Raw genomic sequence first — 57,671 nt, forward strand, 5'->3', positions numbered from 1 at the left:
ACCGTCAACCTATTTTAGGCACACACAGAAGACTTCGATGACTATTTAAGGAGGAAAAATTTGAAGGGTAAAAAGAAAATGAAAAAGCTCATTACGTTTGTTTTGTGTTTTTTGCTGATCTGGTCTTCCTTTGGTCAGCGGGTTGAGGATTTCGCATTGACAGACGTGCAAAGTGGACAGAGTTTTTCGCTAACAGACCATGCCGAATCCAAGGCGGTGGTGCTGGTGTTCACGAGTTTGAATTGCCCGTTTTCCAAACTGTACGAAGATAGGATTGTGCAAATGCATGCCGATTTTGGAGCAGATGGATTCGTGTTTACGATGATCAATCCCCATTTAGGATTGGAAGAGGGTGAAAATGTTGAGGCCGCTAAAGCCCGCGCGAAAGAGAAAAAATTCTTTTTTCCGATCTTGGACGACAAGTCTCAAGTTGTCACAAGGCAATTTGGGATCACAAAGTTGCCTGAGGTGGTCGTTATTACACCCAGTCCCACAGGTTGGGCCATTGCCTACCGGGGGGCGATTGACAACAATCCCCAAGTTGCAGCCAATGCCAACATGAAATACCTGGAAAATGCGCTTGCGGCCATCCAAAACAGGCGCAACCCAAGCCCCACATCCACCCGCCCAGTTGGATGCAACGTAAAGTCACGTTAATTCTCGAGTATCGAAAGCAATTCCCTGACTTCATCCATTTTTTCCACCTCGCCCAGCTTTTCGAATGCCCCGATCAAGTTTCTCAGCATGCGGGCAATGATATCCAGGTTGGTGCAAGGCTCAAAAAACACGTCCTTCGGCTCGATCTGCAAGTGCTCCAGGTAGTTTGAAATATCGTTTTTTCCAAAAATCAGGCCTTTATTGAAAGCGTTGATGTAGAAGGTCGTTTCCTTGGATTTGTAGGTCAGGACAAAGAGGTTTGGTAAGTTGACGCCATAGATCGGCAGGCCCAGTTTCTTAGCCACCAAGAGGTATATGGCGCAGAGGCTGATGGGGTTGCCTTTTCTGCTCTCGATGACGTTGCTGATCATGCTGTTGCCTGGAGAATGGAAGTTTTTCGTATTGGCAGAAAACCGTAGCGTTCCGAAAAGCACCCCGTTGATGATCCGTACTTGCTCAAATGGCAACAGGTCATTTTTGAAAGCCGTCCAAACCTCAAAGTAGATCTGATGCATGTCGGCATTCAACTTTTCAAATTCCAAGTCGGGATATTGATAGGTATTGATGATCCAAAGCCCAGTAAGCAAATCCTGGTCGGGCGAATTTTTCCAATCACGAAGCCGGTCTTTCAAAAGAAAAAACTGCAAATGGTGGACGAGCTCCTCGATTTCCTTTTGTAGTTCGGGATTGAAAGAGTCCTCCCATTTCTTTTCCAAGAAAGGAATCACGGAGTGTCCGAGGGAAATGATTTTGTTCTTGACGTGGGATTTGACCTCTTGATCAGAATCATCCAACAAGGAAACCAGGGCGTGCAGTTCTTTGTCAGTCATTTTTTGGATACCGATGCGTGGGTGATGAAGTTAACAAAATCTTCGCAGCGAGAAAAGGTGCGAGTATTTCTAGATTTAGACGTGATTTCTGACTACTAAGTTTGAATCACACCAACGTTGAAACGCTCGTTGATCGGGGCATGATTAGCGGCCTCAATACCCATGCTGATGATCTTTCTGGTTTCTAGTGGATCGATTACCCCATCTACCCATAGCCTTGCGGCTGCATAGTAGGGACTGAGCTCTTCGTTGTACTTGTCGGTGATTTCCTTCAGCAATTGGTTTTCTTCCTCGGCGGAAATTACGTTTCCGGATTTTTGAAGGGCGGATACTTTGATTTGCAGCAGAGTCTTGGCTGCAGATGCCCCACTCATCACGGCCATTTGTGCGGTAGGCCAGGAGAAAATCAGCCTCGGGTCATAGGCTTTGCCACACATCGCGTAGTTGCCGGCGCCGTAGGAGTTGCCAAGGATAAAGGTGAATTTTGGCACGACCGAATTGGCCATGGCATTTACCATTTTGGCTCCATCCTTGATAATGCCGCCATGCTCGGCTTTGCTGCCGACCATAAATCCACTCACATCCTGCAGAAAAACCAGTGGGATTTTGCGTTGGTTGCAGTTCATGATAAACCGGGCGGCTTTGTCGGCGGAGTCCGAGTAAATGACGCCGCCCATTTGCATTTCACCTTTCTTGGTTTTGACGATTTTGCGTTGGTTGGCAATGATGCCTACCGCCCATCCATCGATCCGGGCAGTGGCACAGATCAGTGTTTTACCATAGTCGGCCTTGTATTCCTCCCAATCCGAGTTGTCCACCAAGCGTGCCAAAACCTCATTCATGTCGTAAGGCTTCACGCGATCGGTAGGGAACACATCATATAGCTCGGCAACATTTTTTGCCGGGGCCACAGGTTCCTTCCTGTCAAACCCTGCCTTTTCGCCTGCACCGATTTTGTCAAATATCTTCTTGATGGCATCGAGGCACTCCTGGTCGTTGGCGTATTTGTTGTCGGTCACGCCTGATATCTCACAGTGGGTAGTGGCGCCTCCAAGGGTCTCGTTGTCGACGACTTCGCCGATGGCAGCCTTTACCAAGTAAGAGCCTGCCAGAAAAATCGAACCGGTCTTGTCCACAATCATGGCCTCGTCGGACATAATGGGCAGGTATGCCCCCCCGGCCACGCAGCTTCCCATGATGGCGGCCACTTGTATGATGCCCATGGATGACATGCGGGCATTGTTGCGGAATTGGCGTCCAAAATGCTCCTTGTCGGGGAAAATCTCGTTTTGCATCGGAAGGAATACGCCCGCACTGTCCACCAAGTAAATGATCGGGAGGCGGTTTTCCATTGCGACTTCCTGTGCACGAAGGTTCTTTTTGGCAGTCATCGGAAACCAAGCCCCGGCCTTTACGGTCGCATCGTTGGCCACGATGACACACATCCGGCCGCTGACGTAGCCGATTCCAGTCACCACGCCAGCCGATGGACAGCCACCCTCTTCCTCATACATACCGTCCGCCGCGAATTGGCCGATTTCGAGGAATTCAGAATCTGCGTCCGTCAGGTATGCAATACGTTCCCGGGCGGTGAGTTTCCCCTTTTCATGTTCCTTGGCGATGCGGGATTTGCCGCCGCCGAGACGTACGGTTTCGGTTTTGTTTACTAGATGCTGAAGAAGCCGTTGGAATTCGGCTTCGTTGACAGTGGGTGATTTGGTTTCCATCAAGTTATTTGGGTTCAGTTTTCAGGTGGTGCTAAAATAGGGCATATTTTGCCTAAACAAAACCCGCAGGTAGAGGAGTTTGTTGGAAAGATGAAGTATCGTTTCAGTCAAGACAACGCCAGTTTAGCCCTGAGATTCCTTGAAGTGGATTCAATGGGAAAGCTTGAAAAATGCAATTCCTTTCATCCGATCGGTCGTGACCAAGACTAATCCTTTTGCCCCGCGCCTATGGGAATCCGTAGGTACACGTTCAGCGAGGTGTTTTTGCTGGTGATATTTGGATCGATGCGGACATCCACCAGACCATAGTAATACAGCATCCCGATACTCATGCTCTTTAGCTCCTTTTTTAATTTGTATCCGACCCCGCCGATAAGGCCTGCATCAAGCCTGTAAAATTCATCACCAACTTCTCTTCGGAAATTGGCAGCACCATTTGCAGCCTCTACATCAAAATCATCGTAGGCTTTTGATCGTAAGCCTGCTTGGATACCTCCCTCCAAAAGAAATCTGTGTTTGATCCGCTGTTGCCACATGATGGGTACTGCGAATGTATTTATTTTGGTCGTTAGGGTACCATTTTGAAAAATGGCGTCCAAGTTTGGGTCCCCAAGTTGGTAGGGCTTCATACCGGTCGCTCCAAAGGAATTCTTCACCAAAACGCCGGTACTTAGAAATGAATTTTCCTTAAGCATAATATGAAAGTAAAACCCCAGGTTGAAATTATTGAGGGCCTTTGTTTCCAATGTTCCGTTGAAGTCGGTACGGTTGAATCCGCCTGTAAGGCCAAACTCAATTTTGTCGGTGTTCAGCGCATCGCCAAAAACCAATGAAATCAAAACTTGGGAGCGTGCAGTGCCGGAGACGGAGAGAAGCAGAAGTACCAATATGATGGATTTTTTCATAAGGAATTCAAATGATAGGGCATGGTTCTTTTAGCCACAACGAATGTATCCAAATTATATCAGGAAGGGAAGAAATGGGCGATGAGGTTTAACGCAAGGAGCATTCCCTCATTAAAGCAGGAATTTTTCATCCACCACCTCCGGCAATGTCACCTTCAATCCAGGTGTTCTCTCCATTTCCCGCTTGATCGCAAATAAGGCCTCTTCGTTTCGTGCCCAAGCCCGGCGGGAAATGCCATTGTTGACATCGTAGAATAACATGGATTTGAGTTTTTGGTCTGCGTCGGCTGTGCCATCAAGAAGCATTCCAAAGCCGCCGTTGATGACTTCTCCCCAGCCAACGCCGCCGCCGTTGTGGATGGAAACCCAGGTGGCACCGCGGAAACTGTCCCCGATGACATTGTGGATCGCCATGTCAGCGGTAAACTTACTGCCATCGTAGATGTTGCTCGTTTCCCGGAAAGGGGAATCCGTGCCGCTTACATCGTGGTGGTCTCGTCCCAAGACGATTGGTGCGGAGATTTCACTGGCGCTCACCGCTTGATTGAAAGCCTCGGCAATTTTGATCCGACCTTCGGCATCTGCATAGAGAATCCGAGCCTGCGAGCCTACGACAAGTTTGTTTTTCCCGGCTTCCTCGATCCAGCGGATGTTGTCCTGCAGTTGCTGTTGGATTTCCTTTGGTGCATTTGAACTGATTTTCTTCATCACCTCAAGGGCGATTTGGTCGGTTTTTTCCAAGTCGGCTGCGTTCCCGGAAGTACAAACCCAGCGGAATGGCCCGAAACCGAAATCAAAACACATGGGTCCCAGGATATCCTGCACGTAAGAAGGGTACTTGAAATCGATGCCATTCTCTGCCATCACAGCTGCACCGGCACGGGATGCCTCGAGAAGGAAGGCATTTCCGTAGTCAAAAAAGTACATTCCCTTGGCAGCATGCCTGTTGATCGCAGCGGCATGGCGACGGAGGGATTCTTGGACTTTGGTTTTGAAGTTTTCCGGATCCTTTGCCATCATATCGTTAGCCTCTTCGAAACTCAGCCCCGCGGGATAGTAGCCCCCTGCCCAGGGATTGTGAAGGGAAGTCTGGTCCGAACCGAGTTCGACGTTGATGTTGTCGACGTCGAATTTTTCCCATACATCCACGATATTTCCCAGATAGGCAATGGACACGACTTCGGCATTGTTTTGCGCTTGACGTACACGGGATACAAGCTTGTCCAAGTCATCGATCAACTCATCCACCCATCCCTGCGCATGCCTCTTGTATGCTGCTTTTGGGTTGACTTCTGCGCAGACCGTGACACAACCGGCGATGTTGCCGGCCTTGGGTTGGGCACCGGACATGCCGCCAAGACCCGCTGTCAGGAAGACCTTTCCCCTTGGATTTACAGCCGTGCCCAGTTTTTTCCGAAAGGCATTCATGACCGTAATGGTAGTGCCATGGACGATTCCCTGTGGCCCAATATACATATAGGAACCCGCAGTCATCTGTCCGTATTGCGTCACGCCCAATGCATTGTAGCGCTCCCAATCGTCCGGCTTGGAGTAGTTGGGAATCATCATGCCATTGGTAACCACGACACGCGGAGCATCTTTGGAAGAAGGGAAAAGCCCCATGGGATGCCCTGAATACATGTGGAGGGTTTGTTCTTCGTCCATTTCGGCGAGGTATTGCATGGTAAGCAGGTACTGCGCCCAGTTTTGAAATACCGCCCCATTGCCGCCATAGGTAATCAATTCGTGTGGGTGCTGTGCCACTGCCGGATCCAGGTTGTTTTGGATCATCAACATGATAGCGGCCGCTTGTGGGGTTTTGGCCGGGTATTCAGAAATCGGCCGGGCATACATCTCGTACTCGGGGCGAAACCTGTACATGTATATACGCCCATACTCCTGTAGTTCGGCAAAAAACTCCTGCGCCAACTCGGCATGCCAAGCCTTCGGGATGTAACGAAGCGCATTTCTGACTGCCAGTTTTTTCTCTTCCGGACTCAAAATGTCCTTGCGCTTCGGCGCATGGGATACGTTCGGGTCCAGTGGCTTTTTAGCTGGAAGCTCGGAGGGAATACCTTGGAGGATGAGTTCTTGGAATGTCATTGGGGGAAGTAATTGGCTGATTGGTTATTGAGTTATTAGTTACCTGGATTGGAGGAGTGGTGTTTCGGGCGATATTTTTTTGGTGAAAAACCAGAAAAAAGCAACGGGATAGAAGATTGAAGTGCATCTCAAATCGTAATTGAGGGGCTATTTTCCAATCAGTTTCTTAAGTTGTATTTCCAGCTTGGGTAGGTGGTATGAAAGAATTGACCAGATCATTTCGTCCGAAATACCATCATAGGCATGGATGATTTGGTTTCGCAATCCTATAATGGAAACGGCTTCGGGCAAATTTCCCAAGAACTCCGCATCACGTTTCAGGATTCTAATGACCGCTTCACCAATGATTTCGAGATTCCGTTCGATTGCTCTTTTGAGCATCAGCTTGTATCGATATTCCTGAGCAGATGTCACATTTTCTTCGCTAAGAAACCCGTTGATTTCCGCTATCGCGAATTGGACATCGTAGAGCCATTTCTCTATTTTTTTATCCATAGATCAATTCTTTCGATTGGTTGATGGAATCGATCAGAACTGGATTTTTAAGGGTTTGTAACTCGACTAAGTCGATCTTGCGTCCAAAAACCCCTTGTAGTTCATTTTTTAGCACAAGGAAATTTTCGAAGTATTCGGAGGTTTTCATTTCCTTGAATTTGACCAAAAGATCCACATCGGAGCCTTCCGTCATTGTTCCTTTTGCGGCCGAACCAAAAAGATAAAGTTTCTCCACGTGGTGTTTTTCGCAGAGCGTTTGGATTGAATCAAGCGGAATTTCCAAGGTTTTCATTCGCATAATTTACTTATTTTATTCCTTTTTATCTTCATTCGCCCATTTTCAAACCCTTTCCCCCCTTTTCCAAACCATCGAGGGCTTGAGCCTGCCTTGCTGGTAGGTGATCTCTCTGTAGTCGGCGGTTGGGAAAAGGATGATGTCCGCCAATTGTCCTGAAGAAAGGCTTCCCCGATCTGTAAGTCCCAAAGCCGCCGCCGCCCGGAAGGTGATTCCAGCCAAGACCTCTAAATTGCTGAGTTTTTGGAAGGTCCCCAGTACGCTCGCCTGCATCAGCAAATCACCCATCGGTGCCGAACCCGGATTCCAGTCGGATCCGATTGCCAGGGAAGCGCCCGCATCGAGGAGTTTTCGCGCGGGCGTGAAGCCTACCCCCAGTCCCAAAGATGCGCCGGGCAATGCCACGGGAATCGTATCGGAATTGGCCAGCGTGGCAATTTCTTTTTCTGTACTTGCCTCCAAATGATCTGCCGACATGGCCCCGAAATCCATCGCCACCTGCGACCCGCCCACATGAAACTGATCCGCATGGACCACAATGTCAAAGCCCAAGGCCTTGGCTTTTTCAAAGTAATTTTGGATATCCTCGGCACTAAAGGCTGTGTCCTCTATAAAGGCATCCACGCGGTTTGTAAGGTTTTCAGATTTTAGGATGGGAAAGAGTTCATCGGAGATCTTTTTGAGGTATTCCCGCTGGTTTCCCTCAAAATCCCTCGGTCGGATATGTGCGGCCAGGCAGGTAGCAATCAGGTCTCCCTCCGTGCTTTCGCCGGCCAGCTGGATGGCCCTCAGCATTTTCAATTCCTCCTCGACCGAAAGCCCGTAGCCGCTCTTCACCTCGATCGTCGTAATGCCATCCTTCAGGTGCCTGTTGGCACGTTGTGCGGTCAACTGGGCGAGTTTTTCCAAGCTCGCTTTTCGTGTCTGGGTTACGCTTTCCCAAATACCGCCGCCCGATTTGGCGATCTCGAGGTAAGATTTTCCCGCGTTGCGCATGGCGTAATCCTGTGCCCTTGAGCCGGCAAAACAGATATGCGTATGGCAATCCACGATTCCTGGCATCGCTACAAAGTCGGTCTTGAGGTTGACCATCTCCGCTCCAATGGACTGAGCCTCTGGGAAAATATCCCAATAGCTGCCGATTTGGTGGATTTTGTCGTTTTTCAGGAGGATTCCAGCCTCTTGGATGATTTCCAAATCTTCATCTCGAAGTGCACCCTTCAGCGGCAGGTTTGCCATGGTGATTGCTTGCCGGATAGGGCCAATAAAGGTGTATTGGATGGTTTTCATCATAATGCCAGGAATGTATGAATAAGTTTTTGGGACAAAGTCAGATTGGCAGAGGCCTTAGTCTTTTCAAAAAGACCCAAGGATTTTTAGGCAAGAAAGACGCTGAAACATAATTTTTTTTCTTCCCTCTTAGTGTCTTTGTGGCAATTCAATCTAGAACCTATCAAACTTCTCTGACCACCTCGTCTCCAGTGCCAAACCTGCCTTCGCTGCGACTTCTTTGGCTAAAGTTAGCAATTCCCCGCTACGGATGATCTCGATGGCCGTTTCCATATCCTCGTACATGATTTGGTCTTCGGTGACATGTTTGATTTTGGTGCGGACATGTTCGTAAAGGGCTGTCATGATCTTCCCCGACTTAAGCGGAGCATGGAAATCCACCGCCTGCGCTGCACAGAAAAGCTCGATGCCAAGGATTTTTTCCACGTTTTCGATCACTTGGAGGGCTTTTCGGGCGCCGATGCTGCCCATACTCACATGGTCTTCCTGACCGAGCGACGTTGGAATGCTGTCTGCCGAAGAAGGAAAACACAGACCTTTGTTTTCGCTCGCCACGGCAGCCGAGGTATACTGCGGAATCATAAATCCCGAATTCAGCCCCGTTTCTTTCAAGAGCAGCTTTGGCACCCCGGGCGTATCACCTTCTAGGGAAAGGTAAATCCTTCGGTCAGAGATATTGCCGATTTCCGAAGCTGCCAGGCATGCATAATCCAAAGGCATGGCAATCGGCTGACCGTGGAAGTTTCCCCCGCTGATGGTATGATTTTCGTCAAACACAACGGGATTGTCCGTCACGGAGTTGATTTCGGTCTCGATCATCTGCTTTAGGTGCAGCCAAGCGTTGCGGGAAGCACCGTGTACTTGTGGCATGCAGCGCAGGGAATACGGATCTTGGACGCGCGGACAGGTCGCATGGGAATGCACAATTTCCGATTCATGCAGCAAGTTTTGGATCGTTTGCGCCACGTGTTGGTTGCCGGCGTAAGGTCTGAGTTGGTGGAGTTCTGCGGAAAAAGGTTTCACCGAGCCCAAAAGTCCTTCCAGCATCATTGCCCCGGTAATATCCGCATGGGCAAGGATATTGTAAAACCGCTCCACGACCTTGACGCCAAAAGCAGCGATGAATTGTGTTCCGTTGATCAAGGCCAGACCTTCCTTGGGACCCAGACTGATGGGCTCGATGTCCAACAGTTGAAAGGCCTTTGCGGTCGGCATGATTTCGCCTTTGAAATGGACCCGTCCCAAGCCAATCAAGGGCAGGAACAAGTGGGAAAGGGGTGCCAAGTCACCCGAAGCGCCTACCGAACCTTGTTTGGGGACGACGGGGATGACATTGTGGTCGATATGCCAGAGAATCCGATCGAGCGTACTTTCCCGAATCCCGGAATATCCTTTTGCCAGCGCGTGCAGCTTCAGCACCAGCATCAGTTTGGCAATTTCGATCGGGATAGGCTCGCCGATGCCCACAGCATGGCTCTTGAGCAGGTTTTCCTGGAGTTTTTGTGTCTGATCAGGGGAAATGAGCGTGGTGCATAGGGGGCCAAATCCCGTGTTGATTCCATAGACCGGGTTTCCGTTGGCGACGATCTCTTGGACTGCTGATGCAGATTTTTTGACCCGCGAGCGGGTTTCCGGGGATAAGATCCCTCTGATTTCACCGTTAGCAATGCCGAGGGCAATGGAGGCAGTCAGGTGTTCTTGGCCGTATTGAAAGGTGTTTTTCATTGTTTCTTTTGTCTCACAAAGCCCCAATCGAGCAATGTGTGATTTGGATTACGGACAAAATTAGGTTCAATAATTCATACATATAAATATCAAAAAGATCAGATAGTAATTACTATTGATTATTAAAAGCGATTTAAACGTTTAACTCGGCCCGTGAATTTTGTATCCAACGCCGTGCTTGGTAGATTGTCTTTATTCTTTCGGGGCGAGGTGTGACGCATGGCGCCCTCTAATCTAAAGAGCGATGAAAAATTCACAGGAAATGATATTACAAGAGCGGATTTCAAGAGCCATACATGTGGTCAGAAATCAAAAAACCATGATGGACAGTGATTTGGCTGAAATGTATGGTGTGGAAACAAAAGTGCTCAATCAGGCAGTAAAGCGGAATTTGGATAGGTTTCCGGAGGACTTCATGTTTCAGCTTACGGTCGAGGAATGGGAGGGTTTGAAGGCGGAATTTGAGGAACAAAAAGGACGGGATTTTTTAAGGTCACAAATTGTGACCTTAGAAGATGGCAGGGGACGACATCGGAAGTACCTTCCCTATGTGTTTACCGAGCAAGGTGTCGCCATGCTGTCCTCGGTTTTGAACAGCCCCACTGCCATCCAGGTCAATATTTCGATCATGCGGGTATTCGTAAAAATGCGACAATGGGCAACAAACTATGAGGGCTTGGTCAAAAGGATCGAAGAGCTCAGCCAAAACCAAAGCGAGCACAACGAACATATCAGAAATATTTACCAAATAATTGAGGAGTTGATACGCCCGGGGTATTCCGAACGGAATCGCATTGGGTTCAAGTAGGTGAGATGAATTCTTTCAGGGACGGTTGAATTCCCGTTCCTTCGAGAAAAGGCAGCTTGGGTATTTGATTCAAGGGGATTCAAATACATATATCATTCAATACCATATTTGTCAAATATTAATTACGTTTGGTTATTAAAGTTGAAACCTTTCGATTGCCGTAATATTTGTTCTGTCCTTCCAAAAGTGGAGAAAAGCCACGAATGTGCGAATAGTTCTCTGCAAACTGCTGCTGCCAACTGCATCTTGCCTCTCGCGTCTTGGCCGTCTTAGCGTGCTAATCCTATGAACATCGAACTCCGACACCTTGAATACTTCCGTGCCGTAGCCGAAGAACTGAACTTCGGGCGGGCAGCGGATCGCCTTTTCATTTCCCAGCCGGGACTCAGCCGTCAAATCAAACAGATGGAGGAAATCCTTGGCGTGCTGCTTTTTGAGCGGACCAAAAGGCATGTCGAACTGACCGCCGCAGGCATGTACCTCAAATCCGAGGTCGATTACATCTTCAACCACCTCCAACTCACCAAATCCCAACTCCGGGAAATCGCCGCCGGGAATGTAGGCGAGCTGCGGATCGGATTCTTAGGTTCAGCAGCGCATACCGTCTTGCCGGAGCTGTTGGTGAAGATCTCGCAGTCCTTTCCCGGCATCCGCACCAATCTCGAAGAACTGAGCAATGCCAGCCAAGTCGAAATGCTCGAAAAGGATAAGCTCGATTTGGGATTTGTCCGCTTGGCACGGGTGCCGGATGCACTTCAGATGAAAATGGTGGAGCAGGACACCTTCTCGCTCGTCCTCCCGCTTGGGCACCCGATAGAGGCGGAAAAGTTCAAGCATATCGGCCAGTTGAAGGACGAAAACTTCATCCTCTTTTCCCAAGACTACTCCTCAGTCTACTACGACAAAATCATGTCCATCTGTGAGGATAGGGGCTTTTCGCCCCGGATCACCCACAAGTCCGTCCATGCCCTGACGATATTCAAGTTGGTGGAGGCGGGTTTGGGCGTGGCGATTGTGCCGAGTTCACTGAAGGAGGGCTATGACTTGAAAGTGAAATTTGTCGAACTCGTAAATATTCGCCAGAAAACTGAACTCTATGCCGTTTGGAAAAAGGGGAACCGCAATCCAGCTTTGGGGAAAGCCTTGGAATTGATTGTCGGATAGTGACAGATAGCCAGTTCGTTTTGCCTTCATCCTCGGCAATTCTCAAACTCGGGAATTGACCCTACTTCGTAGGACAACGAATTTTGTTTTATTATACGATATATGATCGTATTTTTGTAAAAAATTGATAACATGAAAGTTACTGCGATTATCCCGGATAATTTGGTGCAAGAAACGATCGAACTTTCTCAGGCTTCATCTGTCACGGAGGCTTTGAAGATTGCCCTAGTTTCCTACATCAGGTCGCAAAAGATCAAGAAGCTTGGTTCAAATATTTTGAACGAGCCCTTGGAATTCAAGTATTCAGCCCAGGAACTTCGTGATCTGAACAGAAAATGAGAGGTGTAGTCTTGGATACCTCGGTATGGATTGAATACCTCCGTGGCAATCCCGATTTTTTTGAAACCTGCCAAGAACTTTTGGAAAATGGTAGGGTTTACGGTCTTGAACTGATTTTTGCGGAGCTGCTGCAGGGGGCAAGAGGAGAAAGGGAGATCGAGACCATTTTGGCATTTTCGTCCCTTGTTCCGAGTTTGGATGAACCTTTCCTTGTCATTGACTCAGGTTTGATTTCCCAAAGGGAGAATTATGTCAATCAGGGTGTCGGCTTGATAGATGCGGTGATTGTCAATGCGGTAAGGAAAAATGGGCTCTTGCTTTGGACGCTCGATACCAAAATCCGCGGCGTGCTCGGATATGGTTTTTCTTTTGAGGTGGATTAGGTTGGTCTTTTTTGGGGATGTTTTCCGAAAAGAAATCGGGAATCCGCTTTAGTTAGTACGATCTAGATTACTTCACCTGTCTTTTCTGGATTTCAGGGCCGAAATTAAAAATCCCATATCTCATACCCCAAATTACAAATCCCGTTTCTCAAATCTCAAATCTCCAACCCCTTCTTCTCCCTCATTTTCCCAAATGCCGTGCAAATGTCGGGTCAAATCCGCCTAAATTGCGGAGGCGTTTCAACCATTTCCCTCCAAATTGCCATGGTCAAACAAACTATCTTAACAATGAAACAACCACAATTGGGCCAGAAGATCCAGGAATGGAGAAAGGCCAAAGGCATGACACAGGAGGAATTGGTCGAGCGCTGTAACATCAACGTGCGGACCATTCAGCGCATTGAGGCAGGGGAGGTGGCACCGCGTCCCTATACGGTAAAGGCGATTTTGGAGGTATTGGAGGTGAAATCGGAAGAAGTGAAGGAACTCAAATTGGATGGCGAGGAGCCCGCAAAGCCTGATCAACTGCGCGCCTGGTTGCGGTTTTCTTTTGTCACGGGTATCATTTATTTGATTTTTGCCATCGTGGAATCCGTCCTTGACATGGCCTTGGTGACGGAAGGGCGTTCTATCGAAACTGGTTTCGGAATGCTCTATACCTCCGTCAAAATGGGGGTATTGGTCCTATTTATCATGTTTACCTCAGGATTCTTCAAGCTAGGGCAAGCGCATGGCAATATTTTGATCAAACTGGTTTCTATATTGATGATAGGTGCCACAGGTATCTTTATCGTCGATGATATCCTGACCTATTGGAATGGGACGGATATTTATTCCGGACTTATTTTTCGTTCGATCGTCGCTGGTTCGCTGTATGTGCTTTTTGCCACGGGTTTCCTACTCATGGCGCGGGAGAGGAGCAAATTGTACCTGATGACCGGCGTCATCGGCTTGATGACGGGCGTGAGTTTCCTGACCGTCGTGTTCGCGATACCGGGATTGGTACTGCTGACGGTCTTTGAGGTTTTCCTGCTTGTAGTCCTGCATGCCGAATACAAGGGGCAAGCCAGCACGGAGTCCATGACCCTCGTCGGAAAAGCGCAGGTGCTTTGATTGGCAAAAATTGAGGAAATCGGATATTGGCGACTTTCTTCCAATTGAAAAAATTCCCATTCGGCTGTCAAAAACTTGGCAGCCGTTTTTATTTCAATACCGTTGCAATCTGCGCCTTGACCCATTTCAGCACCTCGGCGTTTTTTGGACTTTCGGACAGGATTTCGAGGATTTTGGGCCGCTCGCTTTTTTCGTAGAAATTGTCCAGTCCTGATTCCAGCGATTGTTGGTCGGCCGCTGCATGGTAGCCAAAGCCGAATTCCGCTGCCAAGGATTTCGCAGAGAGTGGCTGCTTGGTTTCGAAATATTCCTCCAACTCAGGCTGCCGGGCCGGGCCATCGATCAAGCGGAAAATCCCACCCGCATGGTTATTCAGAAGAATGATGCGGAGGTTGGGAATGGGGTAACTGTGCCAATAGGCGTTGCGATCGTAGAAAAAGGCCATGTCCCCGGTGATCAAGGTGACAAAACCATCGGAGACAAATGCACAACCGACTGCCGTACTGCTGCTGCCGTCAATGCCACTCGTGCCGCGGTTGCAATAGACTTCGGGATTGATTCTTCCCAGAAAATTCAAATACCGTACGGCCATGCTGTTGGCGACATGGATTTTGCTTGCTGCTGGTATTTTTGCCAAAGCAGTCTGCAAAGCTTTGTATTCGCCAAACTCTGCCCGGTAGATCGTTGCAGGAAGATGTTTGCGGACTTTTTCTTCCAGGGATGTCCAGTGTTTTGCAAAGTCCAGGTTCGATTCGACTGTTTGCCCGATAAGCTGAAGGAAATCCAAAGCATCACAGGATATCGTTTTCTCCAAATGTTGGTAAGTGTCCGGTGCATAGCCCGCTGGCTGGATATGCCAATGTGCAGCTTCCGAGCTTCGCAGAAAAAGCTTCAGGCCCTTGGAAATGATCGATTTGCCAAAGGAAATAATCAGGTCCGGGCGAAGTGAGTTTCGCAATTCCGAATTCCCAATATAATGGTCATGCAGGCAAATTGTATGGGAAGACTGTAGGTTGCTGATGCTATCTGTGACCACGACGGCCTGGTGGTTGGCTGCGATTTGATCCAAGATCTGCCGCAATGCTACATCCGGAAACTGCTGCCCTGGCACGATGAGGATTTTTCGAAATCTCAGCAAGTCCTGTTCGATCACTTTCTTTTGATCCGCTGAGAGCGTCGGCTTTCCTTTGAGCTGATTGATAACCTGCAGGTCTTTATCAAAGTCAAAACGCTCTTCTTTTTCCGGATAGAATGGCTCTCTGAGGGGAATGTTGATATGTACCGGTCCCTCCGGGAAATCCGCTGCAAGGTTGATCGCTTCATTCACGATCCGGTTAGCATGCCAAACCTTGTCCGCGTGACCAAACTCATCGGGAAATTGGAAGAATCCCTTTACATGTTTCCCATAGATTTCGGTTTGGCGGATGGTTTGGCCGTCCCATTGGTCGATCCACTCGGGTGGTCTGTCGGCGGTCAGGATAAGCAAGGGAATCTGTTGGAAATAGGCCTCCGCAACAGCTGGGGCGTAGTTGTAAGCAGCGGAACCTGAAGTGCAGACCAGCGCAACGGGTTGTCCAAGCTGTTGCGCCATGCCCAAGGCAATGAATGCGGCTGACCTTTCGTCGGAGATGGTTTTGGTATGGATTTCCGGATGTCTCGCAAAAGCCAAAGTGATGGGCGCACAGCGCGATCCGGGCGAAAGAATGGCATGTCTGATGCCCTTTTTGGCACAAAGGCTCACCAAGTCAACAATAGGCTGCAGGATCAAGGCCGTTGGTTTTTGAGGTGGTTGCCGATGATATCACATTTCATTTCGGTTTCTTCCCATTCGGACTCGGGGTCCGAATCTTCCGTCACGCCCGCTCCGGCATATAGCCAAGCCGCATTTTCGGTCAGCCTTGCAGTGCGTAGGTTGACAAAAATGGAAGTTTCCCCTTCCACATTGATAGGTCCGATGAAGCCCGCGAAGAGCGATCGGTCAAAAGACTCATTTTCCTTTAGAAACTCCAACGCTGCTTGTCTCGGCATGCCGCATACCGCCGAAGTCGGGTGAAGGAGTTGTAGCATCACGGAACCGAGTTGGGGGAAATTCGTCGCTTTCATGTCAACGGTAAAATCTGAGCGCAGGTGCAGCAGATTTCCGGCGACGACCGTCTTTGGACCGTGTTCGTCATATTCACGAAGACGTATTTTTTTGAAACAATCCACGATGTACCTACTGACCAAGGCCTGTTCCTCGATTTCCTTTTGGGTCCAAGCGGCGTTTTTGATGGGATTGTCACCCTTTGCTTTTTGCGTGCCGGCCAGCGACATGGTATAAAAGGTATCACCTTTGGTCTGGATCAATACCTCGGGTGAAGCACCCAGCCAAGTACCGACTCCCGGTAGGTGGAAGAAATTGATAAAGGCGTTGGGGTAGGAGGAAAGCAGGTTTTTAAAGGCCGCCGCAAGGTCAAAGGAGGCTTCTAGCGGCAGGGTCTTACGCCGGGCGGGAACGATTTTGCTCAGTTGTCCGCTTTCGATGGCCGCGATTCCTTTTTTTACCAAATCTAGGAATGCCGGCTTTTCCATGCCGCCATTTGTTTTCCCATCCTCGGCATGATCAACTTTTACAAAAAGATGCCTGATCTTTTGCACGGCCTCTAGGGTAGGGAGCATCAAAGGCAGTGGTTCCAATTCCTCCAATTGGCTTTCGATCGACTGCCCTAGGTCCACTTTGAAATATTCGCTTGCCTCCATAAAAAAGGCCATCCGATCGGCTTGGTCTTCAAACGGATGCACAACAAATCCCGCAGGAAGCTCCTCGAGGTTGAGGGGTACCCTTTTCAACTGTCCCGATTTGTCGATCAGAACTTGGAGAAAATTCGATTTGGGCTTGCGCCAAATGGCGATTTGACCACCCATTTCCATCCAATAGGCCAATAAATTGGCGAGGTAATGCTCGAGTCCTTCCAGTTTTGCCAGTGTAGTTTCCTGCATCTTACTTTTTGTCAATAATGGCCATGGTGATCCTGCTGATACAGGTGAGTTCGTCATGGCCGTTGTATATCTTGATTTCCCAAACCTGGGTTTTCTTTCCCAAATGGATCGGCTTGGTCACGCCGCGTACCAGCCCATCCCGGACGGACTTGAGGTGGTTGGCATTGATTTCCAATCCTACGCAATGCTGCCTGCTGGTATCCACTGTCAGGGTAGCCGCCACGCTACCCAGGGTTTCGGCCAGGACGACATTGGCACCACCGTGTAACAGTCCGAGCGGCTGTTTGGTTTTGTCCGTAACCGGCATGGTAGCCTCCAAAAAGTCCTCTCCAATCTGCGTAAACCGAATATCCAAAAAATCCGTCATCGTGTTTTTCCCCATTTGGTTGAGGGAATCCAAGCTTAAGTCCGGGGGGAATATCATGTATGAAGGGATAATTGCGTTTATTTGGGCTTCGAAACAAAAATAAAGAAACTTGCTAAGTAAAAAAATCTACCTCGTCCGCCATGGACAGACGGATTATAACCTCAAGGGTGTCGTGCAAGGCAGTGGTATCGACGCCCCGCTCAATTGGAATGGTCACAAGCAGGCGAGGGCTTTTTTTGAAGCGTACAAAAACGTGCCCTTTGAAAAGGTTTTTTATACGGGCCTACAGCGTACAAAGCAATCGGTGCAGGGTTTTTTGGATCTCGGAATCCCGCATGAGGCTGTCCCCGAACTCAATGAGATTTCCTGGGGTCGATACGAGGGTGTCCCGATGACCCATGAAGAAAACCACTACTACACGGATATGCTGGAGCGGTGGGCTTCTGGAGATTTGGACTATGCGATAGAGGGCGGTGAGAGCCCGAACCTTGTCGCGAGAAGACTGCGCAAAGGCATCGACCATATCCTCCGCCAACCCGAACGAACGATCCTGATTTGCATGCATGGCCGTGCAATGCGGGTACTGTTGAGCTTGCTTTTGGGCTATGACCTCAGGTACATGGATACATTTTTACACCGTAATCTTGGATTATACATCTTGAATCAGTCGGAATTGGGGTTTTTCCGGATCGAAAAATACAATTGCGGGGAGCACCTCAAGGATTTGGATTTGCCTTGAGCGCTTTGTTGGCCTTTTTGGTTTTGGCGTTGCGGGCCTCGTAGGATGCCAAAAGCGACTGAAAAGTGGATTTGGACTCGTCCAAGTCGATGATTTGGAAGGCGATCTCATTGAGGGAAGCAGTGCGGTGTTGGTTGACGCGGACAAACAAATCGCCGAGTTGGCAACGGTCAATGCCTTCATAAGGAACCTGTACCAGGATCGCCGCATCGGAATTCCCAGAAAAAGACTTGGTGGTGAAAATATTCATCAAACTCAATTCGATGTAATCGGTACTGGTTTGATACTGCTTCAGTTCACTTTTGTTGAAGATAAGCAAAAACGTTTTCCCCTCAGGATCTTTGGAATAACCCGAGAAGACCAGCATAAACAACACTAAAGCCAACAGACACTTTTTCATGGATGCAAACTAGGCATTTTAAACTTGGAAGTCAATGGTTTTGTTAAGGTAAATATGGGGGATTTTTGAAAGCATCCTGAGGCTGCAAGTCCATGCTTTGCTATTTCCTAGAATCGCATCCGACAGCGATCGGATCTAAAAGTGAGCCGCTGTATACGAAAACCGTATGCCGATAGCTGTCGGCAGTGGTGTGAGAGACACTCCTCACTGACTTAACGGTTGGCGAGGCAGTCTACTCGATTAGCCACCGTTTTTTATTTTTTCAAGATACCCACATTTCTCTTTGTCCCACAATTGTCCATTCTTCACCTTTTCTTTCTACAAATACGATGCTTCCCCAACCACATAATCTACCGCAAGAGAAAGTGTAGTAGAATACAGCTCTTCTATTGTCAGTGCTAAATGCTACACGAGACATTGTCATTGAACCAATTCTTCTCTTGTTGTCTGTTGTATCATTGAACTCTGATTTAGTTACCAACGTATAGTTTCCTGTCTGTGTGATTTTGCTTACGTCAAGTCTTTTTGGGCTTTCGATTTGCTTTAGCTTTTTAATTAACTTAATCCAAGAGGTGTCAACTGGGAAATTGGCTTCGAAATTTTCAAGGTTTAAAATTCTTTCTATTCTGTCGTCGCTCCTATAAGTTGTAAGCGTGTCAAAAAGATAGATTTTAAGCACGGTAGTGTCAAGTTTTCTATCATTCAAAAGAACTTCAAATTCAGCGCTTTCCTTTTCAAATCGTAAACTATCTTCTCGTGTTGACTCTTCCCAAATTGGCATTGGAGGAATCGGAAGAGGTTCATAATACCATTCCGTTCCAACCAATTCTATGAATTTCTGATTTAGAATATTCAATTCTTCATTTTCCTTTTCTGTTGTGGTCGAAATACAACTTGACAGAAACGCAAGAACTATGATTATTAATGATTTTCTCATTTTTTAAATTCTTACTAACGAACATAAAAATCCCCAAGTTCCGCTTGTTTGGATCCATCAGACTGGGTGTCCATTCAGAATCAGTTGGGTTCCTTTGGCGCCGTTAGCATACGAAGTCAACTTTTTGAAAGTAAGAAGAATGGTGGCTAACGAGTTGATTCCCGCAATCAATGAACTATGTATCCCACACGAATTACATAGCGCAACCGTCGCGGATATCTTTCGATTACCTAAACTTAAACCTAAAGCTCTAAAAATCCAACTCGTCCATACGCCATTTTTTCGACCGATTCCCTCTCGTCTCAAATCCCTGTTTTTTCGCCGGATACTTGGTACTTGGTTACCTGTGACGAATATGATTTTCTCGTGGCGCCTGCTGCGGGAACTTGTTTATCCTTCGCGGATTCTTGGATATCAATATTTTCGACTTGGGGTACCGGCCTTAGTCACAATCCACTGGAACTCCATGTAATAGCGCGTTTGATTTCGGGGGATTTTGGATAACTTGGAAATTCAATAGGGGTTTCAAGGCCTAATACTGTAGTCGCGTTTTCTACTATTTCAACAATCTTCATCAACATGCTTTCCAAAATATCTTCCCTGTTTCTTGGGGTATTCCTTTCGATTTCACTCTCTGTGTTTGCCCAAAAGAAAAAGGATATCGACCTCGAAACCGTCACCGAGAAGAACCTGAAGTCCGGCATTGCAATTCTGAATGACCTGATCTCGATTCCCAACGATTCCAATATCCCTGAGCAGCTCTGGCCCAATTTGGAATGGTGTGAGCGGAACTTCGGCCGTCGGGGCTGGAAAACCCAAAGGCTCGAAACAGCAGGTTTTCCGCTGATGTTGGCAGAAATGTCAGTACCAAAAGCCACCAAGACCGTTTTGTTCTACTTTCACGTGGATGGACAGCCTGTCAATGCCAAGCAGTGGGACCAGGAAGATCCCTTTGGGCCCGTATTGAAACAGAGAAACAGTGCCGGAAAATGGGAAACCATTCCGATGAGTCGGCTGGACAATGGGTTCGATCCAGAGTGGAGAATTTTTGCACGCTCCGCTTCAGATGACAAAGGACCCTTGGCGATGTTCCTTACTGCTTGGGATGCACTGAAGGCGGAAGGGAAATCACCCAATTTCAACGTAAAGGTAATATTGGATTTTGAGGAAGAGATTGGTTCTCCGCACCTCGGGCCCGCTGTAAACATGCATAAAGAAAAGCTTGCCGCTGATATGATGTTGATCATGGACGGTCCCCGTCATATATCCAACGAGCCTACCTTGACCTTTGGTGCACGGGGAATCGCCGAGATTACGTTGACCGTATATGGGCCGCGCAACGATCAACACAGCGGACACTACGGCAACTATGCGCCCAATCCGGCATTTCGACTTTCGCAATTGCTCAGCAGTATGAAGGACGATGCTGGGAGGGTTGTGATTCCCGGTTTTTATGACGGTATTTCTTTGACCGAAGAAGAGAAAAGAATCTTGGCTGCGGTACCTCATGACGAAGAGACGGTCAAGAAATCCCTTGGAATTGGTTCCACCGACAAGGTAGGCGCCACGTATCAGGAGTCATTGCAGTATCCATCATTGAATATTCGGGGACTGTATTCCGGAGGGGTTGGAAAAGAGGCAAGGACGATTGTCCCATCTACAGCGCTTGCTGAAATCGATGTGCGGCTTGTCCCCGAGAGCGACCCAGAGCGGCTTTTTGCCTTGATAAAGAAGCATATCCAACAACAAGGGTATCACATTTTGGACCAAGATCCGACCGATGAGGAAAGACAGAAATACTCCAAATTGGTCAAGTGGCAGGGGACAATCTCATACAAAGCCTTTCGAACGCCCTTTGATTCAGCGCCGGGGAAAATGTTGAATAACGCCTATATCCGAGCCTTCGGGAAAGAACCCATCAAGAATCGAATATCGGGAGGGTCTCTGCCAATAGCGCCTTTTGTGGATGCCTTACAGATTCCGGCAGTGACGGTCGTTACGGTCAATTCGGACAACAACCAGCACGGCCCCAATGAAAATATCCGCTTGGGTAATTATAAAGAGGGAATCAAGACCGCTTTGGCGATCTTGACTGAGGAGTTGAAATAAGATTGTGGAGGGACTCGTCCTTCCGCATAAAACAAATTAAACCACAAACTAAACCCTATGAAGAAAATGAGCCATGAGATCCAAATCGTTGCCCCAGCAGCATCGGTTTGGGATGCGGTTGTCGATCCGCACAAATACCGGGCATGGACCCGGGAATTTCACCCAACATCCTATTTTGAAGGCGGATGGGATAAAGGCGACAAAATCCTGTTTTTGGGTCAAGACGATAAAGGAAGTATTGGAGGGATGGTGGCCGAGATTGCCGAGTCTGATTTTCCGAAATTCATCTCTATTCGCCACTTGGGCTATGTGCAGGATGGTTTCGAAGATACGCAGTCAGAGGCTGTAAGAGCCTTGTTTCCCAGTTACGAGAATTATTTTTTGGAAGAAATCGGCGATGGAAAGACCCGTTTCCGTGTCGAGTTGGATATGGATGAGAGCTATTGGGAAATGATGCAGGAAATGTGGCCGAGGGCACTCAAGGCCCTGAAAGATGTAGTCGAGCAAGCCGAATCACCTAAAATTTACCCCTGCCTTTGGTTTGACAAAGAAGCGGGCGAAGCCGCTGAGTTTTACTGCGGTCTTTTCAAACAGGGGCGCTTGCTAGAACAGAGTCCTATGGCGACGATTTTCGAAATCATGGGGACAAAAATAATGGGGCTCAATGGAGGCCCAATGTACCAGAAGACAACAGCCGTTTCTTACTTTGTCTATTGCAACGGAACGGAGGAAATAGATAGGCTGTATGCGGCACTGAGTGTAAATGGCCAAGTGCTGATGCCATTGGACAAGTATGATTGGTCTCCAAGGTATGCATTTGTCCAGGATAGGTTTGGGGTAAGTTGGCAATTGGACGTCGAGGATATCAAATCTTCCCAGAAGATTGTGCCTTGTTTCCTATTTGCCAATCGAAAGATGGGTTTGGTAAAGAAGGCCGTGGACAGGTTCGTGTCGATTTTTCCCAATTCACGCATATTGATGGAGGCGCCGTACCCGCCAGCGGCTGGCCTACCGGAAGGGACTTTGTTGTTTGCCCAGTTCAGATTGGCCGGCTATATCTTCAACGCCATGAGTAGTACGCGTCCCGAGGAGTTTGATTTCAGTCCGGGAAATTCGATGGTTGTCGAATGCGAAACCCAAGCCGAGATCGACCATTATTGGGAAAAGCTAGGTGAGGGGGGAAGGTACGAACAATGCGGTTGGCTTCAGGATGAGTATGGTATTTCCTGGCAGGTGGTGCCGGCGGTGCTTTCCCAGCTGATGGCAGACCCTGGGCGCTCCGGTAGGGTAATTGAAACCTTTTTGAAAATGAAGAAATTTGATATCCAAAAACTTTTAGATGCATAAACCATGAAAAAATCACCGATTACCGTACAGGCAAGCATAGCCGCGCCACTTCAAAAAGTCTGGGATTATTGGACCGGACCTGAACATATCACGCAATGGAACCAGGCCTCCGAAGATTGGCATTGCCCCAAGGCCAGCAATGACCTCAGGACCGGGGGTAAGTTTTCCTCCACAATGGCCGCAAAGGACGGCAGCATGAGTTTTGATTTCGAAGGTGTGTATGATGAAGTTATCCCCGGTGAGTTGATCCGCTACACGATGGCGGATGGGAGGGAAGTCTCGATTTCGTTTGAAGTAAAAGATGGGATGACTTTGGTCATTGAGACCTTCGATCCAGAATCCATGCATTCCGAGGAGCTCCAGCGTGCTGGCTGGCAGGCGATTATGGACAACTTCAAGCGCTATGTGGAAACCATGTCTAGAGACTAGTCCGCATTTTTTTGTGTTTATCGTTTTTCAAACTTGAAAACCGACCACACTTGAAGTAGAATCTGCTACATGAGTAAGATAAATAAAAAACCCCTCCAGAACATCCGGAGGGGTTAGTGTTCCATAGTGCTGGTACTTGTAATTGGCAAATGTTCAACTTGCGGGGGAATCGAATTTGACTCCTTTTTCTTTTTTTGACATCAGTGTTGAATCCAGCGGAATCAGAGCTGGATTTAATTTAATACATAGTTAATCGGCAGCTTGGCATTTTCTTTTTCGATTTCCTCTAGCGGATAGACTACCTCGTCCTCACCCAAGATCATGGCATGGAGGGAAGGCTTTTTTCCGGGATTTTTCCATTTATTTCGGTCGAGGAAAAATTTGAGGTATTGGTACTGGACTTGGAGAAATACCGCCGCCTGAACCAGTTTCTCAGAGCGGATCGAGAACCCGTCGCCCTGTGCGCCCTTGGACATGCCAGCCAAGGCGTCAAAGGTATTGTCGTCCCAAATCCTTTCCTGCAAGCATTCATCGCGCAGTTTGCCCGGAAAATGTCCAAAGAGGACAATTTCCCTGCAGTCAAACAAGTCAATCGCTGCGGCAATCTGATGGAGGGTAAAAATCCCAGCAGCCTCCAGGTTAAGGTCAAACACCGTCAGAAGGCTTGCTTTGCCTCCGCAACTCCAGTTGATCTCCCTTGGCCAGTGATGCGAGCTAATGATCAGCGTGTTGGTTTCAATCTGTTCCAGAAACTCCGGAAGGGATTGGCAAATCGGGCTCTTCATGCCAACTTTGTTTTTTTCAATTTCCTCGAAGCCAGGTCGTGTTCGGACGATTTCCGTAAATGGTCCAATCCACAGAGGGTGAATTTTCCACCTTCATGTTCGTAGGCATGCTGATAGTGATGGAGATTCTCCATGACGGTATGGTCTACCAGATTCGCGTTGGTGAAGTCGATCTTTATCGTCTTTTTTCTAGGGAGTGCGTCGAGCGATTTTTTCAATTTGATGTAGTTGGAAAAAACAGCCGAATGAAAGACATCAACAGTGTAGACATCATCTTTGACTTGGACGGTAAATAGCGGCTTGAACATATATTTAAGCGGCAAGCCGTTTGCTATATGGAGTATAAACTTGGTGGCAATGCCGACTCCAATTCCGATCAGCAGGTCAGTGGCCAGCGTGACAATAATGGTGACTAGGAAGATGGCGAGTTGTTCCCTGCCGATTTTGTAGGTCTTGTAGAATTCCTTGGGCGAAGCCAACCTAAATCCCGTATAGATCAGCATGGCTGCAAGTGCCGCCAGGGGAATTTGGTGGATCAGATTTGGGAAGAATGCCACAAAGACAAGCAGGAAAAGTCCGTGGAAGAAGTTGGACCACATGGTCTTACCTCCGTTGTTGATATTGGCTGAGCTTCGCACGATTTCTGAGATCATCGGTAAGCCTCCGATGAAGCCGGCCAAGGTGTTGCCAATCCCAACTCCGACCAAGTCCTTATTCATGTTAGACTTGCGTTTGTAAGGATCCAAGCCGTCGATTGCCTTAGTGCTTAGCAAGGATTCCAAGCTGCCTACTAGCGCAAACATGATGATGTATTTAATCGAAGTGCCGCTCAGGATTTGGGAGAAGTCCGGAAACGTGATTGCACTGAGTAGATTGTCAGGCAAGGTGACGAGAAACTTCGGTCCGATCGTGTATTCATGTCCATCAAGGAAAAGGTACTTGTGCTCGTGCTCCAGGTCAAAATAGATACCCAGCGGAATCGCTACCAGTATGACGATCAGCGGCGCAGGCAGCATTTTGAGGTATTTGTTTTTGAACAATGGAAAAAGAAACATGATCGCCAAGCTTACGAATCCAATGATGGCAATGTCGGGGTTCATTTCGCCAAATGCTTGGGGAATTTCCGCCAGAAGTTCCAAGGTCTCTTGTCCAGTTGCTTTTGCCCCAATGAGTGTGAAAAGCTGCTTCGCGATGATGATGATACCAATCGCCGCCAGCATGCCGTGCACTGCAGCCGAAGGGAAAAAGTCGGCCAATACGCCGGATTTGATCCAGCCAAAGACGATTTGGATGATGCCAGCGATCACGATCACTGCAAGCGTGAGTCGATAACCCAACATGGCATCTCCTTGGCCAAGTTCGGTGACAGCGCCGATTGCAATAACGATAAGGCCGGCCGCAGGTCCTTTGATCGTCAGTTGTGAACCACCTAGGAAACTGACCAATAGGCCACCAATGATGGCTGTGAAGATTCCCGCCACAGGCGGAAATCCCGATGCCATGGAAATACCCAGGCAAAGAGGCAGAGCAATCAGAAATACCAGAAAGCCCGAAGTAAGATCAGCTTTCCAGTTTTCTTTGAGACCGGCGAGACCAGTCGAGGGGATAGCGTGTTTTGAAGTCTTCATAGTGATTAAGAAGATGGAAGTGCTTTTTGATGATAATTTTTGATATGAGGGCCCAAGAAAACCCGGGCATAAATCCGGATCAGCGCTATTCCACCAAGAATAAAGCTGATCGCTGCAAATGAGGCCAGCAGGTATTGGTCCTCGTGGATATGGCTGTAAATCAGATCAAGTCCGATAAATGTCGGGCTGATCGGGAAGCCCATGACGCCAAGGGCGGTAAGCAGGAAAAATAGCCCGTACTTTGGAAATCGGCTGCCATGGCCGTAGTATTGGTTCAAGTCAAAGTGGTCGGGCTCTTTTTTCCTGACTTGGTCCAGCAGCCAGTATCCCAAAGTTCCGGCAATCGACACACCGCTGAGGTAGATGAGCGTTTGGCTGAAGTCAAAGGTCTCATTGAACGATACCCCGAGCGCGATCCAGAAATGGTTGGCCATGACAAGCATTAGCGCTAGACGTGGATAATTCCTTTCGGAAAATGCCTTGAACACCAGCATCATTCCAATAAATGAAAATAGCCCGGGGACATAGTGGCGAACCTGGACAGGAATCCATTCTTGATTGAAGTATAGCACCAAGCCCAGTCCATAAATCGGCAGGAAGTAGAGAAGCAGGTTCCGGGGTGTCAGGAAGTCGAGTTTTCGACCGATCTTTTTGATCGGATGGAAGACATACCGATTGAAGAACCTGTCCAGATTCCATTCCTTGAGCGACAGGATATAAAGGCTGTATTCCAACCTTTTGGGGAAGGTGTCCTCCAAGCTGATTTCTTTTGGCTGGAAATGGTAAAACTGATCCCGGATCATATAGGCCACGACCGACGGAGATACCAGCAATTGGTAGGTCCGGAGGAAGGCATTTCCCGCAAAGTGGATCAGCGCCAAGACATGCCAACCCAGCGCCACTTCGACAAACATCAACCCGATCTGCGCGATCGACGCGTAGGCGATTTGGGTTTTAATCGTGGATTGGACCCGAGCAATGGGATAGGCCACGAGCGTAGTGGCCAAACCGACGGCTCCGATGAGGATTCTTGCAGTGAGCTGGTTTTCCCAGTATGGAAAAGTTCTCAGGAGCAGGAATACCCCGAAATGAACTGACAGGGAGCCGTAGAAAATCGCAGAAGATGGTGTTGGCCCTTCCATTGCCCTGGGCAACCAAGAAGAAAACGGCAACTGGGCTGATTTGGCCGCAGCCGCAAGCAAGAGACAAACGGCAATGAACAGGCCAATTCCACTGTGTTCCGCGATATGTTTGTTGACCGTTTCTTCGTTGAGTAGCGTGATGAAGTTGATGTTTTCATGCCAAAGGTGATGGCTAGCCCACATCGCCAGGATGATTCCGATATCACCAATCCGATAGATCGAAAACACCTTTACTGCATTCCTCACCGGTAGGTATCTTTCCCTGTAGAATGCAATCAGGAGGAAAGACGAAATTCCCAACATTTCCCAGCCTACAAAGAGGGTTTCAAAATTACCTGCGAGGACTGTCAGGTTATAGGCCAGGTAGAAGAACAGGACGGTGTTGAAAAACCGCTTGTAGCCGTCTTCCATATGGAGGTAAAACCTGCTGTATCGGGTAATCAGAAACGTCACAAACGCTCCGACGAAGAGATAAACCGCTGTAATTCCATCGAAATACAAATCGATGAGAAATCTGTAGCTCCCATTGTCGTATATCACCAGTTCTGGGATATTGATCGGGTTTCGCCCACCGAGAATCCATCCAATCGTGAAGACGACAATGACTAGCAGGTGAACACTTACCATTCCGACAGCCAGACGGGAAAATCCAGTTTCATTTCCCGACCCAATCAGAAGCGAAGCCAGGAATCCAAATAGTGGAATCAGGACAAATGAGCTGATGATCAATTGGTTTTCCATGATTTAGGCCAATAGGTAAACGGGTAGGTTTTCGGATGTCGCTTCGAGGATCTTGTCCAGATCCTGCGCCTTTTCGATCTTATCGGTGATTGGCACATAGGGTATCAATTCACCTTCCTTCAATACGAAAGCCTCTTTGGTATCTGGATGGATACAGGCTAGCCGTACCCATTCATTGGCAAACCATTGGAAAGTAGGTTCATGAGCTTGGATGGTTTTCATCAGCACCTCCGGATAGTGCTCCACTGTTATCAATATCCTAAGCGGGTCATGGATATTGATCATCTGGAGTGGCAAGCCAGTCCTGAGGTCGCCATCCATACCATTGGCTACTCCGACCAATCCCATGACATTGTGTGGCAGTTTGCTTCCGGCACCAAGCATATGGTTGTCGACTTTGGAGAAATAGTATTCCAAGTTGATGCCTCCACAGACGGGAGCAACGGCTTTCAGAATACCCAGGAGGTATTGCCCGTCGGGATCAATCTCGTGGTCATAGGAATTTAGAAATGCACGTTTGTCGAGAAAAAGATGCTTGTTGTTGGCCCTTTTTCCCACGACACAGAGGGCATTGGTAGCGTGGTTCCACTCTGGACGCGGCTCAAATAGCGAGAGCGCCCTCAATTTCACCTGTTCATGGATTTTTGCGGCATCCTGCGTGGAATCTATGGTATGAAACCTTCGGGAACGTTCCTTTGCATTGTAATTCAAGGCAATTTCAAATATCGACTGGTTTCGCTCATGGATAAGTTTCGAATCCATTTCAAGTTGATCCAGATCGTAGAACTCCATCTCATCCCGGGTAGTATCGTGCAGTCCGCCAACAAACCGTGTGCTTTCGGGAATGTCGATTCCGCGAAGTCGAAGCTGATTTCTGACCTCGGGATTGTTGCCAATCGTAGCTACCACACGGGCATTGACCGAACCTGACCTGCCACTGCATGCCCCGCAATCGTAACCCGCATAGTGGGTATTGTTGACACTGCTGGCACCGTGCCCGATGATATAGATGAATGGAGCGAAATCCTTGACCAAGCCAATACTCTTCAGCATGCCTTCCAGACTCGTGGTCATCTCCTCCAGGGTAAAGCCCACTTGCAGTCCGTGGTGGTGATCAGGATTTTTGCATTCGATACTCAGTTTGCCTTTCGGGTCCATGTGCTTGAAGGATGACACCATCGCAGGTGTCTCTCCCGGCCTCAGGATATTCTTTGCCATTTTGATAGCAGACCAAAATCCCATCGTCTGGGAAATGGCCCAGCCACCGAAAATGCCTTTTGAATGCTTGCTGAAATGTGCGTCCTTCTCGTGACGGATTTTGGCTTCGGTTTCCTTGATGACATGCTTTGGCGTTACGGGTGCGGGACAGACTTTGGTCATGAACTTGCCGTGCTCCGGTTGGAAGTAAAAGGGCAAATTGAAAAAGCCTGCTGTTCCAAATGTCTCACTATCGGGAGCAAACCGTTCGATGTATCTGCGAATGGAACATTCGCGATCATCTATGCACAGGACTGCCTGAAAGCTCTTTTGATTCTTAACACCATTGGTTTTTGGCTTAATCTGCAAGCCTTTGATGACTTGGTCAAAATAGCTCCATTCCAAAGCCTCCTGCCATAGTGAAAGCATGGTAAACCATTCGCTTGGCTGGAATTCTTTGAACAATCCCGGAAAACTGTCCTCCACATGAAGTCCAAGCGGCGTCCAAGTGCCGTTTCTTCTTCTGTCAAGTGCGTCTATTTCCAAAAGAGACTCCAGGAAAATCAGGTCGTGGAGCGAAACCTTCTTCTTGTCCAAAAGGGATTGGGGCTGATGCTCCAATACTGCTACCATGCCCGACCAGCCTGGATGGGCAAATTGCTGGTCAAACAGATATTGGGCATAGCGCTCCTCTTTACCGACCAATATGGCCAAGAGGTCCTGCAGTTTGGTTTTGGGATCAAATAGTAGGTTCCTTGCCCGTGAACTTTTTAGACAAGCCGTAAAGCTGCCTTCCTCGAGTTTTCTGAAAGAAGTAAGAAGCCCTCCATTTCCAGCTGGAAATTTCCAAATCGCAATCCCCTGGTCCAGATAACTACTCACTAGCCTAAACAAGGTCTGATGGACTTCTTTGTCGAGATTGAGGTTGTAGGCTTTGCGCCATTGTTTTCGAAACTGGCCGATGGTCGGTTTTGGATATTCTTGGACGGGGCTTTCCAGCATAAGTTGTTTCCAGCGTTCGAGCTGGTCTTCGCCCATCTTTTCGCGAATTGCCCTTTCAAGTATGGCCGGCTGGATTTTGCCTCGGTGGTACAGGTCTTGGAATTTTTCCAGATCCCAATAAACCTTGTAGCCAAAGGTTTCCGACGCGATTTGCAAGGCCATGTGGAATGGCAAATCCTGAAAGGCATGGAGTGTGTTGTGGTGCACAAAATCCTTCAGCGGGGACTGCGCAGGTAAATAATGACCCAGTTCATGTAGAACATGATGCAGGTCAAATGAAGTCTTGGAATTCATTTGTTTGGGAATGAAATAAATGAAAGGGAGAGGGCATATGGCCCAATCTGAAGTATAAAGTCGGTTTAAAAAATCAACCCAAGTCGGACTTCAGACAGTGAAAAAGTAGATACAATTTAACCCTGGAATAGGATAGGAATTGCCCATTTGTGTCTGATAGACTGCCTCCGAAGATACTGATCGGATATCCTTTACTTGCAGTGGCAAAAAATATATCAGAACCATTTGTTTCCGATTCGGACTCTTTTTCCTCTTTTTCTTCTTTCTCTTCGCTTTCTACCGTCGCGGACTCAATGCTGCTGGGGTCGGAAATAGTTTCGTGCTCGGAGGATATTTCGGTACTGTTAAGGAATTGGAACCCATCATTTCCTATTTCCAATTGGTGTGATTGGGCCCCAAAAAACAACCCAAGAGCAAGGCACAAAAAGAAAAGTGTATGAAAGACTATATGGTCATTCATCTTTTCAATCCTTATCGACGGCCTCTGTTTCATTTATTACAGTTAGCAACATCAAATGTAAGCTTATTGACAATCTTAAAGGAAAATTTTTGCAAATATTTTAATGATGTGTGACAGAGGTTACAATTCTAGAGAACCTGATTTCGGTCACGAAATGATCTTGATTCATCAAGAAGCTGCGATTTCCGAGATAAACGTCATCCCTTCCCGGTATTCTTCTGCGGTCTGTAGATGTTCAAGCATCAATGGAACTTCAGGGAGTTTTCTCAATTCAGCCACAAAAACCCGATAGTCCATTTTTCCCAAGCCCGGCCTGACTTCTTCAAATTGGGGCATGAATGTTCTTTGCTTGAGCACGAGGTCTTTGGCATGGCAGCTTTTGATATGGGGGCCAAGTTTGGCAAAACATTCCTTTATCAAATCTCCGTTCTTGTAGAAAATAGCGGGACTTGTGACCATGTTGACCGGATCGAGGTGTACTGCAAAGGCCTTTCTATCTATAGCCTTGAGCAGTTGCAGATAGGAATCGGCTGACTCAGGAAATATCCACGGCATTGCCTCCAAGGTAAAGAAGGTCCGTTTTGGATTGACCTCATCAATAATCTTTCGGGTGACTTCCACGATTTGGTCAAATGTATCTTCGGAAAAATTCTCCTCATGGGGCCCGGACCAGTTTTCTTTGTGCCTGGATCCGGCGATATTGACACAGCAGTTTGCGCCAATCTCCTCTGCCAGCTGCAGGGAGCGCACGCATTTTTCAAAAGCAGCATCCGCAGTCGCCTTATCGGGGCTCAGTGGATTCGACCAAGCACCAACCTCGGAAATCACTATATCCGCTATTTTGGCCGCTTTTTCGTAGGATTTGATCGTCGATATGTCCGCGTCCAGTCCAACGGGACAGTAGGCAGCACGGCAACCAAGTTTTTGTAGGATTTGGACCCAGGCTTCCGGGTTGTCATATTTTTCGAACAGAGGCACTCCGATTCGAAGCCTTGAATTTGAAGCAAGTGTTGGAATCCCTGTCAGTGCACCCGCAGATGCCAACAGGGCTATTTTATGAAAATGTCTTCGGTTCATACTTTTGGTAGCTTTTAGGAGACATGGGCAGAAAGCTTAACGGGATTTGGGACAAAAAAAGAAAAAGGCCCGCGATTTTGGCGAGCCTTTTATTGAATTGAAAATTATTTCGTTCCCGCTATGACCCCATCTTTGATCATCCTATCCACGACAACTCTGGAGAAGGTCATTGCCGCGGATTCCAAATTGGATGGGTTGACGGTCTCTGACTGTGCAGACCAGACCATTGTTCCGGTTGAGAGGTCAAACAATTTGATTTCCACAAAGTAGGACTTGTCGGTGGCATAATAACCCGGCGTATAGGCCATTCCACCATAATATCCGTAGTATCCGCGGAAGCCATATCCCGCCATTGGGTACGCAGAACCTTGCACATACCTGGTTTCTGACGTTTGGTCTATAAGTCCCATGGTCATGATGGCATCACTGCTTCCTTTTTTGATGATTTCTTCGATATGCTCCGCGTTCTTTTGTTGAATGGCAGTACCGGGGCCGATTGCATCGACGCTGGCCGTACTTTTGACGCCTTTTTCCTTCAAAATGATGGCCATGTCCTCCTCAAAGGTTTTTCTGTTGATGAAATTGTCCGAAAGTCCCAGGATGAAAATATCCTTGAACGTCTTTGTGCCAAGTTCTGGGGACTTCCATGATCCGATGATTTTGGTGTTGGGGGCACAGGATACCATCAGAATAAAAATGACAATTGGAAAGGCTGCAAGTAGTCGAATTGGGGGTCTCATGGTTTTGGTTTTTTTTAACAGGTTAAATGAATGTTGAATTTACCAACATTCAGCTATTTTTGGTGAACGGGTACGTTCAAATTTTACATGCTACAAAAGATTCGGTTGATTTTTCTTGTATTTGTGTTTCAATGGATCGCTGTGGAGGCATCTGCACAAGAACGTGATACGCTTCATCTTCGCAACGGCCAAGTAATGATTGGCAGACTTTTGGCGATCACACTGGGCATCATCGAGTTTGACGATGCTGACTTGAATGTACAGAATGTCCGTTACCACAAAATCAAAACCATCAGTGCGGGTTCAAGGACCTTCCGTATTGAAACAATTGACAAAAACTTCTACTACGGTGTACTTAAGCCCTCCAAAACTTACGGTGAAGTAATCATAGACAACTCTCTCGAAGAAAAAGCCTACCAGATTGCTGACATTTATGAGCTGAGGGTACTGGAAAACCGGTTTTTGAAAAAAATAAAGGGTACGATTTCCTTTGGATATTCCTATACCAAATCGAGTGATATTGGTAGAAGAAACATCGACGTGAACCTTAAATTCACGGAAAACAAGTTTAACGTTGCATTGACTGCATCATCAATATTCACCAATAACCAGGGGGACAAGACTCGGGACCGGGAAGGAATACTTCTTAACGGCTTCTATGATTTGGATGAAGTTTGGTTGACCGGTTTGTTGTTGAATTACCAGCGAAATATCGAGTTGGGCCTAGATCGAAGGTTCCAGCAGGGTTTGGGAATAGGTAGGCGGCTGCTTTTGAAAAACAACCTTCAGGGTGTTTTGGTGTCCGGCTTGGTAACGAATCAGGAGAGAGACCTGGAGGAAAATTCCAGCGGGAGTTTGTATGAATTTCCCGTTCAATTTTCAATGAATTATTTTCACTATTCTGCACCCAATATTCAGATTTCTTTTACCTCGGGCATGTATTTTGGCATCAATCAGGACGGAAGAAAACGTTTTGATGGTGAAACGAGGATTAACTGGGAAGTAATTTCCAACCTTAATCTTGGACTTCAATTTTACTCAAGCTTTGATAATGCATCCCTTGCAGGAAGCAGTAACAATTACGATTATGGTATCGTTTTCAACTTGGGATATAAGTTGAAGTAGGGATTTGCCGGGAATAAGGCAATGAAAACGATCCATGCAACAGCTGGAAGTGTGTCCTATACATTTGGTGGAAACAGGAAAGTGAATGCTTCGGATTTTAATACAGACAATTTATCAACATCAATAATTTGCTTAAACCACCATGATTAAAGAACATTTTAAAGGCTTTTCGCCTTTGGTAAACCCAGAGGAAGAGGAGTTTTTCGCAGGTCCGCAGACGCGTTGGAAGGAGTTTAAGTTTTTGGTCAAAGTGCTTTTGGAGTTTGTCCGAGGATTCCGGATGCTGCACTTTGTGGGTCCATGTGTTACGGTTTTTGGCTCAGCGCGTTTTGAGGAATCAGACAAGTTTTATCAATTGGCGATAGACGTGGGAGAGAGGATCAGCAGAATGGGTTTTGCTGTCATGACGGGTGGTGGTCCCGGAATCATGGAAGCAGCCAACAGGGGTGCAAAAAATGTAGGGGGAAAATCAATCGGTTGTAATATCATCTTACCATTTGAGCAGCACCCCAATCCTTACCTGGACAAATGGATGAACTTCAAATACTTCTTCGTGCGCAAAGTTCTCCTATCCAAGTATAGTTATGCATTTGTGGTAATGCCGGGTGGATTCGGCACCTTGGATGAGTTTTTTGAAGCACTGACGCTTATCCAAACAAAGGTAATGAGGCGATTTCCGATCGTGCTGATGTGCAGCGATTTTCATGAGCACCTCTACGATTATATCCGTCACATGGCGGAATATGGCACCATCAACAAGTCGGATTTGGACTTGTTCCTATTGACTGATTCGGTCGAGGAAATGGAGACCCATATCAAAAAATACGCGATCGAAGGTTATGGTTTAAAGAGAAGGCATGAATTAAGACCTGCGGGCATCCTCGGAGAAAGGCGATGACCAGGCAACATGGAACCCGATAGAATCTCCTTAGTTCCTTCTTTCATCTTAGTGCAAAAAAAAACGCAGTCCACTTGGAACTGCGCTTTTTATGAACCTTTATAAACTAACTAACCTAAATTCTTTTGACTTATGGTTTGGAAATCTCCATGTTTACGGATTTTCCTTTGATGGTATTGTTACGCATCACTTTGATTACGTGCTCTGCATCTTTGGAAGGGACGTCCACAAAGGAGAAGTTGTCAAAGATGTCGATTCCTCCGATGCTCTTTCCTGGGATACCGGTCTCACCTGCGATGGCCCCGACGATGTCGTTTGGTCTTACGCGGTCTTTCTTTCCGATATTGAGGAAAAGACGCTCCATACCCGGTTCACGCACGCCTTTGTCACGTGGTGCCCGGTCTGAAGAACGATCGCTTCTTTCAAACCTAGATCCTCTTTCGGACCTTTCACCTCTTTCAAATCTCTCTCCTCTTTCAGGTCTGTCACCTCTTTCGAATCTGCTACCCCTTTCGAATCTTCCACCACGTTCTCTTTCCCTGCCGCGTCCGAAATCCCTGTCACGGTCTCTCTCACGTCCACCTCTCTCACGTCCACCTCTGTCACGGTCCCTTCCGAGATCCAAGTCAAAGTTTTGTTCTTCCATTTCGTGGACTGCATCGGCCATTTGGATTTTAGCAAGACCAAGTACAACTTGTTCTAAGCTTAGGCCTTCTGCCAACATTTGTCCGATTGCCTCTTCATAGAAGCTGTTGTCCTCTTCCTTGGCAAGCTGCTGATAGACCTCCTTGATCAGTGCAGCCTTCTTCAATTCTACCAAGTCAGCTACTGAAGGCGGATCCATCCTATTGATGTTGGTCTTGATAAACCTTTCAAGATCCTTCAGTTTCTGCATGTCTCTTCTACCGGTCACGAAGCTAATGGCTGTTCCGGATTTGCCGGCGCGGCCTGTTCTACCGATCCTGTGTACGTAGTTTTCTTCGTCCAAAGGCAAATCGTAGTTGAATACAGCCTCCACATCATTGACATCGATACCTCTAGCTGCTACGTCTGTGGCAACCAATACAGAAACATGACCTTTTCTGAATTTGCCCATCACTTTGGAGCGTTGCGCCTGGGAAAGGTCGCCATGCAGTGCTTCTGCCTGGATTCCCCTTGCCATCAATTCCTCGGTGACTTCGTCTGTGATTCTTTTGGTATTACAGAAAACCACGCTCAGGTTAAACTGATTGAGGTTCATCAATCTGGACATCAACTCCAGTTTCAAGGATGGTTTTACCTCGTAGTATACCTGAGATATATTTTCTACCGTCAACTCTTTCTTCAATACCTTGACAATCTCGGGATCGTTTTGGTATTTTTTTGTCAAATCCAAGATTGGCTTGGGCATGGTCGCTGAGAAGAAGACGGTTTGTCTTTCCTCAGGACAATCGCTGAGAATGCTTTCGATGTCTTCCCTGAAGCCCATGTCCAACATCTCATCCGCCTCATCCAACACGATGATGCCAACGTGATCCAGTTTAAGCGTGCCACGATCCATGTGGTCCATGATACGACCTGGCGTACCGACTACGACTTGCACACCTTTTTTCAGATCCCGAATCTGCCTGTCCATAGAGTCACCACCGTAGATACAAGTGGATGAAAGGCCCTTTTTGAACTTTGACAATTTGACGATTTCGCCTTCCACCTGCACGGCCAATTCCCTCGTAGGGCAAAGGATGAGTGCTTGTGGCTTGTAAAGCGTCACATCGACTTGGTCGATGATCGGAATAGCAAATGCCGCTGTCTTTCCGGTACCAGTTTGTGCCTGGCCGATGACATCTTTGCCTTCCAACAACATTGGGATTGTTTGTGCTTGAATGGGTGAGGGATGGGTATAGCCCATATCCTCCACCGCCCTCAGGATTTCTTCCGAAACCCCAAGGTCTGAGAATAATAATTCTTTTTCCATGAAATGTTTCCTTACTTTTTCTCGCCATGCTCTCCTAGAATTATCCCGGTCATGCGACAGTAAGGAAACCCACGGCTCGAAAAATGTTTATGATTAATTCGGGTGCAAAGGTATGGTAAATAATTCTGATCGCCAAATCAATCTGGAATATTTTTAGAATAATATCAAAAAAATGAATGGATTTCTAATCAAATATTCTGAAAACCCTTGGTTTCGTTGCGGAATTACATATATTTTGTCGAAAGGCTATTTACCAATTCGATATAAGCGGAAGCAGCATCTTCTTTGGATTTTCCCTTCAAAGCAAGCCAAGAATTGTATTTCGCTGCCGCTACAAAGTCAAATCCACCCGGCCTTTCTTCGTTGTTATCTCCTTCGGTAGCCTGCTTGTAAAGGCTGTACAATTTCAATAATTCCTCGTTACTTGGTTTGGAAGTAAATCTCTTGGTAAGGTCAAAGGCCTCTTGCAGTGTATTTGCTGTCATGTGTAAACTCGTTTTGATGTTTTTGGTTTCCAAATATAAATCCTTGACTCAAAAAAACCAGTGGGGTTGTTTTTTAGCTTAAATTCTTTTGGACTTTGGTAGGTCAAAAAAAGAAAACCCAAGCAGAATGGTATTGCTTGGGTTTTTGTTGTGAAAAACGGAGAATGCTTACCCTCTTTTATTCATTGAAACGTAGCCTCTTGTTTGGGCGCCAGTGTAGATTTGGCGGGGTCTTCCGATGGGCTCGCCGTTTTCGCGCATCTCTTTCCATTGTGCAATCCATCCTGGCAGACGGCCCATGGCAAATAATACCGTGAACATGTCGGTGGGTATTCCCAATGCCCTGTAAATGATGCCGGAATAAAAATCAACGTTTGGATAGAGTTTTCTGTCGACAAAGTATTGGTCATTGAGCGCTGCGTACTCTAGTTCCTTGGCGATTTCCAAGACTGGATCATGGACACCCATCGCTTCCAATACGTCGTCCGCGGCTTTTTTGATGATTTTGGCCCTCGGGTCGAAGTTTTTATAAACCCTGTGACCGAATCCCATCAGTCTAAAGGGGTCGTCTTTGTCTTTTGCTTTGTTGAGGAATTTTTTGGTATCGCCACCATCTGCTTTGATTGCTTCGAGCATCTCGATTACAGCTTGATTGGCACCGCCGTGAAGTGGTCCCCAAAGCGCATTGATACCTGCTGAAATCGCCGCGTAAATGCTCGCTTGGGATGAACCAACCATCCGGACAGTCGATGTAGAGCAGTTCTGCTCATGATCCGCATGAAGGATGAGGAGCTTGTCCAAGGCTTTGGATACGACAGGATTGACTTCGTATTTTTCGGCAGGAAGTGCAAACATCATCTTGAGGAAGTTGGAACAATAGTCTAGGCTATTGTCTGGATAATTAACTGGGTGTCCGACTTCGTTTTTGTAAGCCCACGCGGCGAAGGTTGGCATTTTGGCCAAGAGCCTCACGATACTCAGGTTTACGGCATCTTCATTTCTAGTCGGATCCAACGAACCGGGGTAAAATGCCGTCAAGGAACAGATCAGAGAAGAAAGAACGCCCATAGGGTGGGAGTTGGACGGGAATCCATCAAGGATCTTTTTGATATCCTCATGCACCAGGGTATGGTATGTTATTTCCCTGGTGAACTTTTCGTATTGTTGTTGGGTAGGAAGCTCGCCATAAATCAGCAGGTAGGCTACTTCCAAAAATGTGGATTTTTCAGCTAGTTCTTCGATACCATAGCCACGATAACGAAGTATTCCTTCTTCTCCATCCAAAAAGGTGATTGAACTGGTGGTCGAACCGGTATTTTTGAAGCCTGGATCTATGGTGATTAGACCTGAGAGCCCCCTCAGTTTGGCAATGTCGATCGCCTTCTCATTCTCGGTTCCTTCGATCACTGGGAGTTCAAAATCTTTTCCCCCATAGGAAATTTTCACTGTTTCGGACATATATCTGTTTTTTTGTTTGAGCAGATTTTTGAATTAAAATGGTAAACTCTTAATAGCGGGCTTAAGTTAGCAAAAACGAGTATTTTTTACATGTTCTATTATATTAGCCGTGCTTTTTAATGAATAAAGTTTCACAATTAGTGGGTGGTGGGCTATTTTCATGACCGCTAGATATGAATGCTGGGACTCGTAATCGTTTGGTCCTGTTTCTATATAAAAAGCCATTGACTGTTACGTTGGACAATATTCAATGCCTGTATATAAAAAAAGCCCCGAAGGGCAATTTTTTATTTGCAGAAATGTTCGAACACTTCCACCAGATGGTCACCGATCATTTTGGCGTTTCTGCCTTCGATATGGTGTCTCTCGATGAAGTGCACCAACTCACCATCTTTAAACAGCGCCATGGAAGGGGAAGAAGGAGGATAGGGCAGGTGAAGCTCTCTTACCTTGGCTACAGCGTCTCTGTCGTTGCCAGCAAATACTGTTGCCAAAACATCCGGCTTCGCGTCACTTTGGTCAAGCGCATACCTCACGCCAGGCCTTGCCGCTCCTGCTGCACATCCGCAAACGGAGTTGATGACGATGAAGGTCGTGCCTTTATGGTCTTTCAGGTGGTTCTCTACCTGTTCGGCGGTTCTGAATTCTTGAAAGCCAACGTTGGTCAATTCAGAGCGCATCGGAGCGATTAATTCCTCTGGGTACATAATTTTATTGCTTTTTAAGTTTATAGAAATCCTAATTCAAGTTTTGCGGCTTCGGACATCATGTCCTGCGAGTAGGGAGGATCAAAGGTCAATTCCAATTCTACGTGGTTTATCCCTTGTATCTGCTGGATTTTGTTTTTGATCTCAGATGGTATGAATTCCGCCGACGGGCAATTGGGCGAAGTCAGGGTCATTAATATATAGACATTATTTACAGGATAAACGCTGATTTCGTAAATCAAACCCAATTCATAAACGTCCACGGGAATCTCAGGATCATAGACCTGTTTGATGGCATTGATGACCTTCTCCTTGAGCTCCTGGGTCGAAATTTCCTGTGTTTCAGCCATGGTTTATGCATTTTGTTTGGCCTGAAAGGCCAAAGCGTAAAACTTCATTTGTTTGATCATCGAAGCCAATCCGTTTGAACGCTGGGAACCGATGATGTTTCCCATGCCGATTTTGTCAATGAAATATAAGTCGGCGTTGGAGATTTCCATGGGTTTTCTTCCCGACAGCACCCGTACCAAAAGACTGATTAGCCCCTTTGTAATATCCGTATTCGAATCTGCTTCAAAGATGACCCTACCGTCGACTTCGTGTGCTGTTAGCCAAACCTTCGATTGGCAACCCTTGATGATGTTTTCATCGACTCTTTCCGCTTCGGGAAATTCGGGTAGCCCGTCACCGAGTTCCATAATATAGTAAATAGTGGATTCCTTATCGTCCCCCAAGATTTCAAACTCCGATATGATTTCGTCCTGGACTTCCTGAATGGTACTCATTTGTTTTTGATTTTGGCAATCCTTTCTACCGATTCGGCAAATTTTTCAACTTCTGATTTGGTATTGTAAACAGCAAATGAAGCCCGCACGGTTCCTTCGATGCCAAATCTTTGCATCAAAGGTTGGGTGCAGTGATGTCCCGTACGTACCGCAATTCCTTTGGCATCCAGCATTACGCCAACATCGAATGGATGCATTCCGTTGATGTTGAAGGAAAGCACGCTTACCTTTTCTTTGGCGGTACCGATGGGAATAAACCCTTTGATTTTGGAAGTCAACTCCACAGCATATGCCAAAAGGCTATCCTCATGTGCCTTGATGAGCGGTTTGGTGAGCCCTGAGATGAAATTGAGTGCTTCTCCAAATGCTATTACATCCGCAATATTTGGAGTGCCTGCCTCAAATTTGAAGGGGATTTCATTGTACGTGGTTTTGGCAAAGGTTACCTCTTTGATCATTTCTCCGCCACCTTGGTACGGAGGCATCTGCTCCAGGATTTCTCTTTTTCCATACAAAACACCCAAACCAGTCGGCCCATAAAGCTTATGGGCAGAAAACGCTAGGAAATCACAATCCAAGTCCTGCACGTCGATTTCCAGATGGCTCGTCGATTGGGCACCGTCCAATAGCACTTTGGCACCAACGGCATGCGCCCGATTGATTATCGCTTTGACCGGGTTAATTGTGCCGAGAGAATTCGAGGCGTGTACAATGCTCACGAGCTTCGTCCTCGGGCTCAGTAATTTCTCAAACTCATCGAAGATTATCTCGCCACTTTCCGAAATTGGAATTACCCTCAACACTGCTCCATTTGCTTCGCAAAGCATCTGCCAGGGAACAATATTGGAGTGGTGTTCCATGGTCGAGATGATGACCTCGTCACCTTTTTGGATAAACTTCCGTCCAAATGTACTCGCTACAAGGTTGATGCTCTCTGTAGTTCCTTTTGTGAAAATGATCTCTGCCTCTTCTTTGGCATTGATGAAATCCCCGACCATAGTTCGGGTATTTTCATACTTTCTAGTCGCTCGGTCTGCCAAGGCATGTGCGCCTCTGTGAATGTTGGCATTGTCATTCGCGTAGTAAGAATTCAGAGCTTCCAAAACCTGTTTCGGTTTTTGGGTCGTGGCCGCATTATCGAGGTAAATCAAGGGTTTTCCATGCACTTCTTGGTGAAGCACAGGAAAATGCTCCCTGATCGATTCGATGGTAAATGGCATTGGTTTTTAAAAGTTGCTTCCTAATCTTTCTTGCACTAGCCTGTCTATATAGTTTCTGAATGACTCATCGTTGATATGTTCAAGCACTTCGCCGGCGAAGGCATAAAGCAAAAGTCCCTTTGCCTGCATCTTGTCAATCCCCCTCGCTTGGAGGTAGAAAAGTGCCTCTTCGTCCAGTTGTCCTGTTGTACAGCCATGCGAACACTTCACGTCATCGGCCCATATCTCCAATTGAGGCTTTGTATTCACGATGGCATCCTCTGACAGCAAAATGTTGTTGTTTTGCTGGAATGCATTCGTTTTTTGGGCATCTTGACGTACAAATATCTTTCCGTTGAATACGCCCCTGGATTGGTCCGTCAATATTCCCTTGTACAATTCGTTGGATTCGGCATGGGGTTTTGTATGGTCCACATTGGTATGGTTGTCGACGTGGGTCTTGCCGTTGAGCAAATAGAGTCCATACATGTTTCCAACGCATCCGGAATCCTGCAAACGAAGGCTCAGATTGTTTCTCACCAAGTCACCCGAAAGTGATACGACCGTGGACGTAAACGTGGCATCTCTATGAATGTCGGTTTCAAAATTGCTCACTACGATAGCTTTTGAACCGTCATTTTGTAGCCGGCTGTAATGGACGTGTGAGTTTTGCCCAACTTTGATCTCAGTGACCGAGTTGCTGAAATAAACCGCTTCATCCAATGAGATTGAATGCTCAAGAAATGTAGCCTCCGCATTTTCGGCTACTTCGATCAATATTCTAGGGCTTATGATTTGTCCTTCGTTGGCCTGGTTGAAGAACAGAAATAGAATAGGCGAATCGACCTTCTTTCCTCTTGGAATCGAAATTTGGATTCCATCCTCAAAATAGATCGTGTTTAAGGCAATGAACGGATCTTTCTCCGCTTTGGCAATGCTTCCCAATGCTATTGCATTTGATTCGGACAGCATTTGGACCTCAAAACCGGAATTCTCGAATGCAGAAAGTTCCTCCGAGAAAATGCCATTATTAAACACCAAATAGGATCCTTCAAATCCAGCCCAAAGGTGGTCTTTGATTGTGTCCTTGCTGACAGCAATTGGTTTGGCTGGAGAAAAGTCTGTGATGACCTGTTCAAGTTTTTTGCTGACGGAGGTGAATTTATATTCTTCGTCTTTCGCTGCCGGAAGGCCTTTTCCGTTGACGATCTGCTTGGATTCTTCCCTCAGCGAGGGGAAAGAACCAAAAGAAGGCGCGTTTTCCAGGAATAAATCGGTGACTTTATTTTTGGTAACAGTTGTCATACAATAATATTGAATGGACTTGAATCAATGGGTTGATTAAACGGAAGCGGCATCTGCTTCTTCCTTGATCCAATCGTAGCCCTTTTCCTCCAATTCAAGAGCCAATTCTTTGGTTCCTGACTTCACGATGCGACCTTTGTACAAAACATGCACAAAGTCAGGCACGATGTAATCGAGCAACCGCTGATAGTGTGTTACCACGATGGTGGCATTATTTGGGGATTTCAGTTTGTTGACACCGTTGGACACGATCCTCAAAGCATCGATATCCAATCCTGAGTCCGTCTCGTCCAATATCGCCAATGTTGGTTCCAGCATGGCCATTTGGAAGATTTCGTTTCTCTTTTTCTCCCCGCCTGAAAAGCCTTCGTTTAGGGACCTGCTGAGTAACTTCTGATCAATTTCGACCAATTTCATTTTTTCCTTCATGACGGATAGGAATTTCACCGCATCGAGTGGTTCCAATCCTCTGTATTCACGGACTTGGTTTACCGCGGTCCTCAGGAAGTTGGTTGTGCTAACCCCTGGGATTTCAACAGGGTATTGAAAAGCCAAGAAAACCCCTTCTCTAGCACGGTCCTCCGGTGCCATTTCCAATAAATCTTTTCCCTTGAAAGTCACCTCTCCCTCGGTAACCTCATATTCCTCCCTGCCGGCAAGAACTGACGCGAGCGTAGATTTACCTGAGCCGTTTGGGCCCATGATGGCATGTACCTCGCCAGCTTTTACTTCCAGGTTGATACCTCTTAATATAGGAGCCCCGTCGATCGAGGCATGGAGATTATGTATGCTTAGCATTTCAATTAATTTTTCGGTTTTTCGATTGCACGTTTATTACCCAACTGATCCTTCCAAAGTCAACGCCAGCAGCTTTTGTGCTTCCACAGCAAATTCCATTGGAAGCTGATTGAGCACTTCTTTCGCATATCCATTTACGATCAAGGCCACAGCATCTTCTGTGCTGATACCCCTTTGGTTACAGTAAAAGATTTGATCCTCACCGATTTTGGAGGTGGTTGCTTCGTGTTCCACCTTGGCGGTTGGATTCTGGATATCGATGTACGGGAAGGTATGTGCACCGCAGCGGTCACCCATGAGGAGTGAATCACATTGGGAGAAGTTGCGGGCGTTTGCAGCACGCTTCATTACTTGCACTTGACCTCGATATGAGTTTTGCGATTTACCTGCAGAAATCCCTTTTGAAACAATACGGCTGCGGGTGTTTTTTCCGATATGGATCATTTTGGTGCCGGTATCCGCCTGCTGATAGTTGTTTGTGACAGCCACGGAGTAGAATTCGCCAACCGAGTAATCACCTTTTAATATACAGGAAGGATATTTCCATGTTACCGCAGAACCCGTTTCAACTTGGGTCCATGATATCTTGGAATGATCTCCTGCGCAGATGCCTCTCTTTGTCACAAAGTTGTAGATACCGCCTTTTCCTTCTTTGTCTCCAGGGTACCAGTTTTGGACCGTAGAGTACTTCACTTCGGCGTGGCTGGCCGCATAGATTTCGACAACCGCTGCATGCAGCTGGTTTTCATCCCTTTGCGGAGCAGTACACCCTTCAAGGTAGGATACATATGAACTTTCGTCGGCAATGATCAGCGTCCTTTCGAACTGCCCTGTATTTGCCGCGTTGATTCTGAAATAGGTAGAGAGCTCCATGGGGCATCTTACTCCCTTTGGAATATAGCAGAATGAACCGTCAGAAAATACTGCTGAATTCAGGGCTGCATAATAATTATCAGTCATCGGAACGACAGAGCCCAAGTATTTTTTGATCAAATCAGGATGCTCATGCACAGCCTCACTGAATGAACAGAAAATGATTCCGAGTTTGGAAAGTGTTTCTTTAAATGTAGTACCAACAGACACAGAGTCAAGAACCGCATCAACGGCAATTCCCTGCAAACGTTTTTGTTCATTCAGGTTGATGCCGAGCCTTTCGTAAATTTGAAGCAGTTCCGGGTCAACTTCATCCAAGCTCTTGGGTTTTTTGGTCTGTTTTGGCGCTGAATAATATTTCAATGCCTGGAAATCCACTTTGGGATAATGCACATTGGCCCACTCTGGCTCGGTCATGGTCAACCAGGTTCTAAATGCTTTCAACCTCCATTCTAAAAGCCATTCTGGTTCTTCCTTCTTGGCGGAAATCCAGCGAATGATATCTTCGTTTAGGCCAACGGGCGCTTCGTCTGTCTCCAGGTTTACCGACCAGCCATGCTCATACTCCTTAGAGGTCAATTCTTCTAAAATCTGATTGTCTTTGCTCATGAAGAGAGTTATTTAGACTAATTACATTTTGTGAGGCGAAGATAAAACATTTAAGCTTAAAATATTGTTCGAGACCCTTCCAAAATTCCATTAAAAATCGATTGGATAGATCGTAAAATACTGTAATACAGGTAATTAAAAAAAAATAAAACCAAGGTTGTATTCCTTGGTTTTCTTAAATTAGTGTAAAAATCATATGGGTAAAATCCAAATAATTATATATTTAGATTTAATCTAAATAATTGAATTTACTTGCTTTGTTCGTAATTTTGGGTGACGGACATCATCTATTTGTCAAAAAACTGGATGGGGCGGTTGATGCTTTCCTCCAAGACAATCAAAGTTTCTGTTCGATCGATACCATCGACTTTTTGAATGTTGTCGAGTACTGTACGGAGGTGGTTGGTGTCTTTGCAAATTATCTTCGCAAAAATGCTGTAATTTCCAGTCGTATAATAGGCGTTGATGACTTCAGGAATTTGTTTCAGCCGGTCGATTACCGCGTCGTACAGCGAGCTTTTTTCAAGGTATATCCCCAGAAACGCCGAAATGTCATAACCGAGTTTTGAGAAGTCTATATTGAGTGTCGCACTCTTTACGATGCCCATGTCCTCCAGTTTACGCATCCTGACGTGGACAGTACCGGAGGATACATATACTTTTTTGGCTATTTCGGTGTAGGGTGTTTTCGCATCGTCATTGAGCAAAGAGATAATCTTCAAATCTACATTGTCAATATCTAAAATTTTGTCCATTTTTTTTGGGTTAAATTGAATCTATGTTAATCATCTTGCGGTCAAATTATGAAATAGTCAAAAAATAGCAAAATAAATTTTTCAATTTGTAAAATTGACCAAAATGAAGTTACTTTGGCGTTGGTCAATTGTTAAGATATTTTATTTGGCAAATAGGTAGATTGATCAAATATACATTTGAAAAAGGGGTAAATACCTGATTTCGAAGGTGCTTTCGAATGAAACTTTTAATCTCTAAAGTTATATTTGGGTTTATATTCTGAAAAGGGTCTTGCTAATGGCAAGACTTTTTTATTGCCTTTTTTAAAATTTCAAATGCAAAAATTTGCATGTAAAAATATTTTATATGTATATTTGAGCATCAAAACAAATCACCCTATGAAAAGCTACTCTTTCATCCTCATCTTGGTCTTCGGCTCAAACCTCGCATTTCACACTGCTTTTGCAAATTCAGCAGAAAAGGAAATAATATCTGAGAAAGGTTCAAAAACAGCAACGGTAAGTGAGAATCCAGCTATGATCACATTGAAGCCCTTTGTTGCTGAAGAAACGGCTTCTACGGAAAGTTCTGCCTATTTTTCTGATTACGCACAAGCGCACGATACGACATTCGCTCCTTGGGCATTTACTGAGGAAGCGGTTGAGATTCTCGATCATTATGTTCCTTTTATTTTCAGGACGAAGAAAAGTGCTTCAATAGAGGAGTTGAAGGTAGTCTTGAGTATCAACGAATTTGGTAAATTGACAGGATTCAGGATTTTGAACGAAGGTGCAGACAAAGGTCTCAAGGAGAGAATGGGCCATGTTTTGAGAAAGCTACCTGCCGCAGTTCCTGTTCCCGGTTTTCAGACATACGAGCCGATGGAGTTTCAATTGGTAATGGCATATTAAGGTTTAGATTTTGTGTTGTTTTAATCCCTTTTGCTCTCGCAAGAGGGATTTTTTTTGATCGGTTAGGAAGGTTTGGATAAGGGAGCATATTTTTATTCCGACCAAAAAAATCAACATCATGAGAAAAATATGCCTCTTTGCTTTATCGATTTTCTGTTTGATCGATATGGCGGCCTTTGCCCAAATGCAAAGCCTAGTTCCTGAAAAGGTATGGCCAGAACACGATAAGAAATCCAAACATTACACGATATCCGGTGAGCGCCACGGTCAATCCTTCTACAAAAAGCAAACCTTTCCGGAGGTACAGTATGAGCCAGCTGAGACATTGACTTTTGATATCTACCATACGCCGGATGTCATGTACCATTGGTACAAGGTGTGGGCGGAGAAATATCCGGAAATCACCGAGCTCTATGAGGTTGCCAAATCGTACGAGGGCAGGCCGATTCTGCAGATGACGATCACCAACAAGAAAACCGGGAAGCATACCGATAAGCCGGCAGCATATTTTGAAGGAGGGCGCCACGGTGGGGAGGTTACGAGTAGTGAATCCGTGTTGTGGCTGACAAAACATCTTTTGGAAAATTATGGCAAGGATCCAAAAATTACCCAACTGATTGATACAAAGACGATCTATGTCCGTCCGCAAAACAATCCGGACGGCACGAATATGTACCTATTCTCAGAACAGAGAAACAGAAGTACTGTCCGACCGCATGATACGGACCGGGACGGTTTATTGGACGAAGACCCCGAGGAGGATTTGGATGGAGATGGCGTGATATACCAAATCCGCCAATTGGCAGTTACGGCGGAAGACAAAGAAAAGGCCAACTATATTATTGATCCAAAAGATCCACAAGGACGCCTGATGAAGCGGGTTTTTAACGGAAAGGGCGATTACATCCTACATACCGAGGGAATCGACAACGATGGCGATGGAAAATTCAATGAAGACGGGATTGGAGGCTTGGATTTGCATAGAAACTACCCAGAAAACTGGCGTCCGGACACAGGCGGAGACGCCACGGGTCGCGGTTATACCCAATTCGGTGCTGGTGAATATCCACTCAGCGAGATTGAAACGCGATCCACTTTCCTTTGGCTGATTTCCCATCCGAATATTTCTGTTGTCAATTCTTTGGATACCAGGGTTCCCATGCACCTTAGGCCGCCTTCGACTTCTTCGAGTGCTGAGTCCATGTTTCCAAAGGACCGTTCTATCTATGAATATTATGACAAATTGGGCATGAGCATCACGGGCTATCCTTGGGCAGGAGATGTTTATGAGACTTATAGCACCCGTGGCAAGATAAACCGACTAACCGGTGATCCATTGAAGCCAAATCCGCTGTTCGGCCATGGACCTGATTTTGGATACTTCTACTATGGCGCGGTTTGGTATGGCGATGAGCTTTGGAACAACGGCGCTATGAAGGATTACGACGGTGACGGTGAAAGGGATGACTATGATGCACTCCGTTGGGATGACGAAGAAAACGGGTCAAAAGGATTCAAGAAATGGACAAAGTTCAACCATCCACAGTTGGGCGAAGTGGAGATCGGTGGATTTCACCCCAAGTTTTTTGGTCAAAATGGGCCGCCTTGGAACTTGGAAACTTGGATCAGCAAGCAATCGCTGTTCAACCTCGCGATGGCAATGGACCTGCCTCAGATCGAAATCAAGGACGTAAAAGTGGATAAGGTAAAAGGAAACTATGAAGTTACAGTCTCTTGGACAAATTCAGGAAAGCTTCCAGTCGCATTGGATCAGGCAAAAAGGGTCAAGATTATTCAAGAAGACCGCTTGACCTTGGAATTTGACAAGGAGTTGACAAAGGGGTACGAGGACGCAAAAGTCCAAATAGTTACCCCAGAATTGTATGACAAAACCATTTACGCAGGGTATACCGAAGCGGGAGAAACCAAGTCGGCGAAGTTTGTCGTGAAGATCAATCAATCAGAACCTGTCAAGGCTAAAGTGAGATTGATGTCCACAAGAGGTGGCTACGTAGAAAGGGAGATTACTTTGGGGAATTAAATTCCAAAATATCATTACAATTCACCGGAGTCTTTTACGTCTTGTCATTTGACGCGCAAAAGGCTCCGGTGATTTTTTTAGATAATGTTCCTTCCATTGAAATAATATTTGGTCAGGGCCTTCCTGACCTTTTCTATTTTCAAAGCTTGAAAATCCTTTTAAGATGATGAAAAATATTCGCTTCCAATGTGTGCTTGCTCTTTGGATGATTTCGCTTCTGCCAGCTTTGGCACAGGAGAAAAGATCGTTGACACACGCTGATTATGACCGATGGGAGACCATATCCTCTGACCGAATGACCAAAGATGGCAAATGGATTGGCTATGAAGTCAACCCGCAGGATGGTGATGGAAGATTGGAAATCGTGGCGACTGCCAACTCCCAAAACAGGATTGTGATTCCCAGGGCCAACAGATTTGGGTTTTCCCACAACGGACAGTATGCCGTCGGAAGGATTGTTGCCCAAAAAGATTCCGTCAGATACCTCAAATTGAAAAAAACAAAGCCAGATGATATGCCCAAGGACAGCCTATTTGTCCTTGATTTGGCGAGTGGGGCAATGGAAAAATTTGGCCGTGTAAAATCCTTTTCGATGCCGGTAAAGGAAGGCAATTGGCTAGCGATCCAGTTTGAAAAAGAATTGCCTGAAAAACCCAAAAAGAAAGATCCAGCCGATACCACGCAAATCAATAACGTGAAGGAGAAGCCGAAAAAAACGGACGGAACAAAGCTTTTGGTCAAAAGCTTGGGTCAGGCGACAAGCTATGAGTTTGCAAGGGTTAAGTCCTTTGGATTCAATGAAACGGGCACTTTTCTGTATTATACTTTGGCTGAAGAAGACACCTTGAAAAACACGGGATTGTTTATTTTGGATCTCAGTACGGGAATCTCCAAGCCAATTGATGAGCGGAAAACGGAGTACCTCGGAGTTGCTTTTTCTCCTAAAGACAAATACGTTTCCTTCCTGACTACAGAAGATTCTGCTAAGGCCAAAAAGCCCTATTATGACCTCTACTTGTATGAAATCGCCAAGGAAAACAATCAAAAAATCGCCGGGAAATCGACCCCCGGGGTAAATGGCATGGTGAGTAAAAATGGAAATCTTTCGTTTTCCGAGGATGAGACAAAGCTTTTCTTCGGCACTGCACCGGATTATGTAAGCTTTGCCTACGAAGACGACACGACTATTTTGGAAGAAGAAAGGGTAAAACTGGACATTTGGGGCTGGCAGGATGACGAAATCCAACCCATGCAACTCAAAAACCGTAGCCGGACGCAAAACAAGTCGTATTTGGCAGCCTATCAGATAAAAAGCAAAAAAGTGGTACCCTTGGCCGATGAGTCGGTTGCCGATGTCTCACTGGACCGAAAATCAAAGTTTGACTACGCATTGGGATTTGACAGTAGGCCATACAGAAGAAATTACAGTTGGGATATCCAAGTTGGCCGCGACCTATATCTCATCGATTTGGCGACGGGAGCCAAAACATTGGTGAAGAAAGATGTTCCAGGGTCGCCGCAACTTTCCCCGGCTGGGAAATATATCTATTGGTACGATAGCCGAGATTCCGCTTGGGTGTCCTATGAAATCAAAAAAGGAGCTTTTGCCAATCTGACCAAATCAATTCCAAGCGCATTTTATGACGAGTTACATGATTCGCCCTCATTGCCATCCTCTTATGGGGCCGCAGGATGGTTGAAGGACGATGCTGGATTTCTGGTTTACGACCGATTTGATATTTGGAAAATTGACCCGACCGGGAAAAAGCAGCCTGTCAATATCACCCAATCCCAAGGAAAAGGAACGGGCGTGATCTTCAGAAGGGAAAGATTGGATTTGTTGGAAGAAGGGATCGACCCAGCCAAGCCTTTGATATTGGAGGCCTTCGACGAAAAGACGAAGAAGAGCGGGTTTTTTATTGGTGATTTCGAAGGAAAGACCGCACCACAGGAGGTAATCTTCACAGACCACCGTTACCTAGGACTGCAAAAGGCTGAAAATGCAGATGTTTTATCGGTCCGTCGCTCTACCTACTTGGAGTTTCCTGACGTGTATGTCACGGACATTTTCATGAAAAATTTCACGAAAATTTCATCTGCCAATCCACAACAGGCACAAGTGAAATGGGGTTCGGTAGAATTGGTCGAGTACCTGGCCAACGACGGCACACCACTCCAAGGGTTACTTTTCAAGCCCGAGAATTTCGACGCCGCCAAAAAGTACCCGATGTTGGTTTATTTCTATGAGCGGAACTCTGACGGACTCCATTCCTACCGTGCGCCTGCGCCCAGCGCGTCCACGATCAATATCCCTTATTTTGTCAGCAACGGGTATTTGGTGTTTGTTCCAGATATCAAATACGATCTCGGGCTTCCAGGACCTTCTGCCTACAATTGCATCATTCCTGGAGTACAGTCTTTGGTGGCTAGGGGCTTTGTAGATGCTTCCAATATGGCGATCCAGGGCCAAAGTTGGGGAGGCTACCAAGTCGCCTACCTCATCACCCAAACGAACATGTTCAAGGCAGCGGGTGCGGGCGCGCCGGTGGTCAACATGACTTCTGCTTACGGAGGTATCCGTTGGGGTACTGGGATGAGCCGCATGTTCCAATACGAACAAACTCAGTCGAGAATAGGAGGCACCCTATGGGAAAAACCGCTCTACTACCTCGAAAACTCGCCTTTGTTCTTTATGGATCGTGTAAACACCCCTGTTCTCATCATGCACAACGACGAAGATGGGGCAGTGCCATGGTATCAAGGAATCGAGATGTTTATGGCACTCAAGCGTCTCAATAAGCCAGCTTGGCTACTCCAATACAATGGAGAAGATCACAATTTGGTCCAGAGAAAAAACCGCAAGGATTTGTCTATCCGGCTTGCACAATTTTTTGACCACTACCTGAAAGGTGCTCCTGCGCCGCTTTGGATGACAGAGGGGTTGCCAGCGGTGGAAAAAGGAAGGACATTGAAATATGAACTTTCAGATCGATAAACAAAGAAGCCCAGATTCACCCGGGCTTCTTTGTTTTTCTTTTTTTAGAATTATCTACCAATATAACGCTTTACCATAAACTGGAAATTTGCAAGCAGATCGGGCTTAAAAAGTTTGTTCTGCATTTCGTTCCCGTCGATGGTGGAGTTTGTTAGCATGTTTGCCTGAAACTCAAGGGCAAAATCCCATTCGTATTCCAAATTGGAGGAAATACCAAATCGAAAAGGAATGTATGGCATTGAGCTAGTCTGGTTGGAACGTTCGACCCTTCCGCTGACGAACACGCCGTCCTGGATTTGTCCATCCCGTAGCACCCGCTGTGCGCGTTCCGAAAATAGGTAGCCGAGACCAAGTCCCACATATAGGTTAACGGCTTCTCCAGCCCTGCCGGATTGGTTGGGATTAATGATAAATAGTGGTATTGCGTCCACTTGGTAGCTCATTCCCCTGAAGTAGTAGGCCTGTCCGTTGTCGCCCCATTCGATGAGGATTGGGGAATTTAGGGGACGGAACTCGCCACTTTCTATAACCTGTCCGCCAATTGAGGCCCGCAGGTCAAATCGGTCTGAAAGTTGTTTGGTGTAGGCAGCAGAAAAAGCTGGTTTCATCTTGAATTTCAAGAATTTATATAAACCGGCATTGTCGCCGTAAATCATCCCCCAGCCATATCCGACGGATATATTGTCTCTAGATTGGGCTAAGCTGGAAAATGATAAAAGTAATGCTGCAAGCAGGGTGATTGTTGACTTTGGCATACTTAACCATTTAATATCGGGACGAATATACATGTTTTGTAAAGTATTATCCAAGTGATTGATTTTTATGGAATTGTCCTCAATGGCTTATCAGTGGTAAAAAACGTACCTTTTTTGTTTTCCGCCAACCTTTAAATAGTCATCAAAAGCGTTTTTTCCTGCAACCAAAAAAAATCAGGTTGTTTGATTTCCTTGGTCGATTGCCATCGGTATTATTGATTTCCCACAACAAATTTAGCCAATGGAGCCATCTTCGCCTTGTTGAGCGTCATGATTGTATCCGCTATGCTGTAGTTGTCCGCTTGTTTCAACACCCCATAAAATGCCTGCTCAGTCGCCATATCCGGGCAAGCCATCATGGTGCCCGCGATATTCCCAAAGGTGATTTGGTTTTGTCCCTTTAGCTCATATCCGCCTGAAAATCCATTACAGGTTGAGTTGCCCGAGGCGGTTGAAGTCTCCATGTCGAATTGGATAAAGCCTTCCCTGCTGCCTTCTTTCTGGACCACGGGCTTGCCGCGCAATTCGACCAAAACCCATTTTTTTCCTTCAAGTCTAGGGTCGGTAGGATTCTTAATCAATTTGTAGTTGTCAGCCAGATCTCCCGTGATGCGGTTTCCCTCTTTGTCCAAGTGAAACAATATATTTTCTCCAACCTGATACATTTGGGTTTCGCCGTTTTCTCCAGTAAGCCTGATTTTGGAACCACTGGTGTCCCAAGTGAAATTTCCTTGGTCAAAGAATGCATTTGGATCTTTTCCGAGATACTTGAGACTGCGCAGGAACGTCCCGTCAGACTTTAATGTGATTCGGGTTTCAATGCCTTCACAATCGGCACAGGGAACCACGCCCTGGTATACACCATTCCAGTCAAGGCTATTTTGACTGTTGTGGGTGTCGGGATAAGCAGTTGCCATGACTTTCTCAGAATTGGCTTCCTCTGCTGATTTTTCGGACCTGCAGGCCAATAGCGTCATGCAAACCAACGATGCCATGAAGAAATGCATTTTGATTTTCATACAATTTATAGTGGATGGCTTTGAAACTATAAATTAACGGACAACGGTTGAAAATGTCTAAAACAATCCTGAAATATTTCCATCGGCATCGATGTCGATGTTTTCTGCCGCGGGCTTGGAAGGAAGTCCGGGCATCCTCATGATGGTACCCGCAATGGGAATGATAAATCCTGCGCCGGCAGCAATGTCAAACTCCCTGATCTTGACCGTAAAGCCGGAGGGACGATTGATCAGCAATGGGTCATCAGAAAGCGAATACTGTGTTTTTGCGATGCAAACCGGAAGCTTGTCCAGTCCGATTTTGTTGAACAATTTTATCTGCTGCTTGGCTTTGACCGAGTACTCCACCTCGGCCGCACCATAGATTTTTCTGGCAATAGTTTCAATTTTCTGCTCGATCGGCCAGTTAAAATCGTAGAGCGGCGTAAAGTGGCTTTTCCCCGTATTCACTGCCTGCTTGACGGCTTTTGCCAGTTCAATGGCTCCTTCGCCGCCCTTTTCCCATGCTTCGCAAACAGCTACCTCAACACCGAGCTTTTTGCAGCAATCCGTGACAACTGTGATTTCATCTTCACTGTCGGTCGAAAACTTATTTATCGCCACGATCGGCACAAGCATAAAATGTCGAATGTTTTCGATGTGTTTCTCCAAATTGGGCAATCCGTCGGCGACTGCTTTGGGATTCGGCTCCTTCAGATTCGCTGAAGCGATACCCGCATGGCTTTTTAGCGCCCTGATCGTTGCGACAAGCACGACGGCATCAGGTTTCAGTCCGCCGTATTGGCACTTGAGGTCGAGAAACTTTTCCCCACCCAAATCCGAAGCAAAACCAGCCTCCGTCACCACATAATCCGCCAATGATAGACCCATTTTGGTCGCAATGATGGAATTGGATCCTTGGGCGATATTGGCAAAGGGGCCACCATGGATGATGGCCGGATTTCCCTCGATCGTTTGGACGAGATTAGGCATAATGGCATGCTTCATCAAGGCGGTCATGGCACCGTTTGCTTTGAGTTGGTGCGCCCTTACGGGTTCATCCTGAAAGGTGTATCCGACAATGATATTCCCGAGTTTTTCTTTCAGATCCATCAAGTCTTTGGAAAGACAGAGCGCGGCCATCACCTCTGAAGCTGCCGTGATGTCGAATCCAGATTCCCTTACCACGCCCTGTGCCGGTCCGCCAAGGCCAATCACTATGTCCCGGAGTGCCCGCTCGTTCATGTCCATTACCCGCTTCCAAGTGATTTTCCTCGGATCGATATTTAGGGTGTTTTTTTGGCTGTGAATATGGTTGTCTAGTAGCGCCGCGAGCAGGTTGTGGGCCTTTTCGATGGCGGCAAAATCCCCCGTAAAGTGCAGGTTGATGTATTCCATGGGAAGCACCTGCGCATAGCCACCACCGGCGGCACCGCCTTTCATCCCAAAAACCGGTCCCAAGGATGGTTCACGGATCACAACGGCGGCATTGATCCCGATTTTATTCAGGCCCTCCGTGAGGCCGATGCTCGCTGTGGTCTTGCCTTCTCCCGCCGTGGTCGGCGTGATGGCGGTCACCAGGATCAGTTTCTTCCCTTTCATCTTGGATTCATCGATCAACTTGAGCGGCAGCTTGGCGACATACTTTCCGTAAGGCCTGATGTCCTCCTCGGAGATGCCAAGTTTTGCGGCGATTTCCTGAATGGGCCTCATTTTGGAGGCTTTGGCGATTTCCAGATCTGAAAGGTTCATGGTGTATTTGGGTTTGATGGCTGAAATCCGGTTTTTTCTAGCCCAAAAGACGGCAATTCAGGGACAATTATTCATGACAAAAGTCAGTCGGGATATTGATTCGGGTGGTGGTAGTTGGGACTATTTGAGGGGATTACCATATCGGTAGCTATTGGTGCCACCAAACTGTCACAGAGAGTCATTTCAACACCTGTTTCAGGTGAATCCAATTATCATAACAAAAAATACTGTAATAAATATTACAATAATTTCAGCTATCAAAAAATCCACCTTTATGATTCCGCAATTTTTCCTCTACGGTTAAAAACAAAAAAAGCTTGGACAGACATTGCCCAAGCTTTTTTGGTAGACGAATAGTTGGTTTATTTTTCGATAAACGTCTTGAAATCATCGATTTGGATCGCCTCGATTACGCCCTTTTTCACCAGGTTGTCGATGGTTTTTGCGTACTTGGAACCGATGCCATCAAAGGTCGTTTTGGCTTTGCCAAGGTCTGCCGCCAAGTCCGTTTTGCTTTCGACCTGTGCCGGGGATGGTGCCTCGTAGTTGGAAACCACGATGCCATAGAGCTTGGAGATTTTCTCGCGCAACTGCGGTTCGGCCGTGCCGACATAGTTGTCTCCGGTCGTGATGACCAAGGTTTCCTTCAGCTTGTTGAGCTCGCCGATCAGCGCGTTCATGGACTTGGCCGATTTAGGGTCAGCTGCTTTGGCTTTCTCGGCTTGTTCAAGTTGAAGGTCCAACTTGTACACGAGATAAGCCAAGTCCTGCGAGAGATCAAACAGTTGCTTTGTCAGTTCCTCCTGCGCTTTGCGGTCGGAAAGGCTGATTTCAGATCTTGGGTCATAGATCACCTCGATCTTGTGGCTGAATTCTTCCTTGCCTTTTTTCATCACCACCTGATAAGCCCCGGCTGGCACCCTCGGCGCACTGAATCCATCAAAGGAGAAGGTCTTGCCTTTGGCGATTTTGGGTGCTTTGGATCGGAAGTTCCAGTTGACCACATTGATGCCCTTTTGTTTTCCAGGATCCAAGCTGGAGATTTTGTTTCCCTGCAAGTCTTGAACCTCCAAGGTCATCGCGCCGAAGGTGTGACGTTTTTTCAGGTAATAGATGATCCTGCCGGACCTATCGGGATTTGGACCGACAAATGCCGTCTCTCCGCTTGATCCGCCAAAGTTGCTTTCCTCCCACATAGGCATGGGTTCGGATTTGAGGAAATGGACTTCTTTTGCGAGCATTTCTTGGTTGATCTGACGCAGCGGGCTGATGTCATCGATGATGATGATGCCGCGGCCATGGGTCGCCAGGACAAGGTCGTTTGTCTTCGGATGCATGGCAATGTAATGCACCGGTACCGAAGGCATATTGTTGGTAAATTTGGACCAGTTAGCGCCGCCATCGATACTGATGAAGAGGCCCGCTTCCGTTCCGAGGTAGAGGATGTTTTCATTTTTCAGGTCCTCGAGGATATGCCTTGCAAACCCGACGATATCCGGTGTCACGACAGACTTCCATGTCTTCCCAAAATCCGTCGTTTTGTAAGCGTATGGCTTGTAATCACCGCTTGTGTGCCCATCAAAGACCGCATAGGCAGTTCCTTTCGAGAAGTTGCTGGCTTGGACGTGGTAGGCCCAGGTGTTTTTTGGTAGGCCGGGAATATTGCCGACTACGTTGGTCCAGGTTTTTCCACCGTCTTGGGTTACTTGTACGTTTCCGTCGTCAGTGCCTACCCAGATGATTTTCTCGTCAATGGGAGACTCGGAAATCGAGAAAATGGTTGTGTGGTTTTCAGCACCTGAATTATCTGTGGAGATGCCGCCGGATTCAGATTGGTTTTGTTTGGCGGGATCGTTGGTAGTCAGGTCGGGAGAGATCTTTTGCCAGTTTGCACCCATGTCATTTGAAACCAGCAAAAACTGGCTTCCAATGAAGATACGATCCGGATTGTGTGTCGAAATCTGAATTGGGGTATTCCAATTGAAGCGGTATTTAGGTTCTCCTTTGGCAGGTGTCGGTTTGATATTCCTGATTTGGTTGTTGACCACGTCAAACCTCCATACGCCTTCAGCACCCTGCATTTCGGAGTAGGTGATCTTTTTGGTAGGATGCCTGTACACCCTGAACCCGTCACCCATACCGACTGGAGTCCAATCGCGCGCTTCGACTCCTCCGGGGCTAGCTGATGGTCCAAACCATGATCCGTTGTCCTGAAGTCCACCATAGACATTGTAAGGTTCGTCGTTGTCGACGCTGACATGGTAGAATTGTGAAACGGGAATACTTTCCACGATTTCCATGGTAGTGCCACCGTCCCAGGTTCTATACACACCACCGTCGGTAGCCGCAAAGAAGCGGTTGGGATCGTTGATATCGAACCAAATGTCGTGGATGTCGGAGTGCATGAAACCAAGATTTCGGAAGGTTTTTCCGCCATCCCGCGATATAGAGCCCGAAAGACCTGCTTTCACAACTACATCTGGGTTTTTCGGATCCACGACAATCCTCGAGAAATAGAATGGCCTCACGGTGAGTTCAAAATCACCGTTGGAAAATACCCAAGTCGCGCCGCCGTCCTCGGATTTGTAGAGTCCTTTGTTTTCCTTGGATTCCACTACAGCATAGACAATATTGGTTTTTGAGGGTGCAACCGCGACGGCGATACGTCCCAATTCACCGCTTGGGAAGCCATTGTGGATTTTATTCCAGGTTTTCCCACCATCAGTCGTCTTATAAAGTGCGGAATTGAGACCGCCTGAGCTAAACGACCAAGCAGTCCTTCGAAATTCCCAAAATGCCGCATAAAGCACATCCGGGTTACTTGGGTCCATGATAATGTCAGAACAGCCCACGTTTGGCATTCCTGCCAGGACTTTGGTCCAAGTCGCGCCGCCGTCGGTCGTTTTGTAAACCCCCCGCTCGTCGCTGTCGGCCCACAATGCACCCAATACTCCCACATACATTTCTTTGGAATTTTTGGGATTGATTACGATGCCGCTGATCCGGTCTGAGTTTTCAAAGCCCACTTTGTTCCATGAAGACCCGCCATCGACTGATTTGTACAAACCATCACCTGCGGAA

The 57,671-nt window shown here is 46.8% G+C and carries 50 protein-coding genes (1 of these 50 running past the window's edge); 15 read left to right on the forward strand and 35 right to left on the reverse strand.

What is annotated here, in order from left to right:
- Nucleotides 1–78 precede the first annotated feature (78 nt).
- Nucleotides 79–657, forward strand: a complete 579-nt coding sequence (locus C943_RS17625; protein WP_008630588.1) for a redoxin domain-containing protein — start codon at nucleotides 79–81, stop codon at nucleotides 655–657.
- Here C943_RS17625 and C943_RS17630 read toward each other — a convergent pair.
- The 8 genes from C943_RS17630 to hutH form a co-directional block, all read right to left on the reverse strand.
- The gene (locus C943_RS17630) at nucleotides 654–1,487 is read right to left on the reverse strand and encodes a transglutaminase-like domain-containing protein (RefSeq protein ID WP_008630594.1); all 834 of its coding nucleotides are present in this window, start codon (nucleotides 1,485–1,487) and stop codon (nucleotides 654–656) included. The two genes, C943_RS17625 and C943_RS17630, sit on opposite strands and share 4 nt — an antisense overlap.
- Nucleotides 1,488–1,582: 95 nt before the next feature.
- Complete coding sequence (locus tag C943_RS17635; RefSeq protein ID WP_008630595.1) at nucleotides 1,583–3,214, reverse strand: acyl-CoA carboxylase subunit beta; 1,632 nt, start codon at nucleotides 3,212–3,214, stop codon at nucleotides 1,583–1,585.
- A gap of 206 nt (nucleotides 3,215–3,420) precedes the next feature.
- Nucleotides 3,421–4,119, reverse strand: coding sequence for an outer membrane beta-barrel protein (locus tag C943_RS17640; RefSeq protein WP_008630597.1), 699 nt, complete (start codon nucleotides 4,117–4,119; stop codon nucleotides 3,421–3,423).
- Between the two features lie 111 nt (nucleotides 4,120–4,230).
- The gene (locus C943_RS17645; protein WP_008630598.1) at nucleotides 4,231–6,222 is read right to left on the reverse strand and encodes a urocanate hydratase; all 1,992 of its coding nucleotides are present in this window, start codon (nucleotides 6,220–6,222) and stop codon (nucleotides 4,231–4,233) included.
- A gap of 147 nt (nucleotides 6,223–6,369) precedes the next feature.
- On the reverse strand, nucleotides 6,370–6,717 hold the full coding sequence (locus C943_RS17650; RefSeq protein ID WP_008630599.1) for a HepT-like ribonuclease domain-containing protein: 348 nt from the start codon (nucleotides 6,715–6,717) through the stop codon (nucleotides 6,370–6,372).
- On the reverse strand, nucleotides 6,710–7,009 hold the full coding sequence (locus C943_RS17655) for a nucleotidyltransferase family protein (RefSeq protein ID WP_008630600.1): 300 nt from the start codon (nucleotides 7,007–7,009) through the stop codon (nucleotides 6,710–6,712). Before C943_RS17655 ends, C943_RS17650 begins: the two co-directional genes overlap by 8 nt.
- A 48-nt stretch (nucleotides 7,010–7,057) precedes the next feature.
- Entirely contained in the window at nucleotides 7,058–8,302 is a 1,245-nt protein-coding gene (hutI, locus tag C943_RS17660; RefSeq protein WP_040481283.1) for an imidazolonepropionase, read from the reverse strand.
- Nucleotides 8,303–8,455: 153 nt separating this feature from the next.
- The gene (hutH, locus tag C943_RS17665; RefSeq protein WP_008630602.1) at nucleotides 8,456–10,027 is read right to left on the reverse strand and encodes a histidine ammonia-lyase; all 1,572 of its coding nucleotides are present in this window, start codon (nucleotides 10,025–10,027) and stop codon (nucleotides 8,456–8,458) included.
- Nucleotides 10,028–10,271: 244 nt separating this feature from the next.
- On the opposite strand from hutH, the gene C943_RS17670 reads away from it, so the two are divergent.
- The 5 genes from C943_RS17670 to C943_RS17690 all read left to right on the forward strand — a co-directional run bounded on the left by C943_RS17670 (nucleotide 10,272) and on the right by C943_RS17690 (nucleotide 13,834).
- Complete coding sequence (locus tag C943_RS17670) at nucleotides 10,272–10,835, forward strand: ORF6N domain-containing protein (protein ID WP_085988939.1); 564 nt, start codon at nucleotides 10,272–10,274, stop codon at nucleotides 10,833–10,835.
- Nucleotides 10,836–11,120: 285 nt separating this feature from the next.
- Nucleotides 11,121–11,999, forward strand: coding sequence for a LysR family transcriptional regulator (locus C943_RS17675; RefSeq protein WP_008630604.1), 879 nt, complete (start codon nucleotides 11,121–11,123; stop codon nucleotides 11,997–11,999).
- A 132-nt stretch (nucleotides 12,000–12,131) separates the two neighbouring features.
- Nucleotides 12,132–12,338, forward strand: coding sequence for a DUF2191 domain-containing protein (locus tag C943_RS17680; protein ID WP_008630606.1), 207 nt, complete (start codon nucleotides 12,132–12,134; stop codon nucleotides 12,336–12,338).
- Nucleotides 12,335–12,721: a PIN domain-containing protein gene (locus tag C943_RS17685; protein ID WP_008630607.1), complete on the forward strand. Its 387-nt coding sequence runs from the start codon at nucleotides 12,335–12,337 to the stop codon at nucleotides 12,719–12,721. Before C943_RS17680 ends, C943_RS17685 begins: the two co-directional genes overlap by 4 nt.
- Nucleotides 12,722–13,009: 288 nt before the next feature.
- Nucleotides 13,010–13,834 (forward strand): helix-turn-helix domain-containing protein, encoded by an 825-nt coding sequence (locus C943_RS17690; RefSeq protein WP_157198604.1) that lies wholly within the window; start codon nucleotides 13,010–13,012, stop codon nucleotides 13,832–13,834.
- A gap of 88 nt (nucleotides 13,835–13,922) precedes the next feature.
- On the opposite strand, the gene menD is transcribed toward C943_RS17690, so the two are convergent.
- The 3 genes from menD to C943_RS17705 are packed head-to-tail and all read right to left on the reverse strand — an operon-like array spanning nucleotide 13,923 to nucleotide 17,237.
- Nucleotides 13,923–15,602, reverse strand: a complete 1,680-nt coding sequence (menD, locus tag C943_RS17695; RefSeq protein ID WP_008630612.1) for a 2-succinyl-5-enolpyruvyl-6-hydroxy-3-cyclohexene-1-carboxylic-acid synthase — start codon at nucleotides 15,600–15,602, stop codon at nucleotides 13,923–13,925.
- Nucleotides 15,599–16,813: a chorismate-binding protein gene (locus C943_RS17700; RefSeq protein ID WP_008630614.1), complete on the reverse strand. Its 1,215-nt coding sequence runs from the start codon at nucleotides 16,811–16,813 to the stop codon at nucleotides 15,599–15,601. The genes menD and C943_RS17700 overlap by 4 nt, the downstream gene beginning before the upstream one ends.
- Before the next feature lies 1 nt (nucleotide 16,814).
- Nucleotides 16,815–17,237, reverse strand: coding sequence for a hotdog fold thioesterase (locus tag C943_RS17705; RefSeq protein WP_008630615.1), 423 nt, complete (start codon nucleotides 17,235–17,237; stop codon nucleotides 16,815–16,817).
- Nucleotides 17,238–17,289: 52 nt separating this feature from the next.
- Between C943_RS17705 and C943_RS17710 the strand changes: the two genes are divergently transcribed.
- Nucleotides 17,290–17,919: a histidine phosphatase family protein gene (locus C943_RS17710; RefSeq protein WP_008630616.1), complete on the forward strand. Its 630-nt coding sequence runs from the start codon at nucleotides 17,290–17,292 to the stop codon at nucleotides 17,917–17,919.
- Here C943_RS17710 and C943_RS17715 read toward each other — a convergent pair.
- On the reverse strand, nucleotides 17,897–18,319 hold the full coding sequence (locus tag C943_RS17715; RefSeq protein WP_040481219.1) for a hypothetical protein: 423 nt from the start codon (nucleotides 18,317–18,319) through the stop codon (nucleotides 17,897–17,899). The two genes, C943_RS17710 and C943_RS17715, sit on opposite strands and share 23 nt — an antisense overlap.
- 262 nt (nucleotides 18,320–18,581) lie before the next feature.
- Nucleotides 18,582–19,256, reverse strand: coding sequence for a hypothetical protein (locus C943_RS17720; RefSeq protein WP_008630618.1), 675 nt, complete (start codon nucleotides 19,254–19,256; stop codon nucleotides 18,582–18,584).
- A gap of 579 nt (nucleotides 19,257–19,835) precedes the next feature.
- Between C943_RS17720 and C943_RS17725 the strand changes: the two genes are divergently transcribed.
- The 3 genes from C943_RS17725 to C943_RS17735 are packed head-to-tail and all read left to right on the forward strand — an operon-like array spanning nucleotide 19,836 to nucleotide 23,141.
- A complete protein-coding gene (locus C943_RS17725) occupies nucleotides 19,836–21,365 on the forward strand; it encodes a M20/M25/M40 family metallo-hydrolase (protein WP_008630620.1) in 1,530 nt (509 codons plus the stop codon).
- A 57-nt stretch (nucleotides 21,366–21,422) separates the two neighbouring features.
- Nucleotides 21,423–22,712, forward strand: a complete 1,290-nt coding sequence (locus C943_RS17730; RefSeq protein ID WP_008630622.1) for a VOC family protein — start codon at nucleotides 21,423–21,425, stop codon at nucleotides 22,710–22,712.
- A gap of 3 nt (nucleotides 22,713–22,715) precedes the next feature.
- The gene (locus C943_RS17735) at nucleotides 22,716–23,141 is read left to right on the forward strand and encodes an SRPBCC family protein (protein ID WP_008630624.1); all 426 of its coding nucleotides are present in this window, start codon (nucleotides 22,716–22,718) and stop codon (nucleotides 23,139–23,141) included.
- Between the two features lie 233 nt (nucleotides 23,142–23,374).
- Here C943_RS17735 and C943_RS17740 read toward each other — a convergent pair whose 3' ends face one another.
- The 7 genes from C943_RS17740 to C943_RS17770 form a co-directional block, all read right to left on the reverse strand.
- Nucleotides 23,375–23,926 (reverse strand): hypothetical protein, encoded by a 552-nt coding sequence (locus C943_RS17740; protein WP_008630626.1) that lies wholly within the window; start codon nucleotides 23,924–23,926, stop codon nucleotides 23,375–23,377.
- Entirely contained in the window at nucleotides 23,923–25,554 is a 1,632-nt protein-coding gene (locus C943_RS17745; protein ID WP_008630627.1) for a SulP family inorganic anion transporter, read from the reverse strand. The genes C943_RS17740 and C943_RS17745 overlap by 4 nt, the downstream gene beginning before the upstream one ends.
- A gap of 5 nt (nucleotides 25,555–25,559) precedes the next feature.
- Entirely contained in the window at nucleotides 25,560–27,437 is a 1,878-nt protein-coding gene (locus C943_RS17750; protein WP_008630628.1) for a proton-conducting transporter transmembrane domain-containing protein, read from the reverse strand.
- A 3-nt stretch (nucleotides 27,438–27,440) separates the two neighbouring features.
- Nucleotides 27,441–29,930, reverse strand: coding sequence for a YbcC family protein (locus tag C943_RS17755; RefSeq protein ID WP_008630629.1), 2,490 nt, complete (start codon nucleotides 29,928–29,930; stop codon nucleotides 27,441–27,443).
- Nucleotides 29,931–30,003: 73 nt separating this feature from the next.
- Nucleotides 30,004–30,309 carry a hypothetical protein gene (locus C943_RS17760; RefSeq protein ID WP_008630630.1) on the reverse strand — a complete coding sequence of 102 codons (306 nt, stop codon included), beginning with the start codon at nucleotides 30,307–30,309 and terminating at the stop codon, nucleotides 30,004–30,006.
- Between the two features lie 249 nt (nucleotides 30,310–30,558).
- Complete coding sequence (locus tag C943_RS17765; RefSeq protein WP_008630631.1) at nucleotides 30,559–31,467, reverse strand: sugar phosphate isomerase/epimerase family protein; 909 nt, start codon at nucleotides 31,465–31,467, stop codon at nucleotides 30,559–30,561.
- A gap of 104 nt (nucleotides 31,468–31,571) precedes the next feature.
- Nucleotides 31,572–32,207, reverse strand: a complete 636-nt coding sequence (locus C943_RS17770; RefSeq protein WP_157198605.1) for a hypothetical protein — start codon at nucleotides 32,205–32,207, stop codon at nucleotides 31,572–31,574.
- Nucleotides 32,208–32,294: 87 nt separating this feature from the next.
- Between C943_RS17770 and C943_RS17775 the strand changes: the two genes are divergently transcribed.
- Together C943_RS17775 and C943_RS17780 are read left to right on the forward strand one after the other, a co-directional pair.
- Nucleotides 32,295–33,332: a DUF481 domain-containing protein gene (locus C943_RS17775; protein ID WP_008630633.1), complete on the forward strand. Its 1,038-nt coding sequence runs from the start codon at nucleotides 32,295–32,297 to the stop codon at nucleotides 33,330–33,332.
- A gap of 142 nt (nucleotides 33,333–33,474) precedes the next feature.
- Nucleotides 33,475–34,230 carry an LOG family protein gene (locus tag C943_RS17780; protein ID WP_008630634.1) on the forward strand — a complete coding sequence of 252 codons (756 nt, stop codon included), beginning with the start codon at nucleotides 33,475–33,477 and terminating at the stop codon, nucleotides 34,228–34,230.
- A gap of 130 nt (nucleotides 34,231–34,360) precedes the next feature.
- Here C943_RS17780 and C943_RS17785 read toward each other — a convergent pair whose 3' ends face one another.
- The 11 genes from C943_RS17785 to C943_RS17835 form a co-directional block, all read right to left on the reverse strand.
- Entirely contained in the window at nucleotides 34,361–36,184 is a 1,824-nt protein-coding gene (locus tag C943_RS17785) for a DEAD/DEAH box helicase (protein ID WP_008630635.1), read from the reverse strand.
- Nucleotides 36,185–36,408: 224 nt separating this feature from the next.
- A complete protein-coding gene (locus C943_RS17790) occupies nucleotides 36,409–36,669 on the reverse strand; it encodes an acyl-CoA-binding protein (RefSeq protein WP_008630637.1) in 261 nt (86 codons plus the stop codon).
- A 168-nt stretch (nucleotides 36,670–36,837) separates the two neighbouring features.
- Complete coding sequence (locus C943_RS17795) at nucleotides 36,838–38,127, reverse strand: citrate synthase (RefSeq protein ID WP_008630641.1); 1,290 nt, start codon at nucleotides 38,125–38,127, stop codon at nucleotides 36,838–36,840.
- A gap of 287 nt (nucleotides 38,128–38,414) precedes the next feature.
- A complete protein-coding gene (locus tag C943_RS17800; protein ID WP_008630644.1) occupies nucleotides 38,415–38,834 on the reverse strand; it encodes a BrxA/BrxB family bacilliredoxin in 420 nt (139 codons plus the stop codon).
- Between the two features lie 20 nt (nucleotides 38,835–38,854).
- Nucleotides 38,855–39,184 (reverse strand): DUF59 domain-containing protein, encoded by a 330-nt coding sequence (locus C943_RS17805; RefSeq protein WP_008630646.1) that lies wholly within the window; start codon nucleotides 39,182–39,184, stop codon nucleotides 38,855–38,857.
- Between the two features lie 3 nt (nucleotides 39,185–39,187).
- Complete coding sequence (locus tag C943_RS17810) at nucleotides 39,188–39,619, reverse strand: SufE family protein (RefSeq protein ID WP_008630648.1); 432 nt, start codon at nucleotides 39,617–39,619, stop codon at nucleotides 39,188–39,190.
- Nucleotides 39,616–40,839: a cysteine desulfurase gene (locus C943_RS17815; RefSeq protein WP_008630650.1), complete on the reverse strand. Its 1,224-nt coding sequence runs from the start codon at nucleotides 40,837–40,839 to the stop codon at nucleotides 39,616–39,618. The genes C943_RS17810 and C943_RS17815 overlap by 4 nt, the downstream gene beginning before the upstream one ends.
- Nucleotides 40,840–40,845: 6 nt before the next feature.
- A complete protein-coding gene (gene sufD / locus C943_RS17820; protein ID WP_008630652.1) occupies nucleotides 40,846–42,123 on the reverse strand; it encodes a Fe-S cluster assembly protein SufD in 1,278 nt (425 codons plus the stop codon).
- A gap of 36 nt (nucleotides 42,124–42,159) precedes the next feature.
- Complete coding sequence (gene sufC, locus C943_RS17825) at nucleotides 42,160–42,921, reverse strand: Fe-S cluster assembly ATPase SufC (RefSeq protein ID WP_008630654.1); 762 nt, start codon at nucleotides 42,919–42,921, stop codon at nucleotides 42,160–42,162.
- 36 nt (nucleotides 42,922–42,957) lie between these two features.
- Nucleotides 42,958–44,403, reverse strand: a complete 1,446-nt coding sequence (gene sufB, locus C943_RS17830) for a Fe-S cluster assembly protein SufB (protein ID WP_008630656.1) — start codon at nucleotides 44,401–44,403, stop codon at nucleotides 42,958–42,960.
- A gap of 287 nt (nucleotides 44,404–44,690) precedes the next feature.
- The gene (locus tag C943_RS17835; RefSeq protein WP_008630657.1) at nucleotides 44,691–45,158 is read right to left on the reverse strand and encodes an Lrp/AsnC ligand binding domain-containing protein; all 468 of its coding nucleotides are present in this window, start codon (nucleotides 45,156–45,158) and stop codon (nucleotides 44,691–44,693) included.
- 378 nt (nucleotides 45,159–45,536) lie between these two features.
- Between C943_RS17835 and C943_RS21565 the strand changes: the two genes are divergently transcribed.
- The 3 genes from C943_RS21565 to C943_RS17850 all read left to right on the forward strand — a co-directional run bounded on the left by C943_RS21565 (nucleotide 45,537) and on the right by C943_RS17850 (nucleotide 51,085).
- Nucleotides 45,537–46,049 carry a hypothetical protein gene (locus C943_RS21565; RefSeq protein WP_008630659.1) on the forward strand — a complete coding sequence of 171 codons (513 nt, stop codon included), beginning with the start codon at nucleotides 45,537–45,539 and terminating at the stop codon, nucleotides 46,047–46,049.
- A 118-nt stretch (nucleotides 46,050–46,167) separates the two neighbouring features.
- Nucleotides 46,168–48,090 carry a M14 family metallopeptidase gene (locus C943_RS17845; protein ID WP_008630663.1) on the forward strand — a complete coding sequence of 641 codons (1,923 nt, stop codon included), beginning with the start codon at nucleotides 46,168–46,170 and terminating at the stop codon, nucleotides 48,088–48,090.
- A gap of 163 nt (nucleotides 48,091–48,253) precedes the next feature.
- A complete protein-coding gene (locus tag C943_RS17850) occupies nucleotides 48,254–51,085 on the forward strand; it encodes a S9 family peptidase (RefSeq protein WP_008630664.1) in 2,832 nt (943 codons plus the stop codon).
- 50 nt (nucleotides 51,086–51,135) lie between these two features.
- On the opposite strand, the gene C943_RS21570 is transcribed toward C943_RS17850, so the two are convergent.
- From C943_RS21570 to C943_RS17870, 4 genes are all read right to left on the reverse strand, one after another.
- Nucleotides 51,136–51,840 (reverse strand): hypothetical protein, encoded by a 705-nt coding sequence (locus C943_RS21570; protein ID WP_051069632.1) that lies wholly within the window; start codon nucleotides 51,838–51,840, stop codon nucleotides 51,136–51,138.
- Between the two features lie 212 nt (nucleotides 51,841–52,052).
- Nucleotides 52,053–52,859 carry a copper resistance protein NlpE N-terminal domain-containing protein gene (locus C943_RS17860; RefSeq protein WP_040481227.1) on the reverse strand — a complete coding sequence of 269 codons (807 nt, stop codon included), beginning with the start codon at nucleotides 52,857–52,859 and terminating at the stop codon, nucleotides 52,053–52,055.
- A 57-nt stretch (nucleotides 52,860–52,916) separates the two neighbouring features.
- Entirely contained in the window at nucleotides 52,917–54,590 is a 1,674-nt protein-coding gene (locus C943_RS17865) for a formate--tetrahydrofolate ligase (protein ID WP_008630668.1), read from the reverse strand.
- Nucleotides 54,591–54,952: 362 nt separating this feature from the next.
- Nucleotides 54,953–57,671 carry the 3' portion of a WD40/YVTN/BNR-like repeat-containing protein gene (locus C943_RS17870; protein WP_008630670.1) on the reverse strand. 365 nt of this gene lie beyond the right edge of the window, so only the last 2,719 of its 3,084 coding nucleotides appear in the window; its start codon lies beyond the right edge, outside the window — the gene reads right to left on this strand; the stop codon is at nucleotides 54,953–54,955.

The sequence above is a fragment of the Mariniradius saccharolyticus AK6 genome (assembly GCF_000330725.2).
GTDB lineage: Bacteria > Bacteroidota > Bacteroidia > Cytophagales > Cyclobacteriaceae > Mariniradius > Mariniradius saccharolyticus.

What these genes read in the sequence shown, in the direction of transcription:
- C943_RS17625 (WP_008630588.1), top strand. Translation starts at nt 79, where the DNA reads ATGAAAAAGCTCATTACGTTTGTTTTGTGTTTTTTGCTGATCTGGTCT.
- C943_RS17630 (WP_008630594.1), bottom strand. Translation starts at nt 1,487, where the DNA reads ATGACTGACAAAGAACTGCACGCCCTGGTTTCCTTGTTGGATGATTCT.
- C943_RS17635 (WP_008630595.1), bottom strand. Translation starts at nt 3,214, where the DNA reads ATGGAAACCAAATCACCCACTGTCAACGAAGCCGAATTCCAACGGCTT.
- C943_RS17640 (WP_008630597.1), bottom strand. Translation starts at nt 4,119, where the DNA reads ATGAAAAAATCCATCATATTGGTACTTCTGCTTCTCTCCGTCTCCGGC.
- C943_RS17645 (WP_008630598.1), bottom strand. Translation starts at nt 6,222, where the DNA reads ATGACATTCCAAGAACTCATCCTCCAAGGTATTCCCTCCGAGCTTCCA.
- C943_RS17650 (WP_008630599.1), bottom strand. Translation starts at nt 6,717, where the DNA reads ATGGATAAAAAAATAGAGAAATGGCTCTACGATGTCCAATTCGCGATA.
- C943_RS17655 (WP_008630600.1), bottom strand. Translation starts at nt 7,009, where the DNA reads ATGAAAACCTTGGAAATTCCGCTTGATTCAATCCAAACGCTCTGCGAA.
- hutI (WP_040481283.1), bottom strand. Translation starts at nt 8,302, where the DNA reads ATGAAAACCATCCAATACACCTTTATTGGCCCTATCCGGCAAGCAATC.
- hutH (WP_008630602.1), bottom strand. Translation starts at nt 10,027, where the DNA reads ATGAAAAACACCTTTCAATACGGCCAAGAACACCTGACTGCCTCCATT.
- C943_RS17670 (WP_085988939.1), top strand. Translation starts at nt 10,272, where the DNA reads ATGAAAAATTCACAGGAAATGATATTACAAGAGCGGATTTCAAGAGCC.
- C943_RS17675 (WP_008630604.1), top strand. Translation starts at nt 11,121, where the DNA reads ATGAACATCGAACTCCGACACCTTGAATACTTCCGTGCCGTAGCCGAA.
- C943_RS17680 (WP_008630606.1), top strand. Translation starts at nt 12,132, where the DNA reads ATGAAAGTTACTGCGATTATCCCGGATAATTTGGTGCAAGAAACGATC.
- C943_RS17685 (WP_008630607.1), top strand. Translation starts at nt 12,335, where the DNA reads ATGAGAGGTGTAGTCTTGGATACCTCGGTATGGATTGAATACCTCCGT.
- C943_RS17690 (WP_157198604.1), top strand. Translation starts at nt 13,010, where the DNA reads ATGAAACAACCACAATTGGGCCAGAAGATCCAGGAATGGAGAAAGGCC.
- C943_RS17700 (WP_008630614.1), bottom strand. Translation starts at nt 16,813, where the DNA reads ATGCAGGAAACTACACTGGCAAAACTGGAAGGACTCGAGCATTACCTC.
- C943_RS17705 (WP_008630615.1), bottom strand. Translation starts at nt 17,237, where the DNA reads ATGATATTCCCCCCGGACTTAAGCTTGGATTCCCTCAACCAAATGGGG.
- C943_RS17715 (WP_040481219.1), bottom strand. Translation starts at nt 18,319, where the DNA reads ATGAAAAAGTGTCTGTTGGCTTTAGTGTTGTTTATGCTGGTCTTCTCG.
- C943_RS17720 (WP_008630618.1), bottom strand. Translation starts at nt 19,256, where the DNA reads ATGAGAAAATCATTAATAATCATAGTTCTTGCGTTTCTGTCAAGTTGT.
- C943_RS17725 (WP_008630620.1), top strand. Translation starts at nt 19,836, where the DNA reads ATGCTTTCCAAAATATCTTCCCTGTTTCTTGGGGTATTCCTTTCGATT.
- C943_RS17730 (WP_008630622.1), top strand. Translation starts at nt 21,423, where the DNA reads ATGAAGAAAATGAGCCATGAGATCCAAATCGTTGCCCCAGCAGCATCG.
- C943_RS17735 (WP_008630624.1), top strand. Translation starts at nt 22,716, where the DNA reads ATGAAAAAATCACCGATTACCGTACAGGCAAGCATAGCCGCGCCACTT.
- C943_RS17740 (WP_008630626.1), bottom strand. Translation starts at nt 23,926, where the DNA reads ATGAAGAGCCCGATTTGCCAATCCCTTCCGGAGTTTCTGGAACAGATT.
- C943_RS17745 (WP_008630627.1), bottom strand. Translation starts at nt 25,554, where the DNA reads ATGAAGACTTCAAAACACGCTATCCCCTCGACTGGTCTCGCCGGTCTC.
- C943_RS17750 (WP_008630628.1), bottom strand. Translation starts at nt 27,437, where the DNA reads ATGGAAAACCAATTGATCATCAGCTCATTTGTCCTGATTCCACTATTT.
- C943_RS17755 (WP_008630629.1), bottom strand. Translation starts at nt 29,930, where the DNA reads ATGAATTCCAAGACTTCATTTGACCTGCATCATGTTCTACATGAACTG.
- C943_RS17765 (WP_008630631.1), bottom strand. Translation starts at nt 31,467, where the DNA reads ATGAACCGAAGACATTTTCATAAAATAGCCCTGTTGGCATCTGCGGGT.
- C943_RS17770 (WP_157198605.1), bottom strand. Translation starts at nt 32,207, where the DNA reads ATGAGACCCCCAATTCGACTACTTGCAGCCTTTCCAATTGTCATTTTT.
- C943_RS17775 (WP_008630633.1), top strand. Translation starts at nt 32,295, where the DNA reads ATGCTACAAAAGATTCGGTTGATTTTTCTTGTATTTGTGTTTCAATGG.
- C943_RS17780 (WP_008630634.1), top strand. Translation starts at nt 33,475, where the DNA reads ATGATTAAAGAACATTTTAAAGGCTTTTCGCCTTTGGTAAACCCAGAG.
- C943_RS17785 (WP_008630635.1), bottom strand. Translation starts at nt 36,184, where the DNA reads ATGGAAAAAGAATTATTATTCTCAGACCTTGGGGTTTCGGAAGAAATC.
- C943_RS17790 (WP_008630637.1), bottom strand. Translation starts at nt 36,669, where the DNA reads ATGACAGCAAATACACTGCAAGAGGCCTTTGACCTTACCAAGAGATTT.
- C943_RS17795 (WP_008630641.1), bottom strand. Translation starts at nt 38,127, where the DNA reads ATGTCCGAAACAGTGAAAATTTCCTATGGGGGAAAAGATTTTGAACTC.
- C943_RS17800 (WP_008630644.1), bottom strand. Translation starts at nt 38,834, where the DNA reads ATGTACCCAGAGGAATTAATCGCTCCGATGCGCTCTGAATTGACCAAC.
- C943_RS17805 (WP_008630646.1), bottom strand. Translation starts at nt 39,184, where the DNA reads ATGGCTGAAACACAGGAAATTTCGACCCAGGAGCTCAAGGAGAAGGTC.
- C943_RS17810 (WP_008630648.1), bottom strand. Translation starts at nt 39,619, where the DNA reads ATGAGTACCATTCAGGAAGTCCAGGACGAAATCATATCGGAGTTTGAA.
- C943_RS17815 (WP_008630650.1), bottom strand. Translation starts at nt 40,839, where the DNA reads ATGCCATTTACCATCGAATCGATCAGGGAGCATTTTCCTGTGCTTCAC.
- sufD (WP_008630652.1), bottom strand. Translation starts at nt 42,123, where the DNA reads ATGACAACTGTTACCAAAAATAAAGTCACCGATTTATTCCTGGAAAAC.
- sufC (WP_008630654.1), bottom strand. Translation starts at nt 42,921, where the DNA reads ATGCTAAGCATACATAATCTCCATGCCTCGATCGACGGGGCTCCTATA.
- sufB (WP_008630656.1), bottom strand. Translation starts at nt 44,403, where the DNA reads ATGAGCAAAGACAATCAGATTTTAGAAGAATTGACCTCTAAGGAGTAT.
- C943_RS17835 (WP_008630657.1), bottom strand. Translation starts at nt 45,158, where the DNA reads ATGGACAAAATTTTAGATATTGACAATGTAGATTTGAAGATTATCTCT.
- C943_RS21565 (WP_008630659.1), top strand. Translation starts at nt 45,537, where the DNA reads ATGAAAAGCTACTCTTTCATCCTCATCTTGGTCTTCGGCTCAAACCTC.
- C943_RS17845 (WP_008630663.1), top strand. Translation starts at nt 46,168, where the DNA reads ATGAGAAAAATATGCCTCTTTGCTTTATCGATTTTCTGTTTGATCGAT.
- C943_RS17850 (WP_008630664.1), top strand. Translation starts at nt 48,254, where the DNA reads ATGATGAAAAATATTCGCTTCCAATGTGTGCTTGCTCTTTGGATGATT.
- C943_RS21570 (WP_051069632.1), bottom strand. Translation starts at nt 51,840, where the DNA reads ATGCCAAAGTCAACAATCACCCTGCTTGCAGCATTACTTTTATCATTT.
- C943_RS17860 (WP_040481227.1), bottom strand. Translation starts at nt 52,859, where the DNA reads ATGAAAATCAAAATGCATTTCTTCATGGCATCGTTGGTTTGCATGACG.
- C943_RS17865 (WP_008630668.1), bottom strand. Translation starts at nt 54,590, where the DNA reads ATGAACCTTTCAGATCTGGAAATCGCCAAAGCCTCCAAAATGAGGCCC.